Annotated in this window: 52 protein-coding genes and 3 pseudogenes (1 of these 55 only partly in view); 32 read left to right on the top strand and 23 right to left on the bottom strand. The window is 59.8% G+C overall.

Going from position 1 to position 57671, the window contains the following annotated elements:
• The 4 genes from fahA to B0G74_RS31230 form a co-directional block, all read right to left on the bottom strand.
• Positions 1–1305, bottom strand: partial view of a fumarylacetoacetase gene (gene fahA / locus B0G74_RS31245; protein ID WP_132379686.1) — the 5' portion only. Its footprint begins 3 nt before the window's first position; 1305 of the gene's 1308 nt are visible here — the first part of the coding sequence; it begins with the start codon at positions 1303–1305; its stop codon lies beyond the left edge, outside the window.
• 134 nt (positions 1306–1439) lie between these two features.
• Positions 1440–2705 (bottom strand): CoA transferase, encoded by a 1266-nt coding sequence (locus B0G74_RS31240; protein WP_132379684.1) that lies wholly within the window; start codon positions 2703–2705, stop codon positions 1440–1442.
• A 1-nt stretch (position 2706) separates the two neighbouring features.
• Positions 2707–3483, bottom strand: coding sequence for an enoyl-CoA hydratase/isomerase family protein (locus B0G74_RS31235; protein ID WP_132379682.1), 777 nt, complete (start codon positions 3481–3483; stop codon positions 2707–2709).
• A gap of 430 nt (positions 3484–3913) precedes the next feature.
• Positions 3914–4210: a DUF1330 domain-containing protein gene (locus tag B0G74_RS31230; RefSeq protein ID WP_132379680.1), complete on the bottom strand. Its 297-nt coding sequence runs from the start codon at positions 4208–4210 to the stop codon at positions 3914–3916.
• A gap of 161 nt (positions 4211–4371) precedes the next feature.
• Here B0G74_RS31230 and B0G74_RS31225 point away from each other — a divergent pair, with 161 nt between their 5' ends.
• The 14 genes from B0G74_RS31225 (at position 4372) to B0G74_RS31160 (ending at position 18535) form a co-directional block, all read left to right on the top strand.
• Complete coding sequence (locus B0G74_RS31225) at positions 4372–5778, top strand: NAD-dependent succinate-semialdehyde dehydrogenase (protein ID WP_132379678.1); 1407 nt, start codon at positions 4372–4374, stop codon at positions 5776–5778.
• A 78-nt stretch (positions 5779–5856) separates the two neighbouring features.
• The gene (locus tag B0G74_RS31220) at positions 5857–6789 is read left to right on the top strand and encodes a 3-keto-5-aminohexanoate cleavage protein (RefSeq protein ID WP_132379676.1); all 933 of its coding nucleotides are present in this window, start codon (positions 5857–5859) and stop codon (positions 6787–6789) included.
• Positions 6790–6945: 156 nt separating this feature from the next.
• A complete protein-coding gene (locus tag B0G74_RS31215; RefSeq protein ID WP_132379674.1) occupies positions 6946–7377 on the top strand; it encodes a tautomerase family protein in 432 nt (143 codons plus the stop codon).
• A 795-nt stretch (positions 7378–8172) separates the two neighbouring features.
• On the top strand, positions 8173–9192 hold the full coding sequence (locus B0G74_RS31210; protein ID WP_132381206.1) for a LacI family DNA-binding transcriptional regulator: 1020 nt from the start codon (positions 8173–8175) through the stop codon (positions 9190–9192).
• A 113-nt stretch (positions 9193–9305) separates the two neighbouring features.
• Positions 9306–10637, top strand: a complete 1332-nt coding sequence (locus B0G74_RS31205; protein WP_132379672.1) for an ABC transporter substrate-binding protein — start codon at positions 9306–9308, stop codon at positions 10635–10637.
• Positions 10638–10708: 71 nt separating this feature from the next.
• Complete coding sequence (locus tag B0G74_RS31200) at positions 10709–11665, top strand: sugar ABC transporter permease (protein ID WP_132379670.1); 957 nt, start codon at positions 10709–10711, stop codon at positions 11663–11665.
• The gene (locus tag B0G74_RS31195) at positions 11662–12615 is read left to right on the top strand and encodes a carbohydrate ABC transporter permease (protein ID WP_132379668.1); all 954 of its coding nucleotides are present in this window, start codon (positions 11662–11664) and stop codon (positions 12613–12615) included. Before B0G74_RS31200 ends, B0G74_RS31195 begins: the two co-directional genes overlap by 4 nt.
• A complete protein-coding gene (locus tag B0G74_RS31190) occupies positions 12612–12806 on the top strand; it encodes a hypothetical protein (RefSeq protein ID WP_132379666.1) in 195 nt (64 codons plus the stop codon). Before B0G74_RS31195 ends, B0G74_RS31190 begins: the two co-directional genes overlap by 4 nt.
• A 3-nt stretch (positions 12807–12809) precedes the next feature.
• Positions 12810–13913, top strand: a complete 1104-nt coding sequence (locus B0G74_RS31185) for an ABC transporter ATP-binding protein (RefSeq protein ID WP_132379664.1) — start codon at positions 12810–12812, stop codon at positions 13911–13913.
• On the top strand, positions 13906–14952 hold the full coding sequence (locus B0G74_RS31180) for an ABC transporter ATP-binding protein (protein ID WP_132379662.1): 1047 nt from the start codon (positions 13906–13908) through the stop codon (positions 14950–14952). The genes B0G74_RS31185 and B0G74_RS31180 overlap by 8 nt, the downstream gene beginning before the upstream one ends.
• Positions 14949–15587: a dihydroxyacetone kinase subunit DhaL gene (gene dhaL / locus B0G74_RS31175; RefSeq protein WP_132379660.1), complete on the top strand. Its 639-nt coding sequence runs from the start codon at positions 14949–14951 to the stop codon at positions 15585–15587. The genes B0G74_RS31180 and dhaL overlap by 4 nt, the downstream gene beginning before the upstream one ends.
• A 14-nt stretch (positions 15588–15601) precedes the next feature.
• Positions 15602–16591 carry a dihydroxyacetone kinase subunit DhaK gene (gene dhaK, locus B0G74_RS31170; RefSeq protein ID WP_132379658.1) on the top strand — a complete coding sequence of 330 codons (990 nt, stop codon included), beginning with the start codon at positions 15602–15604 and terminating at the stop codon, positions 16589–16591.
• A gap of 598 nt (positions 16592–17189) precedes the next feature.
• Positions 17190–17474, top strand: coding sequence for a DUF1488 domain-containing protein (locus B0G74_RS31165; protein WP_132379656.1), 285 nt, complete (start codon positions 17190–17192; stop codon positions 17472–17474).
• Between the two features lie 74 nt (positions 17475–17548).
• Positions 17549–18535, top strand: a complete 987-nt coding sequence (locus B0G74_RS31160; RefSeq protein ID WP_132379654.1) for a zinc-dependent alcohol dehydrogenase family protein — start codon at positions 17549–17551, stop codon at positions 18533–18535.
• Between the two features lie 80 nt (positions 18536–18615).
• Here B0G74_RS31160 and B0G74_RS31155 read toward each other — a convergent pair.
• A pseudogene (locus B0G74_RS31155) lies at positions 18616–18868 on the bottom strand (helix-turn-helix domain-containing protein); the annotation flags it as partial.
• A 451-nt stretch (positions 18869–19319) separates the two neighbouring features.
• Between B0G74_RS31155 and B0G74_RS31150 the strand changes: the two are divergent.
• The 4 genes from B0G74_RS31150 (at position 19320) to B0G74_RS46870 (ending at position 22258) form a co-directional block, all read left to right on the top strand.
• Complete coding sequence (locus B0G74_RS31150; RefSeq protein WP_132379652.1) at positions 19320–19895, top strand: cytochrome b; 576 nt, start codon at positions 19320–19322, stop codon at positions 19893–19895.
• A 390-nt stretch (positions 19896–20285) separates the two neighbouring features.
• Entirely contained in the window at positions 20286–20450 is a 165-nt protein-coding gene (locus B0G74_RS31145; protein ID WP_132379650.1) for a zinc ribbon domain-containing protein, read from the top strand.
• A gap of 657 nt (positions 20451–21107) precedes the next feature.
• Positions 21108–21422, top strand: coding sequence for a DUF3303 family protein (locus B0G74_RS31140; protein WP_132379648.1), 315 nt, complete (start codon positions 21108–21110; stop codon positions 21420–21422).
• Positions 21423–21874: 452 nt separating this feature from the next.
• The gene (locus tag B0G74_RS46870) at positions 21875–22258 is read left to right on the top strand and encodes a hypothetical protein (RefSeq protein ID WP_243658394.1); all 384 of its coding nucleotides are present in this window, start codon (positions 21875–21877) and stop codon (positions 22256–22258) included.
• 253 nt (positions 22259–22511) lie between these two features.
• Here the strand turns inward: B0G74_RS46870 and B0G74_RS31130 are convergent, their stop codons facing one another.
• Together B0G74_RS31130 and B0G74_RS31125 are read right to left on the bottom strand one after the other, a co-directional pair.
• The gene (locus tag B0G74_RS31130) at positions 22512–23882 is read right to left on the bottom strand and encodes an FAD-binding oxidoreductase (protein ID WP_132379646.1); all 1371 of its coding nucleotides are present in this window, start codon (positions 23880–23882) and stop codon (positions 22512–22514) included.
• Between the two features lie 471 nt (positions 23883–24353).
• On the bottom strand, positions 24354–25577 hold the full coding sequence (locus B0G74_RS31125) for a PQQ-dependent sugar dehydrogenase (protein WP_342960168.1): 1224 nt from the start codon (positions 25575–25577) through the stop codon (positions 24354–24356).
• Between the two features lie 860 nt (positions 25578–26437).
• Here B0G74_RS31125 and B0G74_RS31120 point away from each other — a divergent pair.
• Positions 26438–26740: a hypothetical protein gene (locus B0G74_RS31120; RefSeq protein WP_132379642.1), complete on the top strand. Its 303-nt coding sequence runs from the start codon at positions 26438–26440 to the stop codon at positions 26738–26740.
• A gap of 98 nt (positions 26741–26838) precedes the next feature.
• Here the strand turns inward: B0G74_RS31120 and B0G74_RS31115 are convergent, their stop codons facing one another.
• A complete protein-coding gene (locus tag B0G74_RS31115) occupies positions 26839–27906 on the bottom strand; it encodes an alpha/beta fold hydrolase (RefSeq protein WP_132379640.1) in 1068 nt (355 codons plus the stop codon).
• Positions 27907–28176: 270 nt separating this feature from the next.
• Between B0G74_RS31115 and B0G74_RS31110 the strand changes: the two genes are divergently transcribed.
• Positions 28177–28827 (top strand): TetR/AcrR family transcriptional regulator, encoded by a 651-nt coding sequence (locus B0G74_RS31110; protein WP_243658393.1) that lies wholly within the window; start codon positions 28177–28179, stop codon positions 28825–28827.
• Between the two features lie 68 nt (positions 28828–28895).
• On the top strand, positions 28896–29636 hold the full coding sequence (locus B0G74_RS31105) for an SDR family oxidoreductase (protein WP_243658392.1): 741 nt from the start codon (positions 28896–28898) through the stop codon (positions 29634–29636).
• Between the two features lie 731 nt (positions 29637–30367).
• Here B0G74_RS31105 and B0G74_RS31100 read toward each other — a convergent pair.
• The gene (locus B0G74_RS31100) at positions 30368–32461 is read right to left on the bottom strand and encodes a phospholipase C, phosphocholine-specific (protein WP_132379638.1); all 2094 of its coding nucleotides are present in this window, start codon (positions 32459–32461) and stop codon (positions 30368–30370) included.
• Complete coding sequence (locus B0G74_RS31095; RefSeq protein WP_132379636.1) at positions 32439–32702, bottom strand: hypothetical protein; 264 nt, start codon at positions 32700–32702, stop codon at positions 32439–32441. Before B0G74_RS31095 ends, B0G74_RS31100 begins: the two co-directional genes overlap by 23 nt.
• 169 nt (positions 32703–32871) lie before the next feature.
• Here B0G74_RS31095 and B0G74_RS47690 point away from each other — a divergent pair.
• From B0G74_RS47690 to B0G74_RS31065, 7 genes and pseudogenes are all read left to right on the top strand, one after another.
• Positions 32872–33104, top strand: a pseudogene (locus tag B0G74_RS47690) (outer membrane protein assembly factor BamA); the annotation flags it as partial.
• A gap of 242 nt (positions 33105–33346) precedes the next feature.
• Complete coding sequence (locus B0G74_RS31090) at positions 33347–34513, top strand: porin (RefSeq protein ID WP_132379634.1); 1167 nt, start codon at positions 33347–33349, stop codon at positions 34511–34513.
• 78 nt (positions 34514–34591) lie between these two features.
• A complete protein-coding gene (locus B0G74_RS31085) occupies positions 34592–35737 on the top strand; it encodes an IS110 family transposase (protein WP_132374014.1) in 1146 nt (381 codons plus the stop codon).
• A gap of 1381 nt (positions 35738–37118) precedes the next feature.
• Positions 37119–37625 carry a nuclear transport factor 2 family protein gene (locus B0G74_RS31080; RefSeq protein WP_132379632.1) on the top strand — a complete coding sequence of 169 codons (507 nt, stop codon included), beginning with the start codon at positions 37119–37121 and terminating at the stop codon, positions 37623–37625.
• A 348-nt stretch (positions 37626–37973) separates the two neighbouring features.
• Positions 37974–38357: a nuclear transport factor 2 family protein gene (locus tag B0G74_RS31075; protein ID WP_132379630.1), complete on the top strand. Its 384-nt coding sequence runs from the start codon at positions 37974–37976 to the stop codon at positions 38355–38357.
• Positions 38358–38360: 3 nt separating this feature from the next.
• A complete protein-coding gene (locus tag B0G74_RS31070) occupies positions 38361–39143 on the top strand; it encodes a glucose 1-dehydrogenase (protein ID WP_243658391.1) in 783 nt (260 codons plus the stop codon).
• 223 nt (positions 39144–39366) lie between these two features.
• Positions 39367–39906: a MarR family transcriptional regulator gene (locus B0G74_RS31065; protein WP_132379628.1), complete on the top strand. Its 540-nt coding sequence runs from the start codon at positions 39367–39369 to the stop codon at positions 39904–39906.
• 75 nt (positions 39907–39981) lie between these two features.
• On the opposite strand, the gene B0G74_RS31060 is transcribed toward B0G74_RS31065, so the two are convergent.
• The 6 genes from B0G74_RS31060 to B0G74_RS31030 all read right to left on the bottom strand — a co-directional run bounded on the left by B0G74_RS31060 (position 39982) and on the right by B0G74_RS31030 (position 46934).
• The gene (locus B0G74_RS31060; protein ID WP_207915738.1) at positions 39982–40218 is read right to left on the bottom strand and encodes a hypothetical protein; all 237 of its coding nucleotides are present in this window, start codon (positions 40216–40218) and stop codon (positions 39982–39984) included.
• Between the two features lie 233 nt (positions 40219–40451).
• Positions 40452–41564, bottom strand: coding sequence for a Gfo/Idh/MocA family oxidoreductase (locus B0G74_RS31055; protein WP_132379624.1), 1113 nt, complete (start codon positions 41562–41564; stop codon positions 40452–40454).
• A 95-nt stretch (positions 41565–41659) separates the two neighbouring features.
• The gene (locus B0G74_RS31050) at positions 41660–42169 is read right to left on the bottom strand and encodes a nuclear transport factor 2 family protein (protein WP_132379622.1); all 510 of its coding nucleotides are present in this window, start codon (positions 42167–42169) and stop codon (positions 41660–41662) included.
• Between the two features lie 142 nt (positions 42170–42311).
• Positions 42312–43358, bottom strand: coding sequence for a homogentisate 1,2-dioxygenase (locus B0G74_RS31045; protein ID WP_132379620.1), 1047 nt, complete (start codon positions 43356–43358; stop codon positions 42312–42314).
• 473 nt (positions 43359–43831) lie between these two features.
• Positions 43832–44779 carry a 3-keto-5-aminohexanoate cleavage protein gene (locus B0G74_RS31040; protein WP_132379619.1) on the bottom strand — a complete coding sequence of 316 codons (948 nt, stop codon included), beginning with the start codon at positions 44777–44779 and terminating at the stop codon, positions 43832–43834.
• A 1207-nt stretch (positions 44780–45986) separates the two neighbouring features.
• Complete coding sequence (locus tag B0G74_RS31030; RefSeq protein ID WP_243658390.1) at positions 45987–46934, bottom strand: substrate-binding domain-containing protein; 948 nt, start codon at positions 46932–46934, stop codon at positions 45987–45989.
• A gap of 33 nt (positions 46935–46967) precedes the next feature.
• Here B0G74_RS31030 and B0G74_RS46865 point away from each other — a divergent pair, with 33 nt between their 5' ends.
• Both B0G74_RS46865 and B0G74_RS31025 read left to right on the top strand, forming a co-directional pair.
• A complete protein-coding gene (locus B0G74_RS46865; protein ID WP_243658389.1) occupies positions 46968–47222 on the top strand; it encodes a hypothetical protein in 255 nt (84 codons plus the stop codon).
• Between the two features lie 374 nt (positions 47223–47596).
• Complete coding sequence (locus tag B0G74_RS31025; RefSeq protein ID WP_132379616.1) at positions 47597–48595, top strand: ABC transporter substrate-binding protein; 999 nt, start codon at positions 47597–47599, stop codon at positions 48593–48595.
• A 347-nt stretch (positions 48596–48942) separates the two neighbouring features.
• Here the strand turns inward: B0G74_RS31025 and B0G74_RS31020 are convergent, their stop codons facing one another.
• The 3 genes from B0G74_RS31020 to B0G74_RS31010 form a co-directional block, all read right to left on the bottom strand.
• Positions 48943–49467, bottom strand: coding sequence for an FAD-binding protein (locus B0G74_RS31020; protein ID WP_243658388.1), 525 nt, complete (start codon positions 49465–49467; stop codon positions 48943–48945).
• A gap of 108 nt (positions 49468–49575) precedes the next feature.
• Entirely contained in the window at positions 49576–50448 is an 873-nt protein-coding gene (locus B0G74_RS31015) for a 4Fe-4S dicluster domain-containing protein (RefSeq protein ID WP_132379615.1), read from the bottom strand.
• On the bottom strand, positions 50418–53015 hold the full coding sequence (locus B0G74_RS31010; RefSeq protein WP_243658387.1) for a molybdopterin-dependent oxidoreductase: 2598 nt from the start codon (positions 53013–53015) through the stop codon (positions 50418–50420). Before B0G74_RS31010 ends, B0G74_RS31015 begins: the two co-directional genes overlap by 31 nt.
• Positions 53016–53027: 12 nt before the next feature.
• Between B0G74_RS31010 and B0G74_RS46860 the strand changes: the two genes are divergently transcribed.
• Together B0G74_RS46860 and B0G74_RS31005 are read left to right on the top strand one after the other, a co-directional pair.
• Positions 53028–53258: a hypothetical protein gene (locus B0G74_RS46860; protein ID WP_243658386.1), complete on the top strand. Its 231-nt coding sequence runs from the start codon at positions 53028–53030 to the stop codon at positions 53256–53258.
• A 533-nt stretch (positions 53259–53791) separates the two neighbouring features.
• The gene (locus tag B0G74_RS31005; protein ID WP_132379612.1) at positions 53792–54331 is read left to right on the top strand and encodes a MarR family transcriptional regulator; all 540 of its coding nucleotides are present in this window, start codon (positions 53792–53794) and stop codon (positions 54329–54331) included.
• A 147-nt stretch (positions 54332–54478) separates the two neighbouring features.
• Here B0G74_RS31005 and B0G74_RS31000 read toward each other — a convergent pair whose 3' ends face one another.
• The 4 genes and pseudogenes from B0G74_RS31000 to B0G74_RS30985 form a co-directional block, all read right to left on the bottom strand.
• A complete protein-coding gene (locus B0G74_RS31000; protein WP_132379610.1) occupies positions 54479–55465 on the bottom strand; it encodes a 2Fe-2S iron-sulfur cluster-binding protein in 987 nt (328 codons plus the stop codon).
• A 194-nt stretch (positions 55466–55659) separates the two neighbouring features.
• Entirely contained in the window at positions 55660–55842 is a 183-nt protein-coding gene (locus tag B0G74_RS30995) for a hypothetical protein (RefSeq protein ID WP_132379609.1), read from the bottom strand.
• Complete coding sequence (locus B0G74_RS30990; protein WP_132379608.1) at positions 55839–56309, bottom strand: aromatic-ring-hydroxylating dioxygenase subunit beta; 471 nt, start codon at positions 56307–56309, stop codon at positions 55839–55841. The genes B0G74_RS30995 and B0G74_RS30990 overlap by 4 nt, the downstream gene beginning before the upstream one ends.
• A 2-nt stretch (positions 56310–56311) precedes the next feature.
• Positions 56312–57543 (bottom strand): annotated as a pseudogene (locus tag B0G74_RS30985) (aromatic ring-hydroxylating dioxygenase subunit alpha).
• Between the last annotated feature and the right edge of the window lie 128 nt (positions 57544–57671).

Here is a 57671-nt window from a genome sequence, read left to right as displayed (position 1 = left end):
AAGGTCGCCGTTCACTTCTGCGACGCACACTCCGAAGCCGATCGTCCTGAAACCTGCCCGCCTGCATCGGCCGGAGAAAGAGACGGTGTCCCCGTCTTCGAGATACGTTCGCACTTCGCCCGTCGGCAGAGTGATCGGTTCCCGCCCGTCGCGGGTCCGCTCCAGCAAACATCCGCTGTCAGCGCGCTCGGGTCCCGATACGGTGCCGCTCGAAATCAGATCACCGCTGCGCAACGGACACCCGTTGCTGGCGTGGTGGGTCAGCATCTGCGATACGGACCAGTACTGATCTTTGAAGTTGGGGTTCGCCATATCGACGCCGGCTATGCCCGCCTGCCTCATGCTTCGGCTTTGCAGCGTGGCGCGCAGGGAGATGTCGATGGCTGCCGAGGCTGTGTGGGAAGCCGACGTAAGTTGTGCCGCAAGCGGCGGCGCGTCGTCGCCACGTATTGGCGCGGCAACCCTGAATGGCGCAATCGCCTCTGCCGTGACCACCCATGGCGACGCACTGGTCATAAAGCTCTTCGCCAGAAAGGGACCCAGCGGTGCGCTTTCCCAGCGCTGGATGTCCCGCGCGGACCAGTCGTTGACAAGGCAGAGACCGAACAGGTGATCTTCAGCGGAGTCGACGGACAACCGCTTCATCGCATGCGTGTTCCCGCCCACGTAAAAGCCGACTTCGAGCTCGAAATCGAGCTTGGTCGTCGGCCGATATCCACTCGTCGCACTGGTTTGTCCGAGTGGCCGACGGCATGGCTCACCGCTGACCGTCACCGACGACGCTCGTCCGTGATAGGCAATCGGCATGCTTCTGAAGTTGGGATGGACGGGTGCGTCCGGCCTCACGAGTTCGCCGGCCCGTCTCGCGTGATAAATCGACGTATAAAAGTCGGTGAAATCTCCAATCTGCGATGGCAACATCATCGTGCATGCGCTCGCGGGCACCAGACAATTCGACACGGTCTCGCGAACCGCCCCTTCCGTGCACGAATGCAGCAGCGCAAACAGTTTGCGCCGCAATGCCGACGAAGACACCCGTCCCATCGCCATCCATGCATTCAAGGTGTTCTGCCGCAGTGCGTCGTCTTCGGGCGAATGCACCTCAATTGCGTCCGCCAAGAGCAATCGATGCACATCGAGAACAGCATCGCCGATGCGCACACCGATTCGCGGCATAAGGTTTGCCTCTGTACGAAATACGCCGAGAGGGAGGTTCTGCAAGGGGAAATCGGTTTCCAGCGCATTGGCGCTTTCAACCCAACTGAGCGCCGCGGCGTCGTGGGTCTCATCTATCGTAACGATCATGTTTCACTCCAGCGCAATCGACCGCTCGAGACGGTGGCGTGTCAGTGCAAGACGCCGCCTGTCACGTGCAACAGTCGCGACAGCGCTTGCGCACGGGCTACAGCCCGTTAGCGCGCCGCGACACGCGGTTGCATTTAGTTGGCCCGTGCTTCCGCAACAACAGCGGCGTCGATCTCCTTCGCGGACGGTGGCGGGCCGCCGACCAGAATGCCCGCATCAATCGCCCGGCGAACCTCGCCCTCCGACAAGCCCGCACCGCGGAACACCTGCTCGTTGTGTTCGCCGCGAAATGCCGGTGCGCTGCGCATTCCAAGCTCGTCATCGGAAAAGCGCCATGGATAGCCGTGGATGAGATACGAACCGCCGCGGCGATCCGGGACCTCGTGCACAGCACCCCACTGCTTCGCCCAATCGGTCTCTGCCAATTCCTTCAGCGTACGGATCTGGCCTATCGCGATCTTGGCCTCGTCGAGCTGCGCATCGAGCGTCCTGAGATCGCGGAACGAGAGCATCCACGTCTGGATCACTGCGTGCAGTGCCTTGTAGTTCTGCAGGCGGCGCTCAGCGGTCCTGAAGCGTGGATCCTGCGCAAGGTCCATACGGCGCATGGCGCGCAAGTAATTCGGAAACGTGTTGCTGCCGATGATGCTTTGCGCTGCCACGAACTCTTCGCCGCCGGGGCCGACAAAATGCGGGCCGTCGGCGGCGCCGAGAATGCCTGGCTCTGCACCGGTATCGACACCCGCGAGATCGAAGTGAGCGCGTTCGTTGATCGACAGCATCACGGCAGCCATCGCCACGTCGATGTATTGGCCGCGCCCCGTTACTTCACGTTTGCGCATTGCTGCGAGCACGGCGATCGTCGCTTGCAGGCCAGCATAGACGTCCGCGTGCGACAGGGGATCGGTCCACCTGGGGCCGTCACCCGCGCTGTCGAAATGGCGCAATGTGTTGTGCGTGAATCCCGTTTCAGCCTGCACTGTCGGCGCGTAGGCCATGCGCGAGGCCCAGGGGCCGCGCTGGCCGTATCCGGTGATGGAGACGTAGACCAGCTTTGGATTGCGCCTCGCGAGCGTCTCGTAGTCGAGTCCAAACCCTTTGAGCGTGCCGGCCCGAAAATTCTCTACGATGATGTCCGCCTCGTCGCACAGGCGTAGCACAAGCTCTCGTGCGTGCGGCGCGTTCAGATCAATGCTGACGTTGCGTTTGCCGCTATTTTGCTGCGCGTAGTAGCCCGACATGCCGTCGCGATTCGGAAATGCGGCACGCGACACATCGGGCCGCGGCGGCTCGATCTTGATAACGTCGGCGCCGAGATCGGCCAGCGTCCGGGCGCACAGCGGACCTGCCAGCACCCGCGAAAAATCGACGACCTTGATTCCTTCGAGTGGTCCGGCCATGTCAATTCCCTTCGAAAGTGGCGGTACCGGGGCCGGCGGTATCGAAGGCCTCAAGTCCACGCTTGAGATCTTGCGACGCCCAGATCGGCTTCTGCAATTCGAACATCGCTTCGTCGGCGGCAGCGACACCCTCGTTGACCGCGACCCGTATGAGCTGCTTGGTCGCGGCATGCGCGATGGTCGGGCCGGCCGCCAGTTCCTGAGCAACCGACAGCGCGACTTCATCGAGTTTGTCGTCGGGCACGACGAGATTGATCAGGCCCCAGCGTTCGAGCGTTGCCGCGTCGTAGCGGCGGCCGAGCATCGCGAGCTCTTTTGCACGCGCTGGGCCGGCCCGCATCACCTGACGCTGGATGCCGCCGAGCAGCGGATGCAGGCCGAGCGCGACCTCGACTGACCCGATTTTGGCCGATTCGGCGACCACGCTGAAGTCGCAGGCGAGCGCCACTTCAAAGCCACCGCCAAGGCATGTACCGTTCACCGCGACGACGATCGGGATCGGTAGTGTCTCGAAGCCGCGAAGCACCTCGAGCGGATCCATCAGCGCCTTGCCCTGCCTGGCAATGCGATCCGGAAAAAGCGAGACTTCGGCACCGGCCGAGAAGTGCCGCAGACCGCTGCGCAGCAGGATCGCGCGCGAGCCGCGTTTCACCGCTTCGTCGAATTCTTCGAGTAGCGCGCGATACAGCGTCGGACCCATCAGGTTATGTGGGCGACGGTTCATCGTAAGAACCGTCACATGACCTTTGAGTTCTTTCAGAACAATTGCTTCGTCCATTCTTGCTCCATTTCGTCAGGTTCAAGTGTTTTTCGATTTATATGTTAACAAGCATAACATGAGAGTGTTGTTCTGTTACCAGCGTTTTCCCTGGCCGAAAAAGGAAGGACTGGAGAGGTTCGTTTCTTTGCAGCAGCAAAGACAATCAGACTACGGCGAGACCCGAGACGGGGTTCGACTATTCGAACGTCGTAATGCAGTCTGTGATGCGATATCGGTAGCATACCGAACGACAACAGAATGACACGATCGATTCGATATACGTGTGCCCGTCAAGACCTGAGGTTGGTCCCGTCCGTGCGTCGCGAAGCACTTCAACCATCAGATAGCCTGGACATCAGGCGTGTGATGGAATGCTGGCGGCCCCTGGGTGAACAACGCTCGCGCTGTCATACAGTGCACCCGGCCTCGTTGGCCTCCAGCGAGCCTCTCAGTCATCGACGCCTGCGACGACGCGCGCGTCCCTTTCCGCTCCGTCCGCCAGTACGGCCAACGCTTTCTGATAAGCCTCGCTCTGAAACGTGGCAAGAGCCTGTTCGAAGCTCGGAAATTCGACCACGACGGTCCGTTCCTTGAGACCCGCCTGGAACGCAACGACCTCGCCGCCTCGCACCAGGAATTTCCCGCCGGCTGCTTTCACCACCTGTGTCGCGAGGACGCCGTACGCCGCGAGTTTGCTTGCGTCATGGACCGCCCGATACGCTGCCACCCAATATCCCTTTGCCATTTCGCTTCCTCAATTTAAAAAATACCTGATCATAGTAACACCGTTAACATCAAGTTCAATGAGGGTTATTCCTGGTCAAAAAATTTAGTCGGAAGGTGAGATAACGGCGTTAACATTAGTCAATGCGGTGACTCAATGCCAACCTTTTTGCGGAGAACTCCATGCCGTACACGACTGTCAATCCTGCTACCGGCGAACTGCTCGCCACCTACGACGACATATCCGACCAATTGCTCGAAGCGAAGCTCGCTGCCGCGCATCGCGCTTTTGAAACCGATTGGCGCCGCCGTCCGGTCAGCGATCGGGCGCGCATTGTGTCGCGCGCCGCGGCGCTGTTGCGGGAAAAGGCTGTCGAATACGCCGGCTATCTGACGCTGGAAATGGGCAAACGCAGCGGTGAAGCGCTTAGGGAAGTCGAATCGGCGGCCAGCATTCTCGACTACTACGCGAAGCACGCACAAACCTATCTGCAGCCCCGGCCGCTTGCAGAAGCGCCCGGCGCGGCCGTGCACATCGAGCCGGTCGGCGTGCTGCTAGGCATCGAGCCGTGGAACTTACCGTACTACCAGATTGCGCGAGTGGCCGGGCCCCAACTGATGGTGGGTAACGTCCTGCTGCTCAAGCATGCCGAAAACGTGCCGCAATCGGCATTGGCCTTCGCGCGACTGTTCGAGGAAGCGGGTGCGCCCGAAGGCGTATATACGAATCTGTTCATCTCGATCGAGCAGGCCGGGCGCGTCATCGACGATCCGCGCGTCCAGGGTGTGACGCTGACGGGCAGCGAGCGCGCCGGCGCCGCCGTCGCCGAGCGTGCCGGCCGCAATCTGAAGAAAGTCGTGCTCGAACTGGGCGGCAGCGATCCGTTTATCGTACTCGAGGATGCGCCGCTCGACTGGGCGATCCAGAGCGCGGTCGCGGGCCGCATGTTCAACTCAGGTCAACTATGCGTCAGTTCCAAGCGCATCATCGTGGTCGGCAAGGCACGCGGCGACGCATTCCTCGAAGGCTTCGCGAAGCGGATGGCAGCGCTCGAGACCGGTGATCCGGCCGATCCGGCGACCGCCGTCGCCCCGGTAGCATCCGAGCGCGCGCTGAATCTGCTGCTTGCGCAGATCGATCGCGCGACATTGCACGGCGCGCGCATCGCATGTGGCGGCAAGCGCGTCGAGCGCCCGGGTTTCTACTTGCAACCGACTGTTCTAACCGACATCGCGCCGAAAAACCCGGTATTTGCCGAAGAACTGTTCGGCCCGGTCGCCGCTTTCCACGTCGTCGAGGACGAAGCCGCCGCGATCGCGCTCGCCAATGGCACGCCATTCGGTCTTGGCGCGTCGGTGTTCACCGCGGATACCGAACGCGGCGAGCGGGTCGCCGCGCAGATCGACAGCGGCATGGTGTTCGTCAATCAGCCGTTCGGCACGGCGGCGGAACTGCCATTCGGTGGCGTCAAGCGTTCAGGTTTTGGCCGGGAGCTGTCTCAGTTGGGCTTCGACGAGTTCGTCAACAAGAAGCTGATCAGGGTTGCCCCCGTCGGGGCGGCACCGTTCGGCCCTGCACGGGCCGCTTGAACGGGGAGCCTGACGCTGCTCCCATGACGAAGGGCGCGATTGTGGCGCCTCGTTCCTCTTTCCCTTTGACCGAACACTATGATGAACAAGACGATTATCAGTTGCGCGATAACTGGAAGCGACGATACCCCGCGGCTGAGCCCTGCAGTGCCCGTGACGCCCGAGCAAATCGCCAATGAAGCGATTGCTGCATGTGAGGCCGGTGCGAGCATCGCGCACATCCATGTTCGTGACCCCAGGACTGGTGTTCCAAGCACTGAGCTGTCGCTCTATAAAGAAGTCGTTTCCGGTATCCGCGGTAGTGGGTGCCCGATATTGATCAATCTGACGACGGGCCCGGGTGCACGTTTCGTTCCGAGCGACGAAGACCCGAACCGGGGAAGTGAATTGAGTACGATGATGACGCCCGAGGCCCGCGTCCAACATGTGCTCGAGTTGCGTCCGGAAATCTGCACTCTGGACGTAGCGACCATGAACTTCGGCAATCGCGCATTCGTCAACGTGCCCGACCATCTCGTCAAAATGGCAACCTTGATTGAGGAAGCAGGCGTGAAGCCGGAAATCGAGGTATTCGATCTCGGGCACGTGCGCCTCGCGCGCCACCTGATCGAAACGCAGGGGATTCTGCAGGCTCCGCTGTTCCAGTTGTGTCTTGGTGTTCCATGGGGAGCCTCCGCCGACACCGAGAGCCTCCTTCAGATGAAGCGGTATCTGCCCGAGAATGCGCATTGGTCGGCGTTCGGCATCTCGCGCGCCCAATTTCCGATCGTGGCGCAAAGCGTGATTCTTGGCGGCCATGTCCGCGTCGGTCTCGAGGACAATCTTTATCTTGCCAAAGGCGAACTGGCACCGGGCAACGCGGCACTGGTTAAACGTGCGGTAGCTATCGTCAAAAGTATCGGCGCAGACGTGGCAACGCCTGACGAGGCTCGCAGCATACTCGGCCTTCCCGGTCGCCAATACAACGGGGTAAGAGCGTGCTACGGTGCCGAGCGGGATCGCCTTCCCTAAGAACGCTGCGCTGTGAGGAGCAATGGTTTTAACCGGTAGCCTGTCCCTGGGCTACCGATACCGCCGCCTCACTGATGTCAAGTTCATCATTTCTCGCAAGAGACTTAGATGTTCTGACTTAAGAGACGCGGCATCTATTGATGCATGGAGACAAAAATGCCTTTGTGGAACATCTATCATCCGGTCGGCGCCTACACGGCAGATGACAAGCAGGAAATGGCCAAGCGAATCGCCGACATTTACATCATTCCTCGCTTCTACGTAGGGGTTCTGTTTCATGAACAGCCGAAAGACTCCTTCTTCATGGGGGGTGAGCCGCGAAGCGACTTTGTCAGAATCAGATTAGACCAATTCGCCAGACACATTTCCAAGGACGTCGAGTGGACGGCGTCCTGGCTGCGCAAGGCGAACGCTGCGATTGCGCCATTCGTCCAGGATCGAGGCTATCACTACGAGTTGCACGTCGGCGAAACGCCGCGAGAACTGTGGTTGATCGACGGCATTCGACCACCTCGGCCTGATACGGAAGCTGAGAAGAAATGGAAGCTTGAAAACCGGGCGTCGCCATATGATCCGAACGAAGGTTGAATGGATTGGTTTCGTCGGAAGCAGCGTCGGTGGCTGCACTGACCGCGACACCCGCGCCGTCGTCGGAGGTGCTGGACGTCGTCGGATCGAAGCACGGGTAGCGGCCCCGCATCGAGACGGGCCGCTGCGCGGCGACAGTGTGGCCGCCAATGTCACACGCGCGGAATGCCCCTCGAGGTTAATCGCCGCCCGCAGTGCTGCCCGGAAAGCCGTCGCTCATCTATCGAGCCGAAACGGCGCACTGCCGTAACAATCCGTCCGTGTCGCAGCAAAGGTATGTGTTTGGCGGTGTCGTGAGCGTGGGACGGCCGAGGCGGATCGCTTCGGCTAATGAATTGTGAATAGACCTGGGTCGGTAAACGGCCGTTTCCATTTGTGCGACCCAAAGCACACGCGAGCACTTCATTGCTCCAGAACTCGCTCGCCGCCCGACGTCACCCCAATCTCCCATGGAGTCGCTGCGTTCAACGCGGTAAACGATGACTTCAAATTCCTCGTGCACCACCGTTCAAGCGTCGTGGGTGCCTGCGAAGATCAACTACAAACCGCGGACCGTAGCTAGTTGGCCGGGATTCTCTCTTCGGGCGCCAGGCGCCGCCGCACGCCGTCAACTCTCAGTGCGATTCGCGATCCCGTGCCCGCTGCGCCGTCCCTTGCGCTCGCAGCCCTATCAAGGGTCGCTCTGTTCATAAAAGCAATGACGCTTTTTCCTTGGAGAAAAAGCTTGCATTTTTTTTAGAAAAAACTACCTTCAGTAAAACAAAACAATTCTTCGCTCGGCACCGGAGGAGACCCATGCCGGCTACTCGTACGATGATTGCGCGTCGGGCTGGCGTCAGCGTGGCCACGGTCGATCGTGTCCTGCGCGACGATCAGGCTGTGCGTCCGGAAACTGCCGAACGCGTGCATCTCGCACTCGCGAATCTGCGTGATGAGCGGGCGAGCCGCGGCCGGCCCGCAAAGGTCAGCTCGTTCCGAGTCGCGTTCGTGCTGCCGCAAGTGAACTCCCGCTTTCTCGATCACGTCGAGCGAGATATTGCGCTGTCGGCCAGCTTCTTTCGCGAGCATCGCATAACGCCTTCGTTTTACCGCTGCGATTTTTCCAGCCAACGCGAGACCGCGGCATTCGCCGCTGAAGTGATCGACTACGACGCGCTGGTTCTCGCACCTCTCGACTATCCGTGGGTTGAGCGTTTCATCGAAGAGATGAGCGACGCTCACGTGCCAGTCGTCACAGTATTCTCCGATTTACCCGCAAGCCGGCGCGCCGCGTACGTGGGTGTCGACAACAGGATTGCCGGACGCACGGCAGGACTACTGATGGGGCGCTTCCTTTGCGCGAAGCTTGGCACTGTTGCCGTGCTATCGGGATCGTCTCGTCTGCATGACCAGGTGGAACGTCGCACCGGCTTTTCGCAAGTGTTGGAGGAGGACTTCCGCAACCTGCGCTGGATCGCCGAACCGGACTTCGCCGAAGACGACGATGGCGCCGGTCTTGCCGTACAGGGCTTAAGTGCGCGCCATGCGGACCTGGTCGGCGTGTATGTGACGGGCGGCGGTATCTCCGGCATTGCAGCGGCATTGCAGGAGTCCGGTGACAAGGTTCACCTCGTCCTGGTTGGCCACGAATGCACTGCGGAGACCCGCACCCAACTGTCGGAACGTGCGATCGACGTGATACTCGATCAGGACGTGCGCGGCATTGTCCATTGGGCTGGGCTCGCCGCGATTAATTTTCTTAACGACGTCCGGGGGGCGCTTGCCATCCCCACGCCGGAGACCCGGATTTATCTTCGTGAGAATGCGCATGCCTGACGCTCGCGACACGCGGATCGACTTCTGATCTGCCAGAGCCGAAATGCGGTGCCCGGCGCATGGGCGCTGAATGTCATCAGGTTGGAGACCCGAGAAAGACAAGGAGAAGAGACATGGTACGTCTAACGTCAGCGAGGGTAGTGGCGGCAACCCTCATATCGCTGGGGCTCGGCACTGCAACGGGCGCGCAGGCACAGGACAAGCAGTTGACACTCTGCTGGGCGGCATGGGATCCCGCCAATGCACTGGTCGAACTGTCGAAGGATTTCACGACCAAGACCGGCATCAAGATGAAGTTCGAGTTCGTACCGTGGACCAGTTATGCCGACCGATTCATCAATGAACTCAATTCGCACGGTAAGTTGTGTGATCTGATCATTGGCGACAGTCAGTGGATCGGCGGCGCGGCGGTCAATGGACATTACGTAAAGCTCAACGACTTCTTCACCAAGAACAAGATCTCTATGAACGACTTCGTGCCGGCAACGGTGGTGGGATATTCGGAGTGGCCAAAGAATACGCCGAACTATTGGGCCTTACCTGCGATGGCTGACGCGGTCGGATGGACTTACCGCAAGGACTGGTTTGCGCGCCCAGAACTGCGCGCGGAATTCAAGCAGAAATACAACCGTGAGCTCGCGCCGCCTACTACGCTCGATGAACTCAAGCAGACTGCGGAATTCTTCCAGGGTCGAAAGATTGACGGCAAGACAGTCTATGGCGTGTATATCTTCACGGAGCGTGGATCCGAGGGAATCACGATGGGCGTGACCAATGCCTTGTACAACTTCGGCTTTGAGTATCAGGATCCCAAGAAGCCCTATCACCTCGATGGCTTCGTGAACTCGCCGGGCGCGGTGAAGGGGCTCGAATACTACAAGGCACTCTATAAGTGCTGCACGGCGCCAGGCATGACCAACGCCTACATGCAGGAAGGGCTCGACGCGTTCAAGTCGGGTCAGGTGGCGATGCAGATGAACTGGTTTGCGTTCTTTCCAGGGCTTTATAAAGACCCGAATGTCGGTGGCGACAAGATCGGCTTCTTCGTCAATCCGCGTGAATTGAAGCAATACACTCAGTTGGGCGGGCAGGGCATCTCGGTCGTCTCGTACTCGGACCATAAAGAAGACGCGCTCGAATATATCAAGTGGTTTGCGCAACCTGACGTGCAGAAGAAATGGTGGCAACTGGGCGGCTATTCGGCGGCCAAATCAGTGGTGGACGCACCGGACTTCCCGAAGAGCGCACCGTTCGCACCCGCGTTCCTGAAGTCGATGGCAATCGTCAAAGACTTCTGGGCAGAGCCAGCTTATGCCGAACTGTTGCTCGACATGCAGAAGCGTGTGCACGATTACGTCGTGGCCGATAAGGGCACGGCCAAAGATGCGTTGGATCTGCTGGTGAAAGACTGGACCAAGGTCTTTAAGCAAGAAGGGAAGTATTAGGTTTTAGCTGGACTTGACTGGACCGGCGACGGCTGAACGGCCTGTCTCTGGTCCGCTTAAAGGAGCCAGGCATGTTGGCAGATAAGCCATTTTCTCCCACGAGTCTCGAAGCGGGAGCGTCAACGCGCATAGCGAAGCGGCTAAGTGGACTGTCGGATCGGGCCATCGCGTGGCTCTTCATTCTTCCGACCATTCTGCTGCTTCTTGCGATCAACATCTTTCCGTTGATCTGGGCGCTTCGCCTGTCGTTCACCAACTTCAAGTCGAACATGCCGAGCGTGCCGGCGCGTTTCGTCGGTATTGACAATTATGTCGACATCCTGACCGACGAAGATATCTGGTACGCGATGCAGGTGACCGCGCGTTTCGTGTTCTGGTCGGTTGGGTTGGAGGTGCTGCTGGGATTCGGTCTTGCATTGCTGATCAACCGGCAGTTCCGCGGACATAGCTTCTGGACTACGCTAATCCTGCTGCCGATGATGCTATCGCCTGCGGTAGTGGGCAACTTCTGGACGTTCCTGCTGCAACCGCAGACGGGGCTTTTCAACGATATCGTCAGCTTCTTCACCGGCATCGCGCCGGGGTCATTCCAGATGATCGGCGACGTAGCGCTCGCGCCGTGGACCATTGTGATGGTCGATACGTGGATGTGGACACCGTACGTCATGCTCATCTGCCTGGCGGGTCTGCGTTCAATTCCCGACTATATCTACGAAGCAGCGGAAGTGGACCGCGCGACGCCGTGGCGTCAGTTCTGGTCGATCACGTTGCCCATGACTATGCCATTCCTGATGCTGGCGGTTTTGTTTCGCGGCATCGAAAACTTCAAGATGTTCGATATGGTGAACCTGCTGACATCGGGCGGCCCGGGCTCGGTTACCGAAACGGTATCGATCACGCTCAAGCGTGCCGCGTTCGAAAAGTGGCAGACAGGTTATTCGTCCGCGCTCGCAATCATTCTCTTCGTGACGGTATTCGGTGCGGCGAACATTTACGTGAAGGCACTTAACCGGATCAAACAGCGATGAGACCGACTACGACACAACATTCCGTGGTGGCGTCATCTCCGCGCGCCAAGCGCTTCGCGGCTGCGGTCGTTATCACGTATGCGCTGATTGCTACGTTACCGATGGTCTGGATCTTCCTGACGAGCTTCAAGACGCAGGAAGATGCGATAGCGTATCCGCCCGTCGTGCTGTTCCAGCCTTCCATGGAAGGCTATGTAAACCTGCTCACGATCCGCTCGCGGCAGACACCTGAGTTCATTGCGAGCCTGCCGCCTGCGCGGACCTGGTATGAGCGTGAGGTGCGCAAGCGCAACATGGTGATCGCCGGACCGTCGAAGGTTTTGCCGCGCTTCATGAATTCGCTTGTCATTGGATTTGGCTCGACGTTTCTTGCGGTATTTCTCGGCACGCTGGCGGCATACGCGTTTTCGCGCTTCAAGGTGCCGCTGTCCGACGATCTGCTGTTCTTCATTCTCTCCACACGGATGATGCCGCCCATTGCCGTCGCCATTCCGATCTACCTGATGTATCGCGCGCTGGGTTTGAGCGACAGCTATGTCGGCATGATTGTGCTGTACACGGCGGTGAATGTCTCACTTGCGGTGTGGCTGCTGAAAGGTTTCATGGATGAGATCCCGCGCGAGTATGAAGAGGCTGCGCTAGTGGATGGCTACACGCGTTTGCAGGCCTTCGTGAAGGTGGTGTTGCCGCAAGCGATGACGGGCATTGCTGCTACAGCGATCTTCTGCCTGATCTTTGCATGGAACGAATACGCATTTGCTTCGCTGCTGACAAGCGGCGATGCGCAGACCATGCCGCCATTCATTCCATTCATCATCGGAGAAGGCGGTCAGGACTGGCCGGCCGTTGCAGCTGCAACAACATTATTCGTGCTGCCGATTCTCTTTTTCACCGTCCTGCTGCGCAAGCATCTGTTGCGGGGCATCACCTTCGGAGCCGTGCGCAAATGAAACGCGAAGTCATTCCGCCGCACCGCTGGCTGTTACGTCGCAGCTACAGCGAGGGTGCATCGACGGTACTGATCGGCTTAGGTGTAGCGATGCTTGTGCAGCCGTTTTCGTTGGCGCTCTTCACCTGGTCGTTTCCGGTCCTTTTGGTGGGCGCGCTTGCGTTCGTCGTCACCAGCCATTTTCCCGGCTGAATCATGTCTACGATCGTTCTCGCTCATCTCCACAAGCGCTTCGACGATTTTGTCGCGGTGCGTGACACCAGCCTGACCATCGGTGCGGGACGCTTCGTCGTGCTGCTCGGACCGTCAGGCTGCGGCAAGACTACAACGCTGCGGATGATCGCGGGGCTGGAGCTGCCGACTTCCGGGCAGATCCTGATCGATGGTGAGGACGTCACTGCGTTGCGCGCGCGGCAACGCGATATTGCTTTCGTGTTCCAGATGTTTGCGCTGTATCCACATATGACGGTGCGCAATAACATTGCTTTCCCACTGAGGAACGAACACGTGTCGCGCAGCGAGATTGCCGCCCGGGTCGATGCAGTGGCGCATATGCTGCGCATCGAGAACATTCTCGATCGTAAGACTGGCGGCCTGTCCGGCGGCGACCGGCAACGCGTGGCGCTCGGCCGCGCGATCGTGCGGCAACCGAAAGCATTCTTGATGGACGAACCGCTCGGCACGCTCGACGCGGACTTTCGTGAACTGATGTGTCTGGAATTGCGCAAACTGCACAACGCGCTCGCCGCCACCACGGTGTACGTCACACACGATCAGAGTGAGGCGATGGCCATGGCGGACGATATCGTCGTGATGAATCAAGGTGAAGTGTTGCAGGCGGGCTCGCCCCATGAGATTTATCACTTCCCCGCGACAGTGTTCGTCGGCAACTTCATCGGCAGTCCGCCCATGAATTTCTTGCCCGTCGACGAGGCGGTTACGGCGGGACAGGAGCAGGTGAGTCTGCATGGCGCGTCGGTTTCCGTACCGCCTTGCGATGCCGCTGCCGCGCACGTATTGCTGGGAATCAGACCGGAGCACGTCATGCTCGACGAGCACGGTCCGCTGCGCGGTCAGGTGATCGCCGACGAATACCTCGGCTCGCACCAGGTATTGGCGGTTGAAACCGCGCTTGGCGTCGTGCGCGTGCGGGCAAGCAAAGACGCTGGTGTTGCCGCGGGCACGATCGTCGGTCTGTCGTTTCGGAAAGAACGCACGCTGCTTTATGACGCCGCTACTGAACGCCTGCTGCCGGGCGCTGCTTCCACGCTTTCTGTCAACGGAGACGTTCATGGCTGAAGTCCAGCTACGTAATGTATCGAAGCGCTTCGGCAACATCGTTGCGGTGGACGACCTGTCGATCGAGGTTAAAGACGGGGAATTCGTCGTGTTGCTCGGACCGAGCGGCGCGGGCAAAACCACTACGCTGCGCCTGGTCGCGGGACTGGAACGTCCCGATGCCGGCGACGTGCTGATCGACGGCGCGGTCGCCACCGGCGTCCATCCTTCCGATCGCGATGTCGCGTTTATCTTTCAGCAATACTCGTTGTATCCGCATCTGACTGTGTTCGGCAATCTTGCGTTTCCGCTGCGCTCGCCACGTCGTCGCAGCAGCGAGGAACAGGTCCGCGCGCGCGTGCATGCGGTCGCGCAGATGCTGCATATGGAAGCGAAGCTCGACAACATGGCAACGCATTTGTCCGGCGGCGAAATGCAGCGAGTCGCGATCGGGCGTGCGCTCGTGCGCGAGCCGAAAGTGTTTCTGATGGACGAACCGCTGTCATCGCTCGACGCAAAACTGCGTGAGGAATTGCGTATCGAGCTGAAGCGGCTACATCGTACGATTGGCGCGACCATTCTCTATGTCACGCATGATCAGGTGGAAGCCACCACACTCGCCGACCGCATCGGCATTCTTGAACACGGCCGTCTGGTGCAACTCGGCACACCGCGCGAGGTCTACGGTAATCCGGTTTCATTGAGCGCGGCGCAGCGGCTCGGCTCGCCGCCGATCAACCTGTTGCCGCCAACGCTGTTCGATTCAGCAGCGGTGCCGACCGGCACCGCGACCGTGGCGATTCGTCCTGAAGACGTGGTCCTGCACGAGGGCGACGCGCGTGATTCACCCGGCACCCATCATGCACGCGACGCACTCGACCTGAAGGTGCTCGAATACTCACCGCTGCGTCATCTGTTGATTCTGGAGCACGCAGGAACTGCGGTTGTGGCGACCACGATGGCCGAGCGCAATTTCAGCCCGGGGCAGTCGGTGGGCGTTTCGCTGCCCGCTCGCAGCCTCTTATATTTCCGTGCAGACGGCAGGAGGATCCCGACATGAACGGCAAGACGGTCATGGAGTGTATCGACGCCGCATACGCAGCGCTCAAGGAACACACGGACGAAATAGCCGTACTCGACCAGCAGATCGGCGATGGCGATCACATCTTCAATCTGCTGCGCGGCATGGAGGCCTTGCTTGCAATGCGTGCGGACATCGAAGCGGAAACCTTAGGGGCCGCGTTGGAACTCGCGGCGAACAAGGTGCTGTCGACGGTCGGCGGATCATCCGGGCCGCTGTTCTTTTCGTTGCTGAACGGGATGGCGAAAGCATCGGCGAACAATCCGCTGGATGTTGCGGGCACCGCCCTCATGTTTGCGGCGGGCGTCGAAGCGGTCGGACAGCGGGGTAAGACGGGCGTAGGCAGCAAGACGATGATGGACGTGCTGATTCCCGTTGCCGCGCGCTTCAAGGAGCTTGCGACCATCGAATCACTTACGTCGCGAAAAACAGTGCTGGATGAATTGCCGCAGGTGGCCGAGCAGAACATGCTCGCCACCCGCGATATGCTCGCGACCAAAGGGCGGGCATCGTTTCTGGGCGAACGCTCGCGCGGTCATATCGACCCTGGTGCGCGTTCCAGTCAGATCATGATCACCGCCGTATGCGCGCATCTGGCGCGCAACCCGGTGTGAAAGGAGGCCAGACCATGAAAAAATTCATCAACCACGTCGACGATTTCCTCGCCGAAAGTCTGGCGGGATTTGCATCCGCGCATAGCGACCTGGTCGTGCTCAACAACGAACCGGTGTACGTGCGTCGTAAGACGCTTAAACCGGGCAAAGTGGCATTGATATCGGGCGGCGGTTCGGGTCATGAGCCGTTGCACTCCGGTTTTGTGGGCTATGGAATGCTCGACGCAGCCTGCCCCGGTCAAGTCTTCACATCACCTACGCCGGATCAGATGATGGCCGCTGCCGACGCTGTCGATACCGGTGCGGGGGTGCTATTCATCGTGAAGAATTATTCGGGTGACTTGATGAACTTCGAAATGGCGTCGGAGATGTCCGAGATCCCAAACGCGATGGTGCTGATCAACGATGACGTGGCAGTGGAAAACTCCAGCTACACCACCGGGCGGCGTGGTGTAGCTGGCGCGGTGATCGTTGAGAAGCTGGTAGGCAGCATGGCCGAAAGCGGCGCCGACCTTGAACAGTGCAAGGCGTTCGGCGACCGGATCAACAAGCGCACCGCTTCGATGGGTGTGGCGTTCAGCAGTTGCACCGTGCCGGCCGCGGGAACGCTGACGTTCAAGATTGGCGATGATGAGATCGAAGTGGGTGTGGGCATTCACGGTGAGCCGGGCCGGCGCCGCGCAAAGTTCTCAGGCGCCGATGCGATTGCGGGAGAGCTGCTCAAAGCGATCGTCGATGACCTCAAGCCCCAAGCGGGGGCTGAATTGCTGGTGCTCATCAACGGCCTTGGTGGAACACCGCTTGGCGAGCTTTACCTGCTCTTCAACTCGACGCGCGCGTGGCTTCAGCAACGCGATCTGAAGGTCGGCCGGGCACAGGTGGGTGCGCTGACGACTTCGCTCGAGATGGCGGGCGCCTCGATTACGTTATGTGTGCTGGACGACGAAATGGCCCGCCACTGGGACAGCCCGGTCCATACGCCGTCGTTGCGTTGGGGGATGTAGGGCGCGCTGGCTGCGAGAAACGCGCTGGTGCGGTGATTGACTGTCGCTACTGTGGTGGTTCGGTCTCACTACCGGCGTGGTCGGTGTTTTGTGCCCGGATCAGCAGTATGCAACTGGCGTTAATCCCGCGTGCGCTCATCCGGCGGAGTTGGGGGCGTGAGGCGGCGCGAAATCCTGACTCGTAACGCGGCGTCCCACGCCGTTGCGAGCGGCTTTGGAAGATTGATCCGCAGCGATCCGGTCAGCATTGGCGCCATGACCAGAAGAATCAGGACCAGTACAAATCACATCGACCAGCGGCGTGATGTCGATTTCTGCAAGAGTTTGTCCGCGTCTTGTGCATTCGATTGCGAAACCATGCGAGTACCTCCTCCCCGGTGCGTGCTCGGCGCAACGCGAAAAACCGTTCCGTTGCGCAACGCTCACCAGTAGGGGCGGCGAGTCGTGTGCCATTGACCTCGGTCAACCTGGATGCACGGCCCGAATTTGACGTGCCGCGCATAGCTCCTATGCTGGTGACAGGCGGGCGTCGCGCAGGCCGACCGCCTCGAAGGGTGGCGCGCCCCGTTACAGCTTCCTTTCCTGCGCAGCGAACCAGGTGATGGTCATGAAGATCCATTTCCCCGAAGAATGTCCTGAGTATTGCGCGCGCGACCTCGTCGTCGCGTTCCCGGCCGAAGTGAATGGTGTTCGCGTCCAGTGCGCGATTACCGCCGAAGCGCTCGAAGATCATTTCGGTGCCGCTTCCCTGCGCGAAGATGATCTGATTGGCGCGTTCAACTCGAACCGGCATCCTATCGAACACGCGGCGAGACAGTTGCTCAACGAGATCGGCGGCAAACCTATGCTCCTACACAGCGGTTATTTCCGTTTTTGCGAGTGAATTCCGGGCGAGGCGGCCGAGTGCGGTCGTGTCCTTCCCGGTGCGAACCGGCTTGGAGTTTCAAGGAGAACGGTATGCGTGCAATGGTGTTCGACGGTAGCGCAGCATCGCTGCGAGAGCAGGAGGTGCCCGACCCCGCCGCCGGTCCCGGCCAGATCCTGATCGATATTCACGCGTGCGGCGTGTGTCGCACCGATCTTCATCTGGTGGACCATGAACTCGAGCATCCCAAACGGCCCGTCATTCCGGGCCACGAAATCGTCGGCACGGTAGCCAGGCTCGGCGCGGGCGTGACGGGGTTCGCCGTTGGCGACCGGGTGGGGGTGCCGTGGGTCGGCCACACCTGCGGGCATTGCCGTTACTGCCTGTCGGCGCGGGAAAATCTGTGCGACGAACCCGGCTTCACGGGCTATACGATCGACGGCGGTTACGCTGAGCGCACCGTCGCCGACAGCCGCTACTGCTTTCATCTGCCGGAGCAGTACACGGACATCGAGGCGGCGCCGCTGCTATGCGCCGGTCTCATTGGCTATCGCACCTTGAGCATGGTGGGCAACGCGCAGCGGATCGGCATCTACGGTTTCGGCGCCGCGGCGCATATCGTCGCGCAGGTTGCGCGTCATCAGCAACGCACGGTGTATGCGTTCACGCGCTCCGGCGATCACGCAGCCCAGCAACTCGCGCTGCGTCTCGGCGCGGCGTGGGCGGGCAGCAGCGACGAGGCGCCGCCCGACGAACTCGATGCGGCATTGCTTTTCGCACCGATCGGTGCGCTCGTTCCGCAAGCATTGCAAGCGGTCGCTAAGGGTGGCGTGGTGGTCTGCGGCGGGATTCACATGAGCGATATTCCGTCGTTCCCTTACGCGTTTCTGTGGGGCGAGCGACGCGTGGTGTCGGTCGCGAATCTGACCCGCGATGACGGGCTCGCCTTCATGCGAATTGCAGCCGAGACGCGTCTCACGATTGAAACGACGAGTTATCCGCTGACGGAGGCCAATCGGGCGCTGAGCGATCTGCGCGATGGCAGGCTGACAGGTGCGGCCGTGCTCGTCATCCGATAGCGTGGTCGGTGTTGATGGCTGAGCCGTTCCACGATGGTGGCATCGACCGCCGCGAGCCGGAATGTGAGCCGATTCCGGCTTCAAACCCGCACAAGGCCCTCGTGATCGAGAATCCGGATGTCCTTGCCGTGTGTATCGAGCAATCCGTCGCGCTGAAAATTTGGAGAACATCCGGCTCACTGTTTCGAGCTTGATCCCCAGATAGCTGCCGATTTCCTCGCGTGTCATGCGCAGGTGAAATTCGGCCGGCGAATACCCGCGCATTCTCAGGCGGTCAGACAGATTCAGCAGGAACGTCGCCGCCCGCTGTTCGGCGGACATCGTGCCGAGCAATTCTTTACCTCGCTATCACTTCGCACGTCCGTTTCTTCACTGTCGAACTGTGCAAAAAGCCACGGGCAGTGGCAGGCATGAAATCAGTGCAACAGTCAGACAACTTATCAGGCGCATGTCTATTTCCCGCGACAGGCGTTCGGAAGGACGTGAGAGATTTGCAGCAAGAACGCCGTCGCAGAGAATACTCGCGCTTCCACGAAATTTCGACGGCATCCAATTTGATGCCGGGCTTGCGATCATTGGTCACTTTCTGGCCGCGTGGCCATTCCGCGACGATCGACCGTAGAGTTGGTCAGACGGACCGCCGCGTTGGGCATCAGGTTTCCTTAAGCTGAAGTCGATAGCATTGCTCAACCTTGGCGACGCGCATTTGTGTGCAATCGAATCAAGAGCCCTCAGGTGAAGTTTTACAAGTGCAATTACGTTCCGTCGAAGCTAAGGAGTGAGAGTGGCAAACCTCCAGGAAAGCACGCGTCCGGGATATGACGCAGTCGCGCGGGCGCTCCATTGGCTAACCGTCCTGTTGATCGCGATGCAGTTCATGATTGGCTGGACGATGCCCGACGTCCACAAGGACACGCAACCCGTCGGATTGATCGCCTGGCATCTCGGTGTCGGCTCGACACTCATCGTCGTCATCCTGCTAAGGGTGATCTGGCGATTGACGCACCGACCCACGCCGGACGACCTGCCGCCGTTTTTCAGCATCGCTTCGCGCGTCACGCATCTTCTGCTCTATGCAACGCTGGTGCTAGTGCCGCTGTTGGGGTGGATCAACGCGTCCTCCCGCGGCTGGACGGTTCGGTTGCTGGGTCTCGTGCCGTATCCGGCACTGAGCGCTCCGGGCTCGGCTTTCGGCCACGAGATGGGGGATGTGCACGGCATCCTTGCCTGGGTGCTGTTCGCGCTGATTGGTCTGCACGTGGCGGCAGCGTTGTTCCATCGCCTTGTTCTGCGAGACCACGTGTTGCAACGGATGCTGCCGCATGCGGGGCCATCGCGCCAATCGGCACGTAACCGCTGAGGTCGGCCTGCATGGCTAGGGACACAAGGAAGCGCACCGTATCAATGCTATCGGTTGGCTTTGCGCCGCGGTGTTGGCGCAAACGACGGCATCAGTTCGACAACTGGTCTGATAATTAACGTAGCATCGGCGCCAGTGAACGCGAAGGTCTCTTGTGGGACGGGTGCGGCTCGTCGCGACGAGCCGCATGCCGTCAACACCTGTCGGCTGGGACGTGTACTCACCAGGCGGTAATCGGGGGGTGCGGGCGTTGCCTGCGGAGCGTACGATGAGCGCTTGGCGAGCCGCGTATGCGGCCGTTTTCTGCATTAGAATGGGCTAGTATGCTGCCGCGCATTGCTGGCAGTATCTGGACAGCACGACGTGCGGGATTCGCGTTAGAGGAATGCCATGCCGACTTACCAGTATCGTTGCGAGAAGTGCGGTGAGACGTTCGAGCATGCCGAACATCTCGTTGAACATGAAACCGCTCATCCGAATTGTCCGAAGTGCGGGAGCGAGAAGGTTCAGCACATACCCACGCCATTTGTCGCGAAAACGTCCAGAAAGAGCTGAACTCTGCCTGCTGACAATTCTTCCTCTTTGGCGGGGTAAGCAATCGGGTAGGCACGTCCCTTCGGTTTCGGGGCGATATACTGCGATCTACGAAACTCATGTCCGAGTGAGCCCGTCCGAGTAACCTCGGACAAAAGCGCGCTGCCCTTACTCAACCCGTCAGATCGAATCCGTCCCGATTCAGCGCGTGAATCATCCGCTTGTATGTCAAGTTCCGCCAGGCTCCGTTCCAAGCGGATGTGTGCGCCCAGATTCGCGGCAGCCATCGCGCGCACGCTTGTGTGAAGCCATGCATCAAGTTAATGGCTTTACCGACACGAGCAAACATCAGTTGCCCGATGTTCCGCGAGCCAGCTCGCAGTTACATTTCCAGCGAATTCCTTCGGCGATGAGCTAATCTGATTTGATGGCGACCGGACCAACGCCATCGTCTTTGAAGCACGGTTTTGGGGCCGCCGTAGTTGGGCTTCGTCGTGCGTTTGGCGTCCGATTCTGAACACGTAAAACGACCCTCATTGGCCGCTTTGAAGCGGTGCATAAGAAGGGCCAAACGCAATGGGCATTCGTCGCCGCTGCTCCAATTGTAGCTTGCTAATTCGCTAGCCCGTTCAAACGGCAAGCGTTCTGGCGACATCAATGTTTAAAAGGAGCATGGCAATGAAGTACATGATTAGCTGGTTCGAACGCACACAAGGTTCGCCTGTGGAGTACGAGAATGCCCAGAAGCGAATCCTTGATGTGTTTAGTCAATGGACGGCGCCAGACAACTTCAGTATCGAGTTTTTCGTGGTGCGCGTGGGAGAGTGGGGTGGGCACATGTTGGTTGACTGCGACGATCCGTTGGCGGTTCACAAAGTCTGTTCGACATTCCCCGCATTTGAATTTCGGGCGCACCCCGTAGTGGCCGTCGAGGACGCAGTCCGGGTCGAACTCGAAGCGATCGCCTGGCGAGACGGACTGAAAAGTAAGTGACATTCGAGAGGATGATGTCGCCTTCGCGGCGCGTGAAGCCGAGACACGGTCCTCCTTTTTAAAGTGACCAGCGTCCTGGCACTGCCGCCGGGCGGCGGCCTAAACCCCGCTCAGTCGGACGGCCAACGGCCTGCGCCCGCCGACAGTCGTTGACAGCAAGCGTCCGCTTCAGGTGGGATGAACGGCTGGAGCGGATCGGCTTTGGACGCCAACGCGCCGCGTCCGCGCAACTCGCGGTTTGATGCGAGCGGTGAAGCCGTGCTCGTGGATCGCACGCCACTTCGGTGGCGGCTGACCTACAATATAAGCATGGTCGCTACCCAATTAGGAGGCTGCCATGACCCAGTCTATGATCTACTTCGTTGTCGGCTTGGCGGTCTTGTTGGTCGCCGCATTCATGGTGGCACAACGTTACAGGCGCGATCACCCCGCAGAGGGAATGACTCAGTGGCTTGACTCGCACCATATGGGTTGGATGCACCGGCACAAACATTGATGCCACGTCGCAAGATGAATGGCCCCGCATTGAAATAGCGGCTTGGGCGCGGGTATTGCCTTCACTGGCTGCACTCCCGGTGACCATTGTTGATCGTCCCGCCGGGACAGCCATCCATGGTTGCCGCCAAGGAGCGCACCATGACGTCGACGCTAACATCGCAAGCCTTTCAACAGAACGGCGAGATTCCCGCGCGGTATACCTGCATTTCCACAACCTGTATGCGCTCGACGCTGTACTGCCCGATTTGAAAGTGCCCACCAAGGCGGCGCTTGAAAGTGCCATGCAGGGGTACGTATTAGCGCACGCGGCACTAATCGGCACTTATGTGAAGCGATGAACGACGCGTCGTTGCATCGGGACTGAGAACAAAGGAAATCCCGTGGTGGCGACTTTATGCACGCGCGTCAGGCAGAGAACGGCTCCGAAGCGGACTTTCGCTAACCGTTTCGGGTAGCTTGCACACACTGGGTCCAGGGACCTCGTGCGCGGGGAACGTGAACCAGGCGGAGTTCGGTTAGCTCCGATCTGATTCACGTACCCGTTCGTCCGTATTCTAGCGAGCGTCGCGCTGAACACCGCCACGCGCAGACTCACGCCTTCGGCTTAATGTTCTGATTGACTCGGAACAGGTTGTTGGGATCGTACTTCGCCTTGATCGAGGCAAGGCGCTTGTAGTTGTCGCCGTAGCTTAGTTCGACGCGGTTCTCGGCCTCGTCGGCGTCCAGGAAGTTGACGTAGGCGCCTTCCAGATTGAACGGGTGGATGGCTCCCCAGTAGGCACGGCCCCAGGCCTTAAGCGCCTCGGCGTCCTTGGGATCGGGGCTGATCGCGGCAATTACCATCGAAAAAGACGCGTCCCGCGCGCTCCACGGCGTGGCATCCTTGGCGACGCGCCGAACGGCACCGTCTATGGGGTAAAGGTGCATCAGGCAGAAGGGGGTCGGTGCCTTGAGCGCGTTGGCGATGTGCACGTCGATCGCCTCGTCAGGCAGCGCCTTGACAAAGTCGCCCTTCCAGTACCACTGCAAGCCTTTAGGGAAGAACGGGTCGAACAGACTGTTGATGGCAGTCCACGGCATCTCGCCCATCCAGTTGAACAGCGGGGTGGGCAGTTTCTCGAGCAGCGAGGCCATGAGCTTCTGACCCTCTGCGATCGGTCCGTTGAAAGCGCCGATCAGAGCGCAGGCGCGTTTGTTCCAGTGCTCCTTAGGGAAGGGATCGACTGGTGGCACGGTTTTGAGGCCGACGAATAGGCCAAGCTCCTCGGGAGCGTTTGGGATGAAGTCGCGGTACATCGCCATAACTTGCCTGGCGTCCTTGGCGTCCCAGAAGATCGGACCGGCGAACACCATTTTGGCTTGGTGGGCCTGAAATAGAAAGCTCGTGACCACGCCGAAGTTGCCGCCGCCACCGCGCAACGCCCAGAACAGGTCGACGTGCTTGTCCTTGTTAGCGGTGACGAAAGAGCCATCGGCCAGCACTACATCCACCTCGAGCAAATTGTCGATCGTGAGGCCGTGCTCGCGCGTGAGATAGCCGGTTCCGCCGCCCAAGGTCAGACCTGCGACGCCCGTGCTGCCGACGATGCCGAGTGGTACGGCGAGGCCAAAGGCGTGGGTCGCGTGATCGAGATCCGCTGCGGTGCAGCCTGGATCGACACGCACGGTGCGGCTCGCTGGGTCGACGCGCACGCTGCGCATCTGCGACAGGTCGATGACCAGCCCACCGTCGCAACTGCCCAAACCGGGACCGTTGTGTCCACCTCCGCGGATTGCCAGAGGCAGCTTGTTATCGCGCGCGTAGTTGACCGCCGCTATGACATCGGCGGCATCGGTGCAGCGAGCGATCACTTTGGGCCGCTTATCGATCATGCCGTTGTACAGTGCTCGCGCCTCGTCGTAGTCCTGGTCTGACGGACCGATCAGCCTTCCGCGAAATCCCTGAATCGCAAACTCGTCCATGACGCTGCCTCCTTGAAGAGTCTATCCATCGCGCACGCGCGACGACGCGATGCCGTACCCAGAAGCCTCGCGCCGAACAGTCGACAGGAACGACATCGGGCGCGTGGGATCAATCGGGATTTGCACACCTATCTGGTGGCCGTTCGCGAGCCTTGGCCTCGCACCTCACTTGATGAAAAGCATAGTGCTCCGACGCAATTGCGGGAAGGAACTTCCGATTGACGATACTGACAGCAAGACGAGGGAGCAACCAGTCGAATGAAACCCGAGACCAATTATCGGCCGCTCTTTGGTCCAGGAAAATAAGGGCGCGTCCAATCGGCGACTTGATCGACCAGACGGCTTTGAATCGTCCGACATAGCCTCAAAAGTGGGGCCGCTACCGGGAATTCCGAAAGGCCCTTTCGGGCCGGGTTCGGCCGACCGCACCGGACAGCAGTTGGCCAGAAACAGTCCTGCGCGGCGTTAACGCTATTGCGCCCGCTGGATTCGCAACACTTCCCCTGCGGTCAGCACATAAATCTCCTGCGCGGCATCTGCGCCGAAAGAGTACACAGTCCCCGGTATTGGCAATGACCAATCGACCGATTCCGTCACGACACCATCACGAAAGACGAAACTCTGCAGTCGGCCGGTGCATAGATCGGTGTAGAAATAACGGCCTCGGATTTCAGGTACGGCGGCGCCTCGATATACATAGCCTCCGAGGATCGCACAGCCTCCGCTTGCGTGGGTGTATTCGAAGACCGGGGGCGTCAGCCCCGTGGTATCGCAGGTGGCCGCGCCGACGCACAACGTACCTTCCATTCTGTCCCAGCCATAATTCAGCCCGCCGCTTGTCGCCGGGACGACATTGACCTCCTCGCGCGCGGACTCGCCGACATCCGCGATGTAAATCTGCCCCGTCTTATCGAAGGAGAATCGCCACGGATTTCGCAGACCGACCGCCCAGATCTCTGGCCGGTCGCCTGCACCTGTAGCGGGCGGGTTGTCAGAAGGTATCGCGTAGCCGTTGCCCCTCACGTCAATCCTCAGCATCTTTCCGAGCAAAGATGCTTTGTTCTGCGCATTGCCGGCGGGATCATTCGAGCCGCCACCGTCGCCGGGCGCCAGGTACAGCATCCCGTCTGGTCCAAAAGCTAGCTGGCCGCCGTTGTGATTCGATGCACCTGGGTGCGGAACTGTCAGAAGCACCGTGCCGCTCGGATTGGCTACGTCAGGGTTGGCGGAAGAGACTTGGAATCGAGATACTGTGATCGCTCCATCTGCTGCGGTGTAATAGACGTAAAACCGCCCGTTCGACGCGTATGCCGGGTCGAACGCCATCGACAGCAAGCCACGCTCGCCATCGGTCGAAGTCAGCGCCGAGATATCAAGATATGGCGCCGAGAGCAGCGTCCCGTCGCGGACGATCCGTATCCGCCCCGCTCGCTCGACAACGAAAAGCCGGGGGTCATTGGCAGGCGCGGTAAGGTAAATCGGAGCGGTAAGTCCACTCGCTACCGCGGTCACTGTGAGGCGAAACGTTTCAGCAGGTCCGTAGGCAACGGTGACTGCCGACGAAGCGCCCGCAGTCACCGTGACAGACTGACTTAGGTTGGTCGGGCTGTACAACGAGGTGCCGTTCAGTACACGGTCAGCCGTGACGGTATAGGTTCCGGTCGCGAGGTTCGCCAGCGTGTCGGATCGGCTCACTACCCGGCTGAATCCGCCAGGGCCGGCCACAGACACGTTTGCGGCAGTATCAGTCGGGAGGCCAGTTACCGAGAGCGACAACGCGCCAGCAGTCACGCTCCCTCCCGAGCTACCAGAGCTTCCTGCGGGGCCTGAGGCTCCATCCCCAGAGCCATTTCCACCACAGGCGGCCAGGAACAGAAGACACATACCCAGAAGACGACATGACGCCGGACGGAGGAAGGAAATCATGACTAGCTCCTGCGAGGGAATTGTCCGGAATTGATGCGCGCGTTGCAGGTTTTACATCGACAAACGTCTCTGAAAATCACCTGCAGTAGGCAGGACGGGCCTGCTTGCTCGCCCGAGCAACGAGGAAGCAAGTATTTGGCCTGGCAACGGCACCGCTCTTAGACGCGAACGCGCCGACCCGCGAGCAATGAGCGGGGCGACCCGCCCGCACACATGAGCGCTCCGCTCGCTCCCTCCCTGGAAACACCATACCAATGACCGCTCTTGCGAATCACATGCCTGGAATGATCTTTGTCGGCGTAAAAGTCGGCCACCGTCGGATCGCCAATCCTCGGCAGTGACCTTTGCCGAAATCGAACTATGTTAAGACGGTAATCTGGAGATTGGCCGCACCCAAAAAAGCTTCTTCACTTGTATCGCGATACCGATTGATTGCAGGACACCGCCTCCGGCCACAGCCTCGAACAGCCGCTGTGCGGGCGGGCTCACTCTCCAGTCACGCAGATAGAGATCGAAACATAGACTGGACAGGCGTGGCAGCCCCTCGGCTTCGTCCAGGACCCGCAGTTCCGGGCGGCAGAATCGCGTTTACCGTTTGGGCGCCGCCGGACCAGACCGTTGGATTCGGGATGGTGCTCAAGGCCATTGAGAAGCACGGTCGCATAGACGTCCCGCTGCCCTCTGGGCCTCCCTTCTTCCGCTTCAGCGACTCGCACGAGTCGGAGCGTGCGCTGCTCGATGCGGGCTTCGTTGAGCCTTGCATTGAGGAAATCAGTCAAACGTTGCGTATCCGCGCGCCCGAAACGCCCTTCGACGTCCTGATGCGCGGAGGTGTGCGCATCGCGGCGATCTTGAAGGCGCAGTCACCGGAGGCGCTGGCTTCGATCCAGAAAGCTGTGTCCGACGATGCGGCATCGCACGGACAATGGTGAGGTACGAGTCCCGATGCCGTGTGTGCTCGCGTCAGCGAGAAAGCCCTGAATGGTCGGCGCCATGACCTGCCAAATCAGGGCGAGCATGCACGGCCGTCTCAGTGCGTGGCAGTCTCCTTCATGAAAACACCAAGCTGCTGGGCGTAGAACGTCGCGTCGGCTAATGTGGCGTGTCCGCGGGTTTCGGCGCTGGCAGGAATCAGCAGCAAGCGGGCGTTCTTCAATTGTTTGAGCGACATCTGCATCGTGCCGGTCTCGGGCGGGTTGCGTTCGTCATCCGCGGAGTTAATCGCCAGCAAAGGCGCCTGGATGCGACTCAGTCCCGGCGCGGCGTTATAGTCGGCCGACGACGCCCATTGATAGAGGACATCGTTGGCATCGCTCTTCTGCGGCGCCGCCAGCATATCGTCGACGATCTTGTCGGCTTTCGCGTGTGTCGGAGCCAGCGCCTGGTAAGCGAGCGTGCCGCCGCTGGTGGCGATTGCGAACATCGCGCCGGCGAGGCGCAACGATGGAGGCTGCACCGTATAGTTGCCATGGTTCCACGCCGGATCCTGTTCGATCGACTCGACGAACATGCGGCGCATCATCCAGTTGCGCGCGGACATTTCGGTAGGCTGGGACGCCATCGGTACGAGCGCATCCATCATGTCCGGATATTTTTCGCCCCAAAGCCAGACCTGCATGCCGCCCATGGAATAGCCGAGGGCAAGGCGAAGATGGTGAATCCCGAGTCCTTCGGTCACCATCCGATATTGTGCGGACACCATATCGTCATAGTCGTATTGCGGAAAGCTAGCGCGCAGAACATCGGAGGGCTTGGTGGACTTACCGATGCCGAGTCCGTCGGGCAGGATGATGAAATACTTCGTCGCATCGAGCGGTTGCCCCGGTCCGAACAACTTGCCGGCAAAGTGCGGTGTCAACATGCTCGCGCCGGTTTGGTTCGTACCGTGAAGCACGAGAATCGCCGGCTTCGTGGGGTCGCCGACGGTCACATAGTGAAGGCGAACATTGTTCAGGGTTTCGCCCGTATGGAATGTGAAGCTTGGCGCGATCCAGTCGCCTTCACGCGGAGTGGGATAGTCTTGTGCTGAAGCGAGAGAGGGGAGCAATACAACAAGAAAGGAAAAGCAGGCGCGGCGTAATACAGTCGAAAATCTCATGAATGGAATCCTCGAATTTGAGTGGAACATCGGAACGGATGCCTCATTCTAGAGAACAACGTTACCGACTGCTCTGACGAGGCGACAATGTTCTCTTGCTTGTCACCTCAGCGCTCGCTTTTTGCGTCCGCTTGAATCTTGCAGCCACGTCTTCGCAATCGCGCGACAGTCACCGCAATGATGCGGCGGCAGCGGCGCTATTAGACCACCAGGAAATCTCCCATCATGGCGAAGACCACGCACTGAATAAGGTCAGGGATGCGATCTCTGATGTCCGCAACCGCAATGCATCGAATCGTTATTGACATATCAGTCCAGAATCAATATCCTCAAACCATGGCTAGACCTAGAGAGTTCGATCGAAACGAGGCACTGGACCGCGCTACACGCGTGTTCTGGGCGAAAGGCTATGCGTCGACTTCAACGGAAGACCTGCTCGCTGCCATGAACATCGGGCGGCAAAGCCTCTACAACGCGTTCGGCGACAAACGGAAGCTCTACCTTGAAGCGCTGGAGCGATATCAACGGGAAAGCAATGCGGGTCACCTGGAGCGTCTGAATAGCAGTGCCTCGCCGTTACGTGGAATCGAGGCGCTTTTGCTCGGCCTCATAGCCGAAGATGACAGCGTCCGTGCACTCGGGTGCATGGGAGTCGGCGCTGTCAGTGAATTCGGTACTGCGGATCCGGATCTTGTGATGCTACGAAGCAAAGTGGGCCCAAGGCTTTTCAGGCGCCTGGTCGAACGCATCCGTGAGGGGCAGGCATGCGGAGAAATCGACCTCGCCATCGACGCCCGCGAAGCAGCCGCCTTTTTGCAGATGACGATGCAAGGCATTCAGCTCGGGGCCCGTGCAGGCGGGGACGTTAGGAGTCTGCGCGCACAGGCCAGATTTGCAATCAGCCGCTTTAGACCGCGCTAGGCAGGGAGAGCTTGACGTGGTCGACGCGCGCCCAGTTATGGACTGGTCTGTCAACAATGGAGATGCTAGTGAACGAAAATTACGGACTTACCGGAAAGATTGCCATTGTCTTCGGCGGCTCGCGAGGCATTGGCGCGGCCGCGGCGAGACGTCTGGCAAGAGAGGGCGCCGACGTATCGGTGACCTACGTTTCGGCGCCGGAGCGAGCCGCCGAAACGGTTGGGGCAATCGAGGCAACCGGGCGGTCTGGCCTTGCAATCAAGGCTGACAACGCGGATCCGACAGCTATCAAGGCAGCCGTCGCGCAGACCGTCGATCATTTCGGAAAACTGGATATTGCAGTTGTCAACGCTGGCATCTTGATGCTCGGTGACGTCGCGACGGTGAGCGTGGAAGATCTTGACCGCATGCTGGACATCAACGTGCGTGGTGTCTTTCTCGCCATTCAGGCCGCGGCTGCGCGTCTCACTGAAGGTGGCCGGATCATTACGATCGGCAGCAACACCGCGGTGCGAAGCGGACATCCGGGTTCGAGCGTCTACTCAATGACGAAGGCTGCAGTTGCCGTCATGGTAAAAGGTATTGCCATTGACCTGGCTGGCCGGGGCATTACAGTCAACAACATTCAACCCGGGCCAATTGTAACGGACATGACGGTCGATCATATCGACGCGATCAAGCCGCTCATTCCGCTTAGGCGCGCAGGCGATCCGGATGAGATCGCCGGTCTGGTTGCCTACCTCGCCCGTAAGGAGTCAGGCTACATGACCGGCTCCAGCCTCACCATCGACGGTGGTATGGCGCTATGACCGTCTGGTGACCTGTTCCATCGTTTCGATCGGCGTTCACGCTTCGCGGTGCCACGACGGGCTACGTGAATGGACGGCCCGGCTTCAGCGAGCGGGCTGCAGCCGTCCGGTTGTGGGCGAGCATAAATGGAATGTCCGCACGGCCGAGCAGTTCCGCTGCTGGAATCTGCTGCCTTCCGCTAGTCCACTGTATGAATCACGGGCGGCAGCAACGCGTCTGAAGAGGACTGCGGCGCAGAGGCTGTCCATGGTGGTGGGGGCAGGCCGGTTGACGTATCCTGGGTAGCGGCAGACGGTTGTGCCGAAACGGAAATCTGAGGCGCGGTTGGCGACGATGATCTGGAACTGGCGTCCGGCGTATTGCTGTTGTCTCCGCACGCGCTGAGCGTGGCGAGCAGGAACATTGCCGGGAAAATGCGATTGCCCGATAAGCCGCGCGAGAGACTCGTCTCGTCGCTGTCGCCTGCCAGGCGACAATTTGCGCGGGCCCATGCAGGGTGCCTGCAGCGGAATATCGACGTGATTACCCTGGTGAACATCTGCATGGCTAGAAATGGTTTTTCCATGATCGGCGGGACCTATGCCCGCGGGGTGAAGGATGAAATAACCAGCGACCGTACCGGCCCATTCATTACTGACCGTGGCAGTCTCATGACTCATTGAATGGAGTCCCGATCGTCAACTACCCTCAAGAAGTTGACGACCGGTCGGCTGGCGTTAGCGGCTCAACCTCAGCCTCCAAGCGCTGGATCTGATGCGCTGTCGCGCCCGGTCTCTACGTGACCGGCAATGCGCCACAGGGCGTTTTTGTCGGAGTCGACTGTCACTGTCAGGTCGTACCACCCGAATGAATTTCGCAGATCAATCATCAGAACGCTGACATCACCGCCGCGCACGCTGCGCTCGCCGCTTATCGGCGAGTTGTAGGCGCTATCGACCTTGAAAACAGACCGCTCTTTACCCGGGTTTGTCAGACGCAGTTGCAGATTGCCGTTTGCGACATCGTAGCCATCGGCAATCTGAACCGCTGTTCCTTGATTTTGCGTAGAGCCTGCCTTGCCTACAAAGCGGCGCAGATAGCCGTTGGGTCCGAACAAGGAAAAGTCGTAGCTCCCACCCGGAGCGAGCATCAAATCGTCCGAAAGATCCTTGCCTGCTTCAACCGTATAGCTGCGCGGCAGATCCGTCGCATTGCCCGAATAGACCAGGAAGTTCACACCCGCATGCCCCGTGTTCGTCATGTGCAAACGAAACGCGTTGCCTTGTCCGTTCACGCCGCCGCGAACGAAGAATTCGTACGGCAGTGCGCGTGCCGGCCGTACACCGAATTCCTGTTTCGGCAGTGACTGCGTGCTCGGCACGACAGGTATGACGTCCGGGTGACGGTTCTTGTCCGCCGGAAAGGTGGTGACTGGCAGTTGCGGGAAGCTGTCGTTTGGATTCCTGAAATTGAAAACCGATGTCAGGTCTCCGCACACCGTGCGGCGCCATGCCGTAATGTTCGGCTCCTCCAGGCTGTTCCCGTGCCCGAAACGTTTCTGGATAAACCGGATGATCGATGTGTGGTCGAAGACTTCGGAGCACACGTAACCACCCTTCGACCATGGCGAGATGGCGATCATCGGTACGCGCGGCCCAAGTCCATAGGGGCCGGGTTGATTCTTGCCCGAACCCGCGAAAAACTCGTTCGCCGTGGAGACTGTGGAAAGGCCAGTCTCGGGTGTGGATGATGCATACGGCGGCGGCATGTGATCGAAGAGGCCGTCGTTCTCGTCGTAGGTCAAAAGCAGCACCGTCTTGCTCCATACTTCCGGGTTGGACGTGAGTGCCTGAAGAACCTGGTCGACATACCAGGCGCCGTAGTTCGGCGGCCAGTTGCCATGTTCCGAAAATGCTTCCGGGGCCACGATGTACGAAACCTGAGGCAGCGTATTGTTTTGCACGTCCTTTCTGAGTATGTCGAAGTAGGTCCCGCTCACCTCGACCTGTGTGCCCGTGCGTGCCTTTTCGAACAACGGACTGCCGGGTTGCGCGTTCTGATACTGCTTGAAGAACAGAAGCGACGTATCTCCGAAGTTGCCGATGAAGGGATTCTGGTCGTCGCCCCAGCCGGTCGACGGATTCAAACCGGAGCCCATGTCCTGGTAGACCTTCCACGATATGCCGGCGGCCTCCAGTTTTTCCGGGAATGTGCTCCATGAATAACCGGCTTCGGCGTTATCGATCACCGGGCCGCCTCCGGTACCGTCGTTGCCTACCCAGCCGGTCCACATGTAGTAACGGTTCGGGTCGGTCGGCGTCATGGCCGCGCAATGATAGGCATCGCAAATCGTAAATGAGTCGGCCAGTTGGTAGTGAAACGGGATGTCCTCGCGCGTTAGATGGAACATCGTCGTCGTGCCTTTGACCGGCACCCACTGGTCATAGCGGCCGTTGTTCCATGCCGCATGAGTGCCGGGCCAGCTGTGATCCAGATCCTGCACGAATTGCAGACCGAGATTCGGAAGATCGGGGCGGAAAGGCAAGACATAGCCGTCGGCGTTGTTGGCGGGCTGGAAGAATACGGACTTACCGGTTGTAAGCGGAATGGGGCGCGTATCGCCGAAACCGCGCACGCCGCGTAGGGATCCGAAGTAGTTATCGAAAGAACGATTTTCCTGCATGAAGACAACGATGTGCTGTACGTCTTCGATAGTGCCGGTCGCATTGTGCGCGGGTATCGCCAGCGCACTGCGGATACCTAGAGGCACTGCACCCAGTGCGGTGGCCGCGCCGGCCGCTTGCGCAGCGGCTCTCAGGAAATCACGTCGACTGTTTGATGTCATGTTCGTTGTTTATTTGCCGTTGATTGAGGGAAACGGCGTCCAGTGCAGCCAGAAGATAAGGAACTCTTGGCTTCACGGCACGCGCTACAGGAGACAACTGTTGACTCGCAACCGCGTAAGGCATCCGGGAGAATGGGCCTTGAACATGACCGAAATGTGGCAACTGCTTTAGAAATGAGGCGAGATGTGGCGGGCTGACTTTGGCACTGAGTACGTCTGCTTCGCCGATATGCCGGATCATGCCAACGGTTTCTGGATGTGTGTGTTCGGAGTAAGTGAAACGCTAGGAAGTACGTTGAGAAATGTAAGGCGAAGATTCATTTGCTTGATGCAATTTGCGTCGGCTGTCTGCCAGGAAGAGGCGTCGCGGGAAGGTCACATTTCGCAATTGCGCGCGACGGCAACCTTAGCGCTTCTTCGCGGAAAAGCTGCAAGCCACCGCCTAAGCGACATTCCACAAGGAGGGCGCATATGGCTACGCAATCGCACTGATACCGCACAGCCATAGATCGACCAGACGCATTACACGCTTGACCTCACGATGCAGATCGACACTAGCGGGCGCGTGTATGTGCGCCGCGTGAAAGTGATGGGCAACACGTGTACGCGCGACGAAGTGATGCGCGGTGAAACACGCCAGATCGCTCGTCGAGAGCCTCCCGATAACTGATCTCGGCTCACGCTTGTTCAGCCGCAGTCGCCCACGTTATTCGGAGCTGAAAGAACTCTCGCGGACTCTTTTCTGAAAGTCAGAGGAATAAATCGAGGCGGCGTTCGTTTCGTCCATTGGCTTTGATTTGCCTTCTTTCTTCCGCTCCGGCGTCGTCGGACCTGCTTGCGCTTTCCACGCGCTGCGGGCGACGCCGGCATCCTGCGAGTTTGCTAATGAAAAAAGTCATAGTGACATGTGCTTTTGTTGTGTCTGTCCCTGCCGCGTACGCGCAAAGCAGCATTACCTTATACGGCATCATTGATGAGGGTTTCGAAGCAATCAGTAACGCGCCTGTTGCCGGCAGCAAAAGCGGCGGCAGACTGTTCCGACTCGATGCCAACAACGGGCTGAACGGATCCCGCTGGGGACTCAAAGGTTCCGAAGATCTCGGCGGTGGCCTCAAGGCGATCTTTACGCTCGAGAACGGCTTTGAACTCAACACCGGAAATCTCGCGCAAGGCGGCGCTGAATTTGGCCGTCAGGCCTTTGTAGGATTGTCGAGTGACCGGTATGGCACCGTGACGCTCGGGCGGCAATATGATCCCATCGTCGACTACGTCGGAATATACGAATTCGGTGATTCAAATCTTGGCTCGGATCATGCGGCACATCCCGGCGACCTCGACAATTTCAATTTCACGCGTCGCCAGAACAATTCAGTCAAGTACCAGAGCCCCAACTTCGGCGGGTTGAGTTTCGAAGGCCTCTATAGCTTCGGTGGTGTGCCAGGCTCGCTTGCAACCAACCAGGCATACTCCTTCGGAGCCCATTTCGTGAGGGGCCCGCTTGGCATGTCCGTGGCATATTCACACGTCAACAATCCGGCGGCGTCGTTGTTCGGGAGCAACCCAAGCGATACCGCGGCGTCGAACGGGCTGACCGCGAGCCCGATCTACAGCGGCTATGCATCGGCAGGAACGTACCAGGTAGTAGCGGCCGGCGGTTCTTATAAGTTTGGACGCGTCGTCATGGGCGCGACCTATTCGAACATTCGCTATTCGAACATTGCCGCGCTTAGTGGAAGCAGTGCGCATTTCAACGATGCGGAAGTCAGCCTGCAGTACCTGATTGCCCCGGATTGGTCGGTTGGAGCGGCTTATAACTTCCTGAAAGGGAATGCCGTGACTCAAACCATTGGGGGCGCGAAATACAATCAGTTCTCCGCCGGTGTGAATCACACGCTGTCCAAGCGCACCGATGTCTATCTTTCAGGCGAGTGGCAGACGGTTAGCGGAAACGACTCGACCGGGCACGCGGCGGTCGCGAACATCGCTGATTTGCCGCCTTCTTCGAATCGGCATCAGGCGGTCGCTCGTATCGGGATCCGGCATAAGTTCTAGATACTATGAGGGCAGTAGAAGCGAAGCCTGAGGAGTAAAACGGAATATGCAAACCGTTTTCTTCATGGGAGCACGCAAATGGACACGCCCGGCATGACCCGTAGTGGGCAGGATGTAAAGGTGGTCGGCTCGTTGTATGTCGCTTTCGAGTTGGGCGACAGGAGCTGGAAGCTTTGTCTTGGCGATGGCATTCGCTCGCCGAGCCGGTGTACGGTGGCTGCCGGCGATACCGCGGCAGTCCTGAAGGCGATTGCGAGAGCGAAGGTGCGTTGCCGCCTGCCCGACGACGCTCCGGTTCGCAGCTGCTACGAAGCCGGACGTGATGGTTTCTGGCTGCACCGCTGGGCGAGCGCGCAGCGGATCTCCAACCTGGTAGTGGACCCTGCCAGCATCGAGGTAAGCCGGCGGGCACGCCGCGCGAAGACCGACCGGCTCGACGCCGACCGACTGCTCTCGATGCTGATGCGCTACCACGCAGGCGAGCGGCGGCTATGGGCGATCGCACGTATCCCGAGCCCTGAGCAGGAAGATCAACGGCGTGTGCATCGGGAACTCGGCCGCCTTCGGCAGGAGCGCACGGCGCACAGCAACCGTGTCCGCTCGCTGCTGGTGCTGCACAACCTGCGCACTGAACACATCGGTGGGCGCACCTGGGGACGCTGGTGGGCGGAACACGCTGCGCAGCTCCTGCCGGACCTGCGTGCCGAGATTGACCGTGAGCTCGAGCGGCTCGCTCTTGTCGCCCGGCAGATCAGGACGCTTGAGACAATGCAGGCTCATCAGGTGCGCAACGGCGAGCAACCGGCCATTGCCGGGCTGGCACGGCTGGCGGGCATTGGCACCGGCAGTGCATGGACACTCGTGAAGGAACTGTTCGGATGGCGGCGGTTTGGTAATCGCCGCGAGCTCGCCGGCTGTCTGGGCCTGGCGCCAACGCCATATGCAAGCGGCACCAGTGAAGTCGAACAGGGCATCAGCAAGGCGGGCAACAAGCGGGTGCGATGGCTGATGGTGGAGCTTGCATGGAGCTGGCTGCGCTTCCAGCCGGCCAGCGAGCTGAGCAAATGGTTCAACCAGCGCTTCGGCGCTGCGGGCAAGCGTTCGCGACGCATCGGCATTGTCGCGCTTGCGCGCCGTCTTGCAATCGCAATATGGCGCTATCTCGAACATGGCGAATTTCCGGCAGGGGCAAAGCTCAAACCGGTGACAGCGGCGGAGCTGTAACCTGAGCAGCGACCCTCATTCAACGCAGGTCAGGCAGGTTTGCGCACCCGGACAGTAAGAGGGTTGCCCGGCGGGTAACCGTAGTTTTAGATGGGGTGCCTCGGTAACGGAGTGGTCCCAGCGCTCTGCGCATGCGGTATGTGGTGACCGGCCTGGTGCCGGCACGGATAGAAGTTACACCGGGCAGACCGCCCGGATATCAGACACTCCGGCCTCTAACTTCCTGCTGAACAGTCACAAAGGATTCCAAACAGAAATAGATATCACACCACCTCAAATGGAGGCCGCTGACTTGAGGAAAGCAAATCGCTAAAGGGCTTGACTTCCCATGCCCCATAGAAGTCTTACTGTGTCAAACACTAGGGCGGTTTTTAGGTATTCGACAACATGGATACGCACGGAGCCGGACAACCGGCAGCGTACTCCAGTCGAAACCGATACCGCTGCCGGAAGCACATGCGGTCTTCCTTGGGAGTCTCTCCAATTTTTGCACGCTCTCGACAGACGCGCGTATCGGCCGCTCGACAGTTCGTGTCGAGGACTACGGTGACGCCCAAGGAAATTTCGGCTGTCAACGCGCTCCGAGCGGGCGGCGACACCGCCGTTTCGCCAGTTGGCGCACACCAAAACGATGCCGAAACAGTGAGCCTGTTATCCGGACCACAAGCGCGCGCCGGGACTGAGCGAAGATCTCATGGAAACAGGCGGAAGTAGGCTTTAGAAATAGCCTCTGGAGATACGCAAGTCTCGCCATAGTAGGCACACCCAATCTTGCCGGACGGCTCGTCTGACGGTTCCGGCTCACTCCATCCCAGTACCAGAGTTGTCAAGCCTGCAGCAGCAAGCAGGCCTATCACGCAAACAAGTCGCTTCATGGCGGTCACCTCATTTCGTCGATACAGTTGACACTGCTGTCTTCAGTCACGCAACAAGCAATTGGCTATCAGGCAATGCGCAACTCAGAGGTGGAGGCGGTAGGGATATTTACATTGCTGTCTACCTCCGCCTGCCTGTTTCCAGCGATTGACATGGCAGCCAGATATCCGAACGTCAACGCGGGCCCGAGTGTTATTCCCGCACCGATGTAGTGGCCGCCCACCGGCGAGTTCATATCGTCAAGAACAGTTGGGGACTTTCCCTAGCGACGCCGGCGTGCTGAGATCTACTTGAAGCGGACCCATCAGGCGCTACCGGCAAGCACTTGACTCTAATAATACCATGATGCATGATGCGACATAAATCGAATAGTCATAGATCCTTTTTTTGCAGTGCGATAGCCGCGGTAGCGGTGTAGGGAAAGTGAGGCAGGGCGTCGAGGCGATCGTCGAGGTTGAGTCGGGGCGATGTGCTTCAGTTTCTTACTTGAACTGGGAGACACAAATTGGATTTCAAGAGTCAGGAACTTCAAGACAAGGCGGAGATTCGTGAAGTTCATATGCGCTATTGTCGAGGCATCGACCGAATGGACTTTGATCTCGTGCGTTCGTGCTATCACCCGGACGCCATTGACCGACATGGTGCTTACGAAGGTGGCGTCGAAGGTTTTATCAAATGGGCTGGGGAAGTGTTGCCTCTCTTCGACACCACGATGCATTTCACCGGTAACCAATACGTGAAGGTGCAAGGCAATGTCGCTTTCGCGGAGCACTACGCGCAGGCGTTTCACCGCACGAAACCCGCAGACGGCAAGCCCGCTGCGGACTGGGTTGTGAACGTGCGATATGTCGATCGCCTGGAAAAGCGTGATGACGAATGGATAATTGTCGACCGCATCGTTGTGTACGATTCAGAGCGCACGATCCCGGTAAGCACTGACTCTGCGCCGTTGGGCGACTGGAACTATGGGCGGCGCGATCGCGATGACCCGTCATACGAGTACGGCCTGTGATAAAGCGCAGCGATTCGGCGGTACGGCTCGCCGAAGCGAACCTTTGACGTGCTGCCTGATGCGTCCCGCCAGATGCGACTGACCATGGATGGACGATTCAATGTTGGCATCATCGGTTTGAGTGCGTAACGCAGTTGGCCGATTGCGGCTCACATACCAGCGCTGCGCGCTTCGTCTGACGACGTCGAAATTGCCGGCGTCGCTAACACGAGTCAAGCGAGCGCTGCCGCTTTTGGCATACCAACGCGATTTCACCAGAAGTGTGGCACGCCCAGTGCGCTCCGCGCAGGGGATGCTTCACATCGGCAACTGTGATGGACCCAATCATCAAAAAGGAGACGACTCACGATGTTGTTTATGCAGACACCCGCAGCAGTAAACGAGTTTGTTTCAAAAGTTTATGAAACGATCGATTCGATGGACGAGCAGGGGTTCGCGAACTGTCTGACCGAGAACTGCACATTCGTCCATGCGAATAGCGATCCGGTCATCGGTCGCGCAAACGCCGCAGCGACTTCACAGAATTTCCTGAGGCTGCTTGCTGGCATCAAACACGACCTCGTCAATGTATGGGCGTTCGAGGATGTCATCGTTTCCCAGATATCCGTAACTTACACACGCAAGGATGGATCGACGCTGACGATTCCGGCCGCGACGATCTGGAAGTTGCACGACAAGTTGATCGATGAATGCCGCATCTACGCCGATATTTCCTCGCTGTTCGAGCATTGATCTATGGCGAGCAAGGAAATGAATCGCGATCTCGAAGGCAAGACCATCATCGTCACCGGTGGTGGCTCGGGTATTGGGCGAGCGGCGGCGCTGGCGTGTTCCGTGGCGGGGGCGCGCGTAGTGGTCGCCGATATTGATGTTGCGGCGGGAGAGCAGACGATCTCGGCGATCCGGCGGGCGGGCGGTGACGCAATCTTCCAAGCCACGAACGTAGCCGATGAAGAACAAGTCGAAACACTCGTGGCTGCGGCATTGAACAAGTATGGCCGGCTCGATGGCGCATTCAACAATGCCGGTCTTTCGCAGACGAACGTCCTGCTGCACGAACTGACCGCCGCGCAATGGCGCCGAATTCAGTCAGTCAATTACGACGGTGTGTTCTTTTGCATGAAGCATGAGATACGCGCCATGCTGCAAACGGGTGGCGGGTCCATCGTCAATACTTCGTCCACGCTGGGCCGCGTAGCGATGCGCAGTGCAGCAGACTACTGCGGCTCGAAGGGCGGTGTGCTGGGGGTGACAAAAGGCGCAGCGGTCGACTATGGCGACAAGCACATCCGAGTCAACGCCATCCTCCCAGGTGCGGTGGACACGCCAATGGTTCAGGCGCTGGTGTCCGATCCGCAATTTGCCGACTTGATCGAGAAGATTCGAGCCAGTCACCCACTGGGAAGAATCGGCGTCCCGGAGGAGATTGCTGCTGCCGCCGTCTGGCTTCTTTCGGACAAGGCGTCCTTCGTGACGGGAGCCGAACTGGCGGTCGACGGAGGATTCCTCGCCATTTGATGCCGCTATGTGCTTGATGCGGCCGTCCTGTCAACCGAGACGGCCCGCCCTCCACGGAACGCTCAGGACCTGCAGGCGTACCGCTTGCCGCAACCGAAGCCGTTTCTCGCCTCGCTGTCCATAGAGGCGGTGTTAATCCTGCTGTATCATTTCGTTTTGGTTGAATCCATTTTGAACAGGTAGCACCGACCGATGGCTCGATCCCATGGCGAGGAATGAGTGAATGCCCAAATCCAATTCATCTGCAATCAAGGCAGCCCCGAGCGCTCCCAAATTAGTCGAGGCGACAGCGAAGAGAGCATCAGACGTTTTTGATGATCGCGGCAGAACCGTTCCATGGATCGCGCGAACGGTACACCGGCTCTACGATGCCCAGGGGCAGAAGATCCTCGACAGGGAAACTATTCCGATTGCGTACTGGTACTACCTTCGCGTGCTCGCCGAACGCGGCGAGGTCAATCAACTCGAGCTCAGTAAGCGCGTAGGCATCGCGTCGACGACCGCGGTCCCCGCCCTTGACTACCTGGAGAAGCGCGGCCTGGTGAAGAGAGTCCGCGATCCAAACGACAGGCGAAAGTATTTCGTCATGCTACAGGAAGAAGGCAAGCGTCTCGTCGACGAATTGCTGCCCGATCTGACTGACATGATTTCGGAGTCGCTCGACGGAATCTCGCAGAAGGACATGCGTGTCTTCTGGAAGGTCATGCACCAGATCGAATCGAACCTGATTCAGATGTCTCAGAGCGACTCCGTGATCGATTAGCCGCCGGCCGGTCGTTGGCACAACGACGATGTCGTGGGGACATTGCTGATCGGCGTGCGGAGAGCGGCGGTGCGCTCACACCACGCGCATCGTCGGACGCTCCCGGCTCGGCGGAAAAATACACCAGAGTCCGTCCTTGTGGCGAAAGAAGAATAATGCTGCGGTTCCGGCGGCCCTGCGTGCTTCGACGCACACATAGCATTGCCGCGTTGCACGCCGGTTCTTGAATTCGACCACATGCACGATGTCCATCGAGGTAGGAGCAAGCCAGTGTTCCACCATCGAGCGTAACGACTTTCCTGCGCTAGCCATCATCTTCTCCTTAGCACGCTCGCCTTGATCGCGTGACTACGACCAACTGACCTGCCTCGCACACCAAAAGGACGTTCGCGTCCGCCGCGAGGCCAGTCAGGACCATCACCTGCAACCCGCTTGCAGCGTCCCGCTCGCGGCCCCGGCCGAACATGGACAGGATGAGGCACTGCACACTCGTGTCTTCACGCTTCATGTGCGTGTACGGCGCATACGAGAGCCGCGCACACTTGCTACTTGCTCACTCTGACCCGATTGCCCGTTTCGCTCGACTGCTCGATTGCATGGAGCACTTTGTGAAGTGCGCGCGCATGATCGAAGCTGGGCGCCGTGCGAGTGCCATCGCGCAGATCATCGGCGATCAACCGATAGACGCCGGCGACATTGCGCGCTGCAACGGCATCGTCGGCATCGATCGGGAACGGATCCGGGATGTCGAGTTCCTCGTAGCCGTTCTCGCCTTTGCGTCCGAACTCGACGCGCAGGGGCGAGATGTTGACCGCCGGGACATATTCATTCCTCGCGGTGACGCGTAGATCGCCCTCGCTTCCGTTGATCTCCCACAGCAGCTTCGTCCCGCGCGGCACGCCGCCGCGGATTTGCAACGACAGCGGCGCTCCGGAGCGCAGAACCGCGTTCGCCATAAGGTGGTCGGGCGTTTTCATCTCGACGGTTTCGCCCGTCTCGATGATTCGCGCGGTTTGTCTGCGTTGCGAGAGCACCGCGCCGATCTGTTCGATGTCGCCGAGGACGGCGTCAATCGCCGAAATCGCGTGCCCACCGATCACGGAAAGCAGCGTGGCGCCGTTCCGGTTGTCCATGGCGTAGGCGTCGCCCTGCAGGATGTCGTCGCCCCAGCTGAAACCCGATCCGACGTACGTCGAAGACAGGACATCGCCGATCTTGCCGCCCGCGACGAGCTTGCGCATGAACTGCACTTCGGGGGAGGCGATCGCCTGTGCGCCGACGACGGCCAAAGCCTTTTTCTCGCGCGCGAGTTCGGCAAGCGCGATGGTTTCTTCGAACCCATTGCCGAGCGGCCATTCGCTGTATACGCTCTTGCCCGCCTGCAGGGCTGCCGTGACGACTTCCTTGTGGTGCTGAACCTTGACGGTGACGACGACGATATCGATGTCCGGCGATGCGGCCAGCGCAGCGGCACTTTCGAATGCCCGCGGAATGCCGAACGCGGCGGCTGCGGCCTGCGCACTCGCGAGGCTCGTATTCGCCACGCCTGCGAGCTCAAAGACGTCGGACAAGGCCCGCAAGGCCGGAATATGGGCTGTTGCCGCCCAACCGCGTCCTGGGCTCAGGCCGACGATACCGACACGATATTTCCCTTCCATTGCTTCCTCTAACGTTTAGGTAACTGCAGTAACCTTGAGCGCCTGATCTCTCAGGTTGGCTCTCTGGAGCCGGCCACAGACACCGGCCGCTTCCCTCATACGATCTGGTATTTGTACGATGGGTCTTCCTTGTCACGGCGTCCAACATTGGAATTTTCGAGCGGTGCCAGATCTCCTGGAACCGGGTCCGATCGCTGGGAGTCGAGCACGACCACACGATCGGCAATTCGCCATTCACCGTTTCGCCGCTCCATGCGGTCCACGTAGCGAATGTTCACCACCCAATCCATCGCAGGCTTGTCGCCATCGGGTTTCGTGCGGTGGCTTGCCTGCGCATAGTGTTCCGCAAACGCCACATCGCCGTGGACCTCGACATACTGATTGCCGGTGAAGTGCTGCGTCGATTCGAAGTTCGGCAACAACTCGGCTGCCCAGTCGATAAAACCTTCGACACCTCCGTTGTACACGCCGTGCCTGTCGATCGCATCCGGGTGATAACACGACCGCACGAGGTCCCAGTCCATCCGATCGATGCCGCGGCAATAGCGGATATGAACGCGGCGAATCTCCGCTTCATCCAGTAGCTGCTGAAGTTTCGCATCCAACTTGGGTCTCCTTGATTGAACCGTCGGGGCTGAAGCAAATCGGTGCCACGCCGTTGGGTGAGTGGATTGAAACCGACCGCGAGCGCGATCCACTAGCAAATCCGGAATGTAACCTGACGGCCGAGTCGGAATACGCCAGCGGTCACTTCACCGTACTCGGATGCGGCCGGTATTGTCCCGTCTCCATCAGCTCCGAAGCAGCGAGGGCCTTCGGCGTCCAACGCAGGGTCGCGCGTGTTTCCAGCAACCAGGCCTGATAGCCCTCAGGAACGTCCTCCGACGGCCCGTGATGGATGACCCCCTTTGGCACACAGGTCAACGTGCCGGGTTCCGTGCAACCGCCCCAGGCCCCCGGGCCCCGCACGTAACAGATCACCTCGTCGAAATCGGCGTTGATGTGAACCGGCGGCCGCCCCCCGGGGCGCGCACTGAGGTTGAACATCAGAATGTCGCCCGTGCCTGATGACAGAAACTGGCTCGGCGGACCGCCCTCAGGCAGGTAGGCGTGAACCTGGATATTGGCCAGATTAAGCTTCCACACCGGGACGGACTCGGACAGGCGCATGCCGAGCGCGAGCGGATCATGCGACATCATGAACACCGTGTTCTCGGTGTCGAGGGTTTTCAGCACCAGCCGCGTCGGGCCGCCGGCCGGCATGCTGGCGTCGATCTCGGCAAACTTCAGATCGCGTGCAACGTTGAGCAGGCCACTTGGCGCAGGCGGAGCGAGCTTCAGGGCCGCGGGACTCTCGACGATGAGGCTTCGCATGGCATCGCCCGTCGGTGCATAGCGGTACGCGACGGATCGGGGAATGCAGACGAAGTCCCCTTCCGTCGCCGTGAGACAGCCCACGTCCGTTTCGAACCTGACCGTGCCGGACTGGATGAAATGAATCTCGTCCGCTTCGACGTTGCGCACCACATACGGCATGGGCTTGCGCCGTCCCGACACATGCAGTCTGACGCCGAGCCTGGAAGTCGCCACGGTGGTCGGAAGCGCCTCGGGGTCGTCCTGATCGTCAGGCGCCAAGCGCTCAAGGACGGCACGCCGCGGTGCGTGCGGCCCCTGCACGGAAAGAAAATCAGGCGCGTAGGTCGGCCGGGTCACAACTGACAGCGCCCCCTGAAATCCGTCACGGCTCCAGAGTTGCACCGCCGGGGAGCCTGCATCATGCGGCTTGCCACTCATTTGTCACTCTCCTTTTGCTCTCGAACGCTCACATCCGCAATAGACCTGATACTGCGCCCGCCATGTGTTTCCTGGGCAGGGCTTCGAGCTGTACAACCCTTCATGCGCAAGCCATCCCGAAGACGCGGAATGGGCAACGGACTCACGACCTCCGCGCGTCCGACGTAGCCGGATCGCACCTTTCTGCATCATGTATTCTATTCATCATGCTTGCCGGTCTGAGAGCGAAGTTGCTCGCCAATCAGAGCAGGATTTCACTACCCGGAAGCCATCGCCGGTCGCGTGCGTGTTCATCTACGAGGACCTGGCGTCCTCCTTCCTGAGTCACGAGGACGTCGCCCCGAGTGCAACGCGGTACAGCGGTGTCGGCTATGCGAAGCGGGCTTCGTCTGCGTTGATCTTTGCATCCGAACGCCTACTCCCGTTGTGCCTGCGCCGCTGTCCGCTTGCGCGACCATGGCCGCGCGATCCCTTTAAGTTCGGGCCGGCTTGCCGATCAGTTCCCGGTATTCATTGGCCGTTGCCGGCTTGCGGCCGAGCAGGGCGGCAATGTCTTTCGCCATCGTGAACATCTCGAGATTGCTCTTGAGGCGCTCGTCGCTGTTCGGGTATTTCCACGGCGTGTCTTCCGTGCCGACGCGGATATGCAGACCCATCATGGTGGCGAGGGTGGTCATATAGAGCGATGCGCGGCCTGCCGCGCAGACGCTGATAACCGAGGTCGGATCGATCTTGCGAATCTGGTCGACCATCAGGAACATGTGTTGCGTCATGTCCTGGGCGTCGCTAACCCAAGTGCCCGACACCAGCGTGCGGCCGACATTGAACGGCAGACCGTAGAGGATCAGCCAGTTGTACGGCTTCTTGAGGATGCCGGTATCGATCAGCTTGCGCTTGGCAAGCTCGATTTCGCCGGAGCTGTGGACCGCCAGCTCGGGCTTGACCCCTACTTCCTCGAGCGTCATGACGGCCGGCAACGCGAAGGCTTCCGGATGGCCCGGCGCGCAGGGTGCGACTTCGGTCAGGCCTTCGCGAGCGGGACTCAGGCACATATCGAACGTCGTGCCGTTCAGCACGTTCACGTTCGGTACGAAATCGTTGCCGAAGCGGGCGCGCAGCGGCTCGATAACCTGCTTGTACGCTTCGACCGGCAGGATGTCGCGATCCATGCGGCGCCCCTGCGCGTCGCTCATGAACGAGAAGTCGATGTGAACGCCGCAAGCACCGGCCTCGATCACGCTGGTCGCTTCATCCACGTACGCCTGGAAGGACGACGTGTCTTCAAAGCGGCCGGAAACCGCGGCGTTGATTGCGACCTTCTCCGGCACGTTCCACTTGGGCTGCAACTCGGCCCCTGCAATAAACTGGTACTCCTCCAATTCGCGTTTGGCGGCTTCCCAGAGTGGCAGTTTTTCGGTCATGATGATCCTCAACACAGGTAGTGAATTTGGGTTCGCAAATCTTACGAACCCACGGCAATCAATTTGAGAGGTTCTGGCGGGTCGATCCGGAGAAGCCGCGGCCCGTATCCGCCTTGCGCGAGACGCGAAACGTTTTGCGCTGCGTGGAGGCTTCCCGGATTACCCGCATAGGCGCTTCGAGCCGCACGTCGTTGGAGGGGAGACCCGAACCCCGGCTGGACTGCTTGCACACCACGGCGACCTCCTCACCACGTCCATATCCACACATTCGAGATCCTCGAGTCCGCTTCTGCCCTGCGACCCCCTACGCGGTAAGAAACGCAGGGATGCAAGGAGCTGGTCACTCTCGTAATTAAATCGTTTTTGCTGAGATGATTCCGCAATCAATCGATTTATATAGAATCATGCGTCATAGAATAAAATAAGTCAAGGAACCCAGGGAATGCCCTGATGAACGGCGTGTGGGCGACGGTCGTGTGCCGCCTGTCGGTGAGCATTTGTTGAGGAATGGAGGTCGTCGATGACCGTGACAGAAGCTTGTCGTGGTTGACGCGAACGCTTCACCGTTTCTACGGCCGTGAAGCGCAGAAGATCCTCGGGAACCGTCTGTGTGCATACTGCAGGGTGTTGCCGAATCGAAGATTGTTTCGCCGAACTACCGTCCGACGTTGGGTGACGTAGTCGGGCCCCCGCGATGCTCACATCCAGTATCACCAGGCTCTCGGCGCACGCGTCGCGCGTACCTAAAGCCACCGTTGTCGCGGAACGAATTTGCGCCCGACGCGGTCGTCCGGGCGAAGACGGATGCCGTCGCCACGAGAGCGAAAGCGATTAATACCTTGGAAGGCACGCGGATCAATTGCGCATGCGAAATTCGTCGGATGAGGCATGCAACACTGACCGGGACATCGGCGGTCTCTGTTCTAGCCGTCGCGAAGCACCGTGATGCGGTTGGCGATCTTTTGCGCTTCGCGAATACGGTGGCGTGCGCCGGTTCGGTGTTACCCGAGGTTTGCTCGTCATTGATGACGACGCGCCCGCCGTCAGCGACGAGGGCGCCCGAAGCCACAGCCATGAGGGTGGATTTGCCCGCGCCGTTTTTTTCCGACAGGGTAACGTTGTCAAGTGCCCGCACGCCGGGAAAGATCGTCGTCACCCCATCGATCTGCCGCAGTGAATGCTGTTCGTTCAGGACTCTAATCAGCTATCAATGCTCGAACACGGCCTTCAGCTTTTCCGGCGGGAGCGCGGAGGTGAGGTCGGCATCCGGCGGTGCCGCGGGATCGCACTTCGGGTCGAGCCCCTTCGCGCTGTCCGCATACGGGAACGGAAGGATCGAAGGGGATTCCTTGTTGACGGTTCCTTGGTAGGCAGCGACGCCCTGGCGTACCGCAAAACGCACGTAAGTCGTCGTGCCGTCGAGTGTGTAATAGGGATATGGCTTGCCCGACTGTTTCGCCGCGACAAAATGGCAGTTCACCTGGTTGTCGCTTGCAATCGTCGCGATGGCGGGGACCGGAAGGTGAGCCTGTTCGAATGCCTTTACGGCGGCCAGCGCGGTTTCGCCGCCATCCGTCACGATGGCGTCGATCTTCGGATACTGCGCGATGAGACCGACCGTGGCCTTCTGGGCGTCGACGGGATTCCAATTCGTCACGATGTACTGCTCGTTGAGCAACTTCAGACCCGGGTACTTCTTGAGTCCGCTTCTCAGACCGTCCATGAAGTTTTGGGAGGTGGTCGCTCCGGGCGATCCACCCATGAACACCACATTTCCCTTCTTGAGTGTGGTTCCCAGCCAGTCAGCCCACATGACACCGATCTGCTGCGTATTACCCACCACGTTGACGACGTAGTCACGGCCGGGTACGCCAGCCAGTTGAGCCGAGTACGGGACAACCGCGACGCCCGCCTTCATGGCGGCCCGCATTGCGGGAAGCTGAACCGCGCCGAAGTCAGGAAGAAGAATGAGGACGTTGATGCCCTGCGCGACCATGCTGTTGATGTCGGAATTCGCCTTCTGCGGATCGCCGTTGGCATTGCTGTAGATGACCCGTGTGACGTTCTTGCACCGACTGAGCTCGTCCTTGACTTCCGCGAGGCCCGTCTTGCGCCACGTATTACCGCCGTAGCCGTCCGACACGCCGACGATCATCGGCTTCGCGCCGCACATCGGTGTGATGTCGCCTTGATGGTTCGTGATGGAATCTTCCGCCGCGTTGGCAGCGGTACAGACCAAACCCGTGGAAAGAAGCAGGCCGGCGTTTATTTGCGCAATGGAGACGAGCATCTTCCCTCGCCAGTATCGAAGATCGCGCCGGTTCTTGAGGCCGCACTGATGAGCGCGCCGAGTCTCTTGCGCAACGAACGGACTTTGCAGTTTTCGCACTGCAGCCTGCAATACGCGAAGCTTGAAGAACATGGTGATCCTCGCCTTGGGTGAAGGATGAGTGATGGAAATGGGCCGATCAGGAAAATGGAATCTCCTGTAGCGGCATTGGTACGTGATCCTAAGTGAATCGATGCGTTACAAGATAGATTTATATCGAATAATGTGTTTCGGGATGAACGAAGTCAAGCCCCCTGGGGAAAGTCCCTGGGCAAGGGCGCACATGAACGCGCCGGGTGCTGCGCATCCACCCACAGTCTGGAAAACGAGACTGGCAATGACCTTCCACGATTCTTGACACATGTAATGCTTAGTGGGATCATGCTATATAGGATGAATGGATTCCGGTCTAATCGGCCTCCGGGTACGCGTGGCTGGCTCGTGCTGACACTTTCGTTTCGATTGTTCCGCAACAAGGAGAAGAGGTAATGGGAAATCAAAAGCTTCGGCTGTCTATCGCCGTTGGCAACTATGACCGCATGCGGCCGCTGATCGATGGGGATGTTCAGATCGACGGCGTAGATCCGGTCTTCATGCTGCAGGAGCCTGAGGAGATCTTCTTTCGCGCGTTTCGGCACGCCGACTACGACATCTGCGAGCTCTCGCTCAGCAGCTACTCGGTCAAGACGGCCGCGGGCGCTTCGTCTTATATCGCCGTGCCGGTCTTTCCGTCGCGGGCGTTTCGGCATACGTCGATCTACGTGCGAGCGGACCGGGGGATCGAGAAGCCTGAGGACCTGAAGGGCAAGCGCATTGGGGTCCCCGAGTACCAGCTCACCGCCAATGTCTGGGTCCGTCTCTTTCTTGAGGAGGAGTATGGGGTCAAGGCATCGGACGTGACCTGGGTGCGCGGCGGCTACGAAGATCCGGCCAGAGTCGAGAAGATCGCGCTGAACTTGCCCCGTGACATCAGGCTTGAAGACGCCCCCGAAGGCGAAACCATCTCCGGACTTCTGGCGGCGGGGAAGATCGATGCCGTCATCGGTCCGCGTGCGCCTTCCTGCTTTGACCAGGGCCATCCGCAGGTTCGGTATCTCTTCGACGATCCACACAAAACTGCGGCCGATTGGTATGCGCGCACAAAGCTGTTTCCGATCATGCACACGCTGGGTGTCAGAAAGACGCTCGCCGACCAGCATCCGTGGCTGCCGGGTGCACTCGTGAAGGCATTCGAGAAATCGAAGGCCCTCGCGCTCGCGCGGCTCAGCGAGACCGGGGCGACCAAAGTGACCTTGCCGTTCGTCGAAGATCAGTTGCGGGCAGCGCGCAAGCTGATGGGCTTCGATTTCTGGTCGTACGGCTTTGCCGAAAACGAGCAGACCATCGATCGCTTCCTTGCCCAGCATTATGCGGAGGGGCTTTCCAGCCGCCGGTTGCAGCCGCACGAGCTGTTTCACCCTGCGAGCCTCGAAAGCTTCAAGATCTGATTCTTATACCTGAGCTCATTCGGGGCAGCGCGGTGCCACGCGCGCCTGCCCCGGCACGTCGTTCTCGTCCCCCGATCCGCTCCAGGCCAGGAATCCCGTTTCGAGCCGCGCCGGCTAGCGTCAGCGCAGCGTGCCCGCCAGCGCGCGGCACGTGAACGAAGCCGCCTCGTTGGTGAAGCGGTTTCCATCCTTGCCGACCGCGATGAAACCGCGTTGCTCATCAATCCAAGTTTGAGATTGACCGTAGGCTTGCGGGAGTGCTCGCGGCGCATGTCAACGTTTCCCGGGTAGCCGCCGGTTGCTATCACCACACCGCCGCGCGCACGAACACGGATGGCACGTCGGTTTCAAATCACTTCCGCGCCCACGACCCTGCGGTCTTCCGTAATCAGTCGGCTCGCGGATGCGTGTAGCCAGACCTCGACCTGACGATCGCGTAGGGTCTTGTACAAACGGGCGATAAGCGCGCTTCCGCCAACGAGCCGAGTGCCGGGGTGATGATTGAGTCGATCGACACCATGGAGGGGTAAGCGCTTCAGCACGTGAACGAACGAGCGTGCGGACCGAGTGAAGGACAGAATGTGAAAGAGATCGACCAGGTCAAGCATCATGCCGCCGAACGACGCGAATGCCGGCAGTGGTGCACGCAGGTCCTTAAAATGAGAGCCAAGCTGGCGACTATCGAATTCGAGCGGCGCATGGGCGCGCCCGAACGTGCCACCGGGCAGCTCGGGATAGTAGTCCGGGTAGTTGAGCGCGACCACTTCCAGTTCGCAATGACGCAACAGATAGTCGAGGGCGAGGCGGCCCTTGGTTTTCTCCAGCAGGAGAGGCTCGAGCCCCTCGCTCTCCGTTACGATCGCAGCACCCATGCCAGCCGCGCCCGCACCAATAATGCCAACGTCGACCTCATGACCCAGCGTCTCTTCGTAGCGTTATACATCGTGTATGTGCTTCGCGCTCACTCTAGAGACCTGATTTCAATAGAGTAGCGTGCCGAGGTTGACGCTTCCTGTGCGGTCTCTCGTAGCGAGGACCTTTTCCGTTCCATCCTTTGTCACCCGCAGCTCGATACGCGAGGACGGCGCAATCAGCCCAGAGAATCGGAAGTCGCCGAAATGGTCGGTCCTGGTTGTGCGTTCGCTTCCATCGGAGGAGTCGCGCAGGACAACTTCGGCACCCTCAAGATTGCGCAGTTGGCCGTCACCCAAGTCTTCGCAGACGTTGCCTGCCACCAGATGGCTGAGCGCATCGTCCAGATTCTTGTAGAAGACGCGCGGCTTGGTGCCTAACTCGGGGCGAATCACTGACAGGTGCTCTTTCTCGACCATTTCCGCCAATTGGGCGTCCTCGACATTCAACGCACGGATCGCCTTGGTGGGACAAGCTTGCGCGCAGCGCGGCTCTTTCCAGCCGGCGTCGAGCAGGTGAGCGTCGAAGTTCCAGTTCTGCGGTACCTGTTCCTGTTCGTTCCATTCGATCATGCCGTAAGGGCATGTCCCGACCAGATCGCGCCGGCCACGCGACTTGACCGGGTCGATCACGACGACGCCGTCCGGACGCTTGTAGATCGCACCGTCGGAAGCCGCTTTGACGCAGGGTGCGTTGTCACAGTGATTGCAAGTCTTCGGGATATAGGTGACATCGACGAGCGAGCCCTCTCCGCGAACGTGGCGTTCGATCCGGATCGTTTCCAGGCCTTCCGGCGGATGAGGCGCGGAATAACCCGGAAAGGCATTGCCGGTGTACTCGTCCTTGGTTGCGAGGACGCAGTTTCTGCAATTGATGCAGAGTGAAACGTCAACGACCAGCGCCCAGCCGTTCACGCTGCTTTCCCGAGTTTTGAGTCCCATTTTTCCACCTCCACCCAGCAAGTATTTGGCATGATCCCGTCCGCGGTCGAACTCATTTTTCCACCTGGCGTCAGGAGATTGAGACAGCCTCCGCGATCGACCAAGCCGATTGAAGTCTCGATCATGTCGAGCTCGGCACACGACTCGTTGCCGCGGGCCACCCCCGCCTTGACGAGCTGAGAAACGTCGACGGCACAGATGACGGACGCCTGCGAGTTGTAGACCCGAACCAGATTGCCACGCTGTAGACCGCGAGTTTCTGCATCCCGGGAACTCAATCGCAGGACCCAATATCGATATCCACCGACCTCCATCCGGTGTTCGTCGATCATGCTGACGTGACTGTTCTTCCCGTCCGCATGCGTATGGAAGCTGTAGACCGGATGGTTGGTCACGAGCTGCAGCGGAAACGATTGTTTCACGGTGCTGGCGCGGTTTATGTACCGGTTGACGGCCGGCCTCGCGGGATCAATCTGTTCGATGCGGCGCAGGCTCGACGGCACGAACTCGAACTTGCCCGACTGCGTCGGCAGCCCGTCGCCAAAGCCGATCGAATACGTGGCAGGTAGCGGATTGGGTTCCGGCAAATCCTTCGGACGGCCTTCCGCAAACCAGCGCATATCGACAGGCGGCTTGTCGTCGTTTTTCGGCGGCGGCACGACGTGATAGCCTTTTTGCAGGAATTTCTTCCAGGTGGTCTGCTTGGGCAAGTCCGTTGAATTGAACATCCGCTCGCACCAGGCCAATTCGGAGCAACCGCCTTCCGAGAACATCCCGCCGTATCCAAGCCTTGTCAGGATGTCCAGAAAGATCTGATAGTCGGACTTCGATTCGCCGAGGGGCTCAATGCATTTGTGCTGCATGGTCACTACACGGTGATTGAGCTGGCTCTGCGCATGCTGGATGTAGCCGCCGCAGTTGGCCCATTCGGAGATGTCATCACGTTCGAGCGCGGTACACGCAGGCAGAATGATGTCTGCGAACTGGGCCTCATTTTCCATCCAGATCGACTGGTTAACGATAAATTCGAGCGATGAATGACGATACGCTTCGACGAGCCTGTTCGATCCCGGCGTTGTACCGAACGATGACGAGCCATAGCGATACAGCATGTGGATGCGGGAATAGCCTGGCCTCGGATACGAGTATTCGGCAAATTGCCCCTCGATCGAGAAGCCGTCCCAAGCGTAGCCTTCCGCGTGTCCCTCCACGATGGCTTCGGCAAGCCGTTGACGCGGAACGGACTGCTTCACCGGGTTGATAGTGATGATGTGAGGCATGCGGCAGTAGTTGTTGGCCGCGCTCGCGGTGTTGTTCAGATCGCCCGAGATTCCACCCTCGGCGTACCCGGGAAAGTAAAAATTGAGGTCCTGCGGGGCACCGATCTGCAAATTGCCGAAGTTGATCCCCGGTTTCCCCCATCCCTGCATCGCCATCATCATGACGACGCTTCGCGCCCATTGAGCACCAGTCTCGGTGCGGCATGCGCCACCAAAGCCCGCGCCAAGACCGCCCGCTGCGAGATAAGTCTTCTTTGATGCCCACAACTGCGCAAGACTGCGGACGTCCTTGGCGGGCACACCGGTTTCGGCTTCCTGCCACTCCGGCGTTTTCGGTGTGCCGTCCTCTTCACCGAGAACGTAGGCGCGCCATTCGTCGAAGCCGGTGGTTTTTGACGCCACGTATTCCTTATCGTAGCTGCCACTGATCATCCATTCATGCATGATCGCGATCGCGAGCGCCGAGTCGGTACCAGGTTTGATCGGCAGCCATTTTCCGCCAAGGAACTGAGCGGAGTTCGTCAGATAGGGATCGATATGCACGAACTCAATACCGAGGCGCTTGGCCCACAGTCGGCGCTCGGTGCCTTCGAATCCACCATAGACGCCGCTGGTCGATTCGGGATCGCTCGACCAGAACACGATTACCTCGGCATGCTGAAGACAGTCCTCGGTCGTGCCGTAAAAGCTCGGCGTGCCCAGACGCAGGCTGTTGCCGTAGTGATGCATGGCCCCCCAGTACCAGCCTTCCCAACTGATCGGACTCGGTTCGACGCGGGTAAAGCCGATCAGGTTGCCGAAGCGCAGCATCGCGCTCAGGTAGTAGTTGATGTTGCCCCACTGGTGATGTGCGCCCGTGACCATGGCTATCGCTCCAGGGCCGTAGTCCTTCTTCATGCGACGGATTTCTCCAGCGACGATATCGAGGGCTTTGTCCCAGCTGATGCGTTCATAACCCGAGATCCCGCGATTCTGTGGATTGCGTTCGCCATTCGGGTTGAAATCGACGCGCTTCATCGGATAGAGGAGGCGTTTTTCGGAGTACACGAGCGATTTGAGGGAGAGCGCGTGCGGGCTGACCGTCGCGCGCCGTGCGGGCGAAAACCGGCGACCTCTCGCCGTGATACTCCAGCTCGGCCCATCTTCCTCTTCGAGATCGATGGGCGTGGTGCGGACGATCTTGTCGTCTTTGACGAAGACGAACACGGGTCCGCCATTGGTGAGTGTGACGTAACGCGTGGTCCCGTCCTTCATCGGCATGCCCTTGCGCCACGCAGCCGTCTTCATCGTGTTGACGAGTTGACCGAACCACACGAGCTTCTGGTCGCTTCCGCCCTGCGTGATCTTGAAGTTCTTGAGCGCATCGATCAGGAACGCATGATCGGTATTCGGCGCGAGCATCTGGCGGGCTGTTGCTACATCCATGAAGACAAGCTCGGCGTCGGGTTTGGGATTCACACCCCAGCTGCCCGACACGGTGCCGTTTCGGAAATGGAGTTGCCTCGAGAGAGTGTTGTCTCTGAGCCGTAGCTGGATGACTCCGCTGCCTGTGGCGAGATGGGCGCGCATGGACGGAAATTTGCGTGCCGCAATACGCAGGACGGTCGGCATGAGCCAGAGGATAAGTACAAGGATTTTTCGTTGCATGAGAACGTCACCCCTGAGCAGAACTGCGCTTTGATTGGACGCAACGACTGCCGGTCAGCCATCGGCCGACCAGCCGGCTACCGGGGCTGATCCGAGGCGTCGTTGCCGATAGGGTCTTTCTCATTTTTAGATCCACCTTTTGTCTCCGTGTTTCGGGAACGGTCCGCGACGTCGGTCCAGACTGTTCCAAATTGCGCCTTGATGAGCGAATTTTGCGGAGCAGTGCGACGCGGCGATCGATCACGTTGTATGATCTTACCTGCAACGGATCATTTGCAGGGCAATGATACCGATAAAAATAAACCTACATCGAATGATATTATTTGGTATAAATAAAGTCAAGTGCTCCTATGGTGGGGGTGCCCTGAGTACTGCTATTCGTGGCCCCGTTTGCCCATACATAAAGGAATGAGGAAATGCCCAAGTCGAATCCCGGCGTCGCCAAGGCAAGTTTGGATCGTGAGCCGCCAGGCGAGGCGGCGGCGAAGCTGTCGCCCGAACTATTTGATGAGCGTGGTCGAACTGTGCCGTGGATGGCCAAGACGGTGCGCCGGCTCTATGATGCACAGGGTCAGAAAATTCTCGATAGAGAAAACCTGGCCATTGCGTATTGGTATTACCTCCGCGTACTGGCCGAGCGCGGCGAGTTGAATCAGCTCGAATTAAGTAAGCGAGTGGGGATTGCCTCGACGACCGCAGTGCCGGCACTCGACAACCTGGAAAAGCGCGGGCTGGTGCAAAGAATTCGAGATCCTAAAGACCGAAGGAAGTATTACGTCAGTCTTAAGGAAGAGGGTAGGCGCCTGGTCGACGAGATGTTGCCGCAGCTCGTGGACATGTTTTCAGCCTCGCTCGACGGAGTTTCCCCGCAGGACATGCAGGTGTTCTGGAAGGTCGCGCACCAGATTGAGAAAAATCTGGTTCAGATGTCCAAGGACGATACGACCTTAGACTGACGGCTTCGGGTGGATATTGCGGTTTACAACGTGCGTCGTAGCCATCCTATCGAAAAGGGAAATAGATCGAAGCGCCGCGAACGCAGCGCTGCGACGGCCAGATAGCCGACCATCAGGCCCACCAACGCGGGCACTGATTCGGGCGCGTCAGCCGGTATGGACGAACGCGTCGCTGAAGAAGTCGTCTTCGGGCAAGCCGGCCTTCACGAAGGTGTCGCGCGCGGCGCTCGTCATCGACGGATTGCCGCATGCGTACACCTCATATCCCGCGAGCGAGCCAAAGTCTTCGAGCACGGCCTCGTGCACGAAACCGCGCCGGCCCGTCCACGCCTCGTCGGCTTCGGACAGCACCGGCACGAACTTCACCCGGCCACTGTCATGCCATTTCTGCGCGAGTGCCGCGAGGTAGAGGTCTTCGGCGCAGCGCGCGCCCCAGTACAGATGCAGCGGCCGTTCGAGCCTGCGCTTGATGGCGTCCTCGACGATCGACTTCACCGGCGCGAACCCCGTGCCTGTCGCAAGCAACACGGCGGGCCTGTCCGACCCTTCGCGGAGCGTGAACTCTCCGAACGGCAGCTCAATGCGCAGCCTGTCGCCCTTCGCCATGCGGCTGAGCGCGCCTTCGGAGAACCGGCCGCCGGGCACGTGGCGCACGTGCAACTGCACGCTGTCGTTTTCGTGCGGCGCATTCGCCATCGAATAGTTGCGCCGCGTACCGTCCTCCAGTTCGACCTGCAGATATTGGCCGGCACCGAACTTCGCACGCACGCCCGCGGGCAGCCGCAACTGCAGAATGCTGACGTCGGCGGCCGGCTGCGTGATGCGGTACACGGACGCCTCGAGCGTCCTGCGCGCGACGAGGTCGCGCTTCTCGATGCGGCGTGGCGCGATCGCCAGGTCGGTGTCGGGGCGCAGGCAGCACAGCAGCGCGCGCTCGGCCGGCGCCACCACTGCGCCCTGCACCGGCGAACGCCCCTGGCCCGCCACGAGGCGTCCTTCGCAGGACGCGCAGACGCCCTTGCGACACGAGTACGGCACCGCATAGCCGGCGCGTTCGGCCGCGTCGAGGACGGTTTCACCGGCCGCGCACGGGAACGTTATGTCGCTGTCAGCGACCGAAATGCGAAAATCCAAGATATGACCTCCATGCGTTGTTAGCTGGTGTCGGTCGAAGTTCGGGGCGGATCAGTCGATGGGCGTCGGCTTCGTGCCCGTCGTTACGTGACCACGTGTGCCGAAACCGCTGCCGTGACCGACCCTCGAAAGGATCACGGAAACACCCGGCGAGAGCGCCGCCGAATGACGGCCAGCATGTCGCGCACAAGCGCCTAGGGTGCGCATCGCCGCGCATGCCTGCGGATGACACGCGTGTGGCCGAACAGCACGATGCGCGGATGCAACGCCGGCTCGTGCGCCCGTGCCCACGTGGCGTTGACGGCGATCTCCGGACCGATGCCGTGCGGGCCGCCCACGCCATCGCGCGCCCGCCCGGCCAGGTTCGCGGGCGTCATAGCGGCAACGCGAGCAGCGTGTCGATACGCGAGCTGTCGCACACGACGACGCGCTCGCGCAACCGCACGCCCGCCTCGTCGCGCACGTACACGTCGCAATAGCGGCCCGTCGCGAACAGGTCGGTGGTCCCGTCGCGCATGATGCGCGCGACCATGAACGAGGTTTCGCTGCGCGCCTCGGCGCCGTCGTCGCTGACCACGTACGGCTGTCCGAGCAAATGACGATAGACGTGCCGTTCATAGATATTGGCGTCGCGCAGCGACGCGACCCGGTCGACCAGCATCCCGTGCGAGGCGGCGTAGATCATGCTGCCCACGAGGCCGCGGCGATGGTTATCGGCGGTCGTGACCCTGTACACACACGACGTGGTGAAGAACTCGGGCCACTGCCCGAGGTCGCCATCGTCGATACAGCGCACGTATTCGGCCTGCGCGCGGGCGATCAGTTGATGAATGTCCTGCGTCATCGTCAATATCCCATTGCGTTACGGTAGGCCTTCCAGAAGCCGCGAATCGAGGCTTCCGTCACGCGACTCGCGCTGCTGGTCGTGCCGTCGCCGCCCATCTCGATCACCGAGCGTGCGTCGCTTGCCCCGTCGATGCCGCGCTGCACGAAGCCGCCAACGCAGCCGTCTTCCATCGAAACATATCCGGCCGGGCCCACGAGATTCGACTGGCGCAGACGCATTTCCCGCAACCCGGGCGTATCGTCCTCGAAGCCGAGATAGGTCCAGTTCAGTTCGGTCTGGCGCGCGCCGCGCGGCAGAATCTGGCGCACCGCGATGGCGTTCTGGATCTGCTGCAGCACGAAACCTGGAAACACCGAAAGAATCTGCAGCGTGATGCCGTCGCCGAACTCGTCGGTGCCCGCGAGCACCGAGGTGTCTTCGAGTTGGTGGCCGCTCTCCGAGCGGATCTTCTGGCCCGTGTAGTCGTTCGTGGCCGCCTGCGCCGCCGCTTCAGCCGCGTGATCGACTGCTGAATAGCTGACGTGATGGCCGCCGGTGGGATCGACGATGATGCCACCGCGCTGCGACAGCTTGTTCAACTGGAAGGTCGTGAAGAACAGATGCAGGATGCTCGCATGATAGGAATCCTTCACGTTTTCGAAATAGAGCTTCCAGTTGTTCGGCAGCATCTGCGTGAAGCGACCGAGCACGACGGGCGTGCGGTTTTCGAGTACGCGCGCGATGCGTTCGACGATCTCGTCGCCGAGGTATTCGTCGAGCGGCGCCACGTCGTCGGAGAAGCTGCCGAACACGAGACCGTGCAGCGTCGCTACCCGCAGCTTGCGCAAGCCGTGATCGCCGAGGCAGAAGTCTTCCTTCATGCCGCCCTGGCCGTTGATGCCGTCCCGGAACGCGACGCCGAGCAGATCGCCCTGCAGGCTGTAGGTCCAGGCATGGTAGACGCAGCTGAAGTCCTTCGCGTTGCCCTCGTTTTCCAGGCAAACCATCGCGCCGCGATGCGCGCAGCGGTTTCGAATGCGTAGAGTTCGCCGTCCGCGTCGCGCGTGACCACCACGGGAGCATCGCCGACGAACGTGCTGCGGAAGTCGCCGGGATTCGGCACCTCGGCTTCGAGGCACAGATAACTCCAGTTCGGACCACGAAAGATCGCCTCCTGCTCGTCCGCATAGATTTCGTCGCTCTGGAACAGCGCATAGGGCACGCGCGTAACGCCCTCAGCGGGCCACTCGATGCTGGCGCGGCGCGCCGGCTGGATGGGGATGATGTTCAAGTTGCTGACTCCGTAGCAGGCATTTGTCAAATGCGGATTGCCGGGGACCGAGGCGGGACTGTCGTTGACAACCTCGCCGTAATGTGTTC

It is taken from the genome of Paraburkholderia sp. BL9I2N2, assembly GCF_004339745.1.
GTDB lineage: Bacteria > Pseudomonadota > Gammaproteobacteria > Burkholderiales > Burkholderiaceae > Paraburkholderia.
This window is presented reverse-complemented; position numbering and strand designations above follow the sequence as displayed.

What these genes read in the sequence shown, in the direction of transcription:
- B0G74_RS31180 (WP_132379662.1), top strand. Translation starts at nt 13,906, where the DNA reads ATGGCTGAAGTCCAGCTACGTAATGTATCGAAGCGCTTCGGCAACATC.
- B0G74_RS31060 (WP_207915738.1), bottom strand. Translation starts at nt 40,218, where the DNA reads ATGGCTAGCGCAGGAAAGTCGTTACGCTCGATGGTGGAACACTGGCTT.
- B0G74_RS31220 (WP_132379676.1), top strand. Translation starts at nt 5,857, where the DNA reads ATGATGAACAAGACGATTATCAGTTGCGCGATAACTGGAAGCGACGAT.
- B0G74_RS31225 (WP_132379678.1), top strand. Translation starts at nt 4,372, where the DNA reads ATGCCGTACACGACTGTCAATCCTGCTACCGGCGAACTGCTCGCCACC.
- B0G74_RS31190 (WP_132379666.1), top strand. Translation starts at nt 12,612, where the DNA reads ATGAAACGCGAAGTCATTCCGCCGCACCGCTGGCTGTTACGTCGCAGC.
- B0G74_RS31185 (WP_132379664.1), top strand. Translation starts at nt 12,810, where the DNA reads ATGTCTACGATCGTTCTCGCTCATCTCCACAAGCGCTTCGACGATTTT.
- B0G74_RS31020 (WP_243658388.1), bottom strand. Translation starts at nt 49,467, where the DNA reads ATGGGTGCTGCGATCGTAACGGAGAGCGAGGGGCTCGAGCCTCTCCTG.
- B0G74_RS31205 (WP_132379672.1), top strand. Translation starts at nt 9,306, where the DNA reads ATGGTACGTCTAACGTCAGCGAGGGTAGTGGCGGCAACCCTCATATCG.
- B0G74_RS31100 (WP_132379638.1), bottom strand. Translation starts at nt 32,461, where the DNA reads ATGACATCAAACAGTCGACGTGATTTCCTGAGAGCCGCTGCGCAAGCG.
- B0G74_RS31070 (WP_243658391.1), top strand. Translation starts at nt 38,361, where the DNA reads ATGGCGAGCAAGGAAATGAATCGCGATCTCGAAGGCAAGACCATCATC.
- B0G74_RS31145 (WP_132379650.1), top strand. Translation starts at nt 20,286, where the DNA reads ATGCCGACTTACCAGTATCGTTGCGAGAAGTGCGGTGAGACGTTCGAG.
- B0G74_RS31075 (WP_132379630.1), top strand. Translation starts at nt 37,974, where the DNA reads ATGTTGTTTATGCAGACACCCGCAGCAGTAAACGAGTTTGTTTCAAAA.
- B0G74_RS31055 (WP_132379624.1), bottom strand. Translation starts at nt 41,564, where the DNA reads ATGGAAGGGAAATATCGTGTCGGTATCGTCGGCCTGAGCCCAGGACGC.
- B0G74_RS31120 (WP_132379642.1), top strand. Translation starts at nt 26,438, where the DNA reads ATGGTGCTCAAGGCCATTGAGAAGCACGGTCGCATAGACGTCCCGCTG.
- B0G74_RS31095 (WP_132379636.1), bottom strand. Translation starts at nt 32,702, where the DNA reads ATGATCCGGCATATCGGCGAAGCAGACGTACTCAGTGCCAAAGTCAGC.
- B0G74_RS31085 (WP_132374014.1), top strand. Translation starts at nt 34,592, where the DNA reads ATGGACACGCCCGGCATGACCCGTAGTGGGCAGGATGTAAAGGTGGTC.
- B0G74_RS31045 (WP_132379620.1), bottom strand. Translation starts at nt 43,358, where the DNA reads ATGAGTGGCAAGCCGCATGATGCAGGCTCCCCGGCGGTGCAACTCTGG.
- B0G74_RS31040 (WP_132379619.1), bottom strand. Translation starts at nt 44,779, where the DNA reads ATGACCGAAAAACTGCCACTCTGGGAAGCCGCCAAACGCGAATTGGAG.
- B0G74_RS31235 (WP_132379682.1), bottom strand. Translation starts at nt 3,483, where the DNA reads ATGGACGAAGCAATTGTTCTGAAAGAACTCAAAGGTCATGTGACGGTT.
- B0G74_RS31215 (WP_132379674.1), top strand. Translation starts at nt 6,946, where the DNA reads ATGCCTTTGTGGAACATCTATCATCCGGTCGGCGCCTACACGGCAGAT.
- B0G74_RS31110 (WP_243658393.1), top strand. Translation starts at nt 28,177, where the DNA reads ATGTCCGCAACCGCAATGCATCGAATCGTTATTGACATATCAGTCCAG.
- B0G74_RS31010 (WP_243658387.1), bottom strand. Translation starts at nt 53,015, where the DNA reads ATGAAGACGGCTGCGTGGCGCAAGGGCATGCCGATGAAGGACGGGACC.
- B0G74_RS31025 (WP_132379616.1), top strand. Translation starts at nt 47,597, where the DNA reads ATGGGAAATCAAAAGCTTCGGCTGTCTATCGCCGTTGGCAACTATGAC.
- B0G74_RS31015 (WP_132379615.1), bottom strand. Translation starts at nt 50,448, where the DNA reads ATGGGACTCAAAACTCGGGAAAGCAGCGTGAACGGCTGGGCGCTGGTC.
- dhaK (WP_132379658.1), top strand. Translation starts at nt 15,602, where the DNA reads ATGAAAAAATTCATCAACCACGTCGACGATTTCCTCGCCGAAAGTCTG.
- B0G74_RS31240 (WP_132379684.1), bottom strand. Translation starts at nt 2,705, where the DNA reads ATGGCCGGACCACTCGAAGGAATCAAGGTCGTCGATTTTTCGCGGGTG.
- B0G74_RS31210 (WP_132381206.1), top strand. Translation starts at nt 8,173, where the DNA reads ATGCCGGCTACTCGTACGATGATTGCGCGTCGGGCTGGCGTCAGCGTG.
- B0G74_RS31115 (WP_132379640.1), bottom strand. Translation starts at nt 27,906, where the DNA reads ATGAGATTTTCGACTGTATTACGCCGCGCCTGCTTTTCCTTTCTTGTT.
- B0G74_RS31005 (WP_132379612.1), top strand. Translation starts at nt 53,792, where the DNA reads ATGCCCAAGTCGAATCCCGGCGTCGCCAAGGCAAGTTTGGATCGTGAG.
- B0G74_RS31140 (WP_132379648.1), top strand. Translation starts at nt 21,108, where the DNA reads ATGAAGTACATGATTAGCTGGTTCGAACGCACACAAGGTTCGCCTGTG.
- B0G74_RS31130 (WP_132379646.1), bottom strand. Translation starts at nt 23,882, where the DNA reads ATGGACGAGTTTGCGATTCAGGGATTTCGCGGAAGGCTGATCGGTCCG.
- B0G74_RS31090 (WP_132379634.1), top strand. Translation starts at nt 33,347, where the DNA reads ATGAAAAAAGTCATAGTGACATGTGCTTTTGTTGTGTCTGTCCCTGCC.
- B0G74_RS31160 (WP_132379654.1), top strand. Translation starts at nt 17,549, where the DNA reads ATGCGTGCAATGGTGTTCGACGGTAGCGCAGCATCGCTGCGAGAGCAG.
- B0G74_RS31230 (WP_132379680.1), bottom strand. Translation starts at nt 4,210, where the DNA reads ATGGCAAAGGGATATTGGGTGGCAGCGTATCGGGCGGTCCATGACGCA.
- B0G74_RS31195 (WP_132379668.1), top strand. Translation starts at nt 11,662, where the DNA reads ATGAGACCGACTACGACACAACATTCCGTGGTGGCGTCATCTCCGCGC.
- B0G74_RS31200 (WP_132379670.1), top strand. Translation starts at nt 10,709, where the DNA reads ATGTTGGCAGATAAGCCATTTTCTCCCACGAGTCTCGAAGCGGGAGCG.
- B0G74_RS30995 (WP_132379609.1), bottom strand. Translation starts at nt 55,842, where the DNA reads ATGACGCCCGCGAACCTGGCCGGGCGGGCGCGCGATGGCGTGGGCGGC.
- B0G74_RS31065 (WP_132379628.1), top strand. Translation starts at nt 39,367, where the DNA reads ATGCCCAAATCCAATTCATCTGCAATCAAGGCAGCCCCGAGCGCTCCC.
- B0G74_RS30990 (WP_132379608.1), bottom strand. Translation starts at nt 56,309, where the DNA reads ATGACGCAGGACATTCATCAACTGATCGCCCGCGCGCAGGCCGAATAC.
- B0G74_RS31030 (WP_243658390.1), bottom strand. Translation starts at nt 46,934, where the DNA reads ATGATCGTCGGCGTGTCGGACGGCTACGGCGGTAATACGTGGCGCAAG.
- dhaL (WP_132379660.1), top strand. Translation starts at nt 14,949, where the DNA reads ATGAACGGCAAGACGGTCATGGAGTGTATCGACGCCGCATACGCAGCG.